General features: G+C 73.5%; 44 protein-coding genes (2 of these 44 cut by a window edge). 13 read left to right on the forward strand and 31 right to left on the reverse strand.

Features of this window, described 5'->3' with window-relative positions:
- From ACQPXD_RS39865 to ACQPXD_RS39895, 7 genes are all read right to left on the reverse strand, one after another.
- A protein-coding gene (locus ACQPXD_RS39865) for a hypothetical protein (protein WP_432827460.1) crosses the window boundary here: on the reverse strand, positions 1 to 173 show its beginning. 211 nt of this gene lie to the left of the window's left edge; only the first 173 of its 384 coding nucleotides appear in the window; its start codon is at positions 171 to 173; its stop codon lies off the left edge, out of view.
- Positions 174 to 184: 11 nt separating this feature from the next.
- A complete protein-coding gene (locus ACQPXD_RS39870) occupies positions 185 to 475 on the reverse strand; it encodes a hypothetical protein (RefSeq protein WP_432827462.1) in 291 nt (96 codons plus the stop codon).
- A 497-nt stretch (positions 476 to 972) separates the two neighbouring features.
- Positions 973 to 1764: an alpha/beta fold hydrolase gene (locus ACQPXD_RS39875; protein WP_432827464.1), complete on the reverse strand. Its 792-nt coding sequence runs from the start codon at positions 1762 to 1764 to the stop codon at positions 973 to 975.
- Between the two features lie 66 nt (positions 1765 to 1830).
- Positions 1831 to 2685 carry an enoyl-CoA hydratase/isomerase family protein gene (locus tag ACQPXD_RS39880; RefSeq protein ID WP_432827466.1) on the reverse strand — a complete coding sequence of 285 codons (855 nt, stop codon included), beginning with the start codon at positions 2683 to 2685 and terminating at the stop codon, positions 1831 to 1833.
- Between the two features lie 89 nt (positions 2686 to 2774).
- Positions 2775 to 3371 (reverse strand): TetR/AcrR family transcriptional regulator, encoded by a 597-nt coding sequence (locus tag ACQPXD_RS39885; RefSeq protein WP_432827468.1) that lies wholly within the window; start codon positions 3369 to 3371, stop codon positions 2775 to 2777.
- Between the two features lie 20 nt (positions 3372 to 3391).
- A complete protein-coding gene (locus ACQPXD_RS39890) occupies positions 3392 to 4618 on the reverse strand; it encodes a M20 family metallopeptidase (protein ID WP_432827470.1) in 1227 nt (408 codons plus the stop codon).
- Between the two features lies 1 nt (position 4619).
- Positions 4620 to 6071 carry an MFS transporter gene (locus ACQPXD_RS39895; protein WP_432827472.1) on the reverse strand — a complete coding sequence of 484 codons (1452 nt, stop codon included), beginning with the start codon at positions 6069 to 6071 and terminating at the stop codon, positions 4620 to 4622.
- A 107-nt stretch (positions 6072 to 6178) separates the two neighbouring features.
- On the opposite strand from ACQPXD_RS39895, the gene ACQPXD_RS39900 reads away from it, so the two are divergent.
- The gene (locus ACQPXD_RS39900) at positions 6179 to 7201 is read left to right on the forward strand and encodes an Lrp/AsnC family transcriptional regulator (protein WP_432827474.1); all 1023 of its coding nucleotides are present in this window, start codon (positions 6179 to 6181) and stop codon (positions 7199 to 7201) included.
- On the opposite strand, the gene ACQPXD_RS39905 is transcribed toward ACQPXD_RS39900, so the two are convergent.
- The gene (locus ACQPXD_RS39905) at positions 7159 to 7656 is read right to left on the reverse strand and encodes an Lrp/AsnC family transcriptional regulator (protein ID WP_432827476.1); all 498 of its coding nucleotides are present in this window, start codon (positions 7654 to 7656) and stop codon (positions 7159 to 7161) included. The two genes, ACQPXD_RS39900 and ACQPXD_RS39905, sit on opposite strands and share 43 nt — an antisense overlap.
- Positions 7657 to 7788: 132 nt before the next feature.
- On the opposite strand from ACQPXD_RS39905, the gene ACQPXD_RS39910 reads away from it, so the two are divergent.
- From ACQPXD_RS39910 to ACQPXD_RS39920, 3 genes are all read left to right on the forward strand, one after another.
- Positions 7789 to 10119 carry a transketolase-like TK C-terminal-containing protein gene (locus ACQPXD_RS39910; RefSeq protein ID WP_432827478.1) on the forward strand — a complete coding sequence of 777 codons (2331 nt, stop codon included), beginning with the start codon at positions 7789 to 7791 and terminating at the stop codon, positions 10117 to 10119.
- A gap of 146 nt (positions 10120 to 10265) precedes the next feature.
- Positions 10266 to 10448, forward strand: a complete 183-nt coding sequence (locus tag ACQPXD_RS39915; protein ID WP_432827480.1) for an antitoxin — start codon at positions 10266 to 10268, stop codon at positions 10446 to 10448.
- Positions 10449 to 10498: 50 nt separating this feature from the next.
- Entirely contained in the window at positions 10499 to 10792 is a 294-nt protein-coding gene (locus ACQPXD_RS39920) for a GlsB/YeaQ/YmgE family stress response membrane protein (RefSeq protein WP_432827482.1), read from the forward strand.
- A gap of 36 nt (positions 10793 to 10828) precedes the next feature.
- Here the strand turns inward: ACQPXD_RS39920 and ACQPXD_RS39925 are convergent, their stop codons facing one another.
- The 8 genes from ACQPXD_RS39925 to ACQPXD_RS39960 all read right to left on the reverse strand — a co-directional run bounded on the left by ACQPXD_RS39925 (position 10829) and on the right by ACQPXD_RS39960 (position 18220).
- On the reverse strand, positions 10829 to 11185 hold the full coding sequence (locus tag ACQPXD_RS39925) for a hypothetical protein (protein WP_432844126.1): 357 nt from the start codon (positions 11183 to 11185) through the stop codon (positions 10829 to 10831).
- A gap of 786 nt (positions 11186 to 11971) precedes the next feature.
- Positions 11972 to 12643 carry a FadR/GntR family transcriptional regulator gene (locus ACQPXD_RS39930; protein ID WP_432827484.1) on the reverse strand — a complete coding sequence of 224 codons (672 nt, stop codon included), beginning with the start codon at positions 12641 to 12643 and terminating at the stop codon, positions 11972 to 11974.
- On the reverse strand, positions 12634 to 13509 hold the full coding sequence (locus ACQPXD_RS39935) for an amidohydrolase family protein (protein ID WP_432827486.1): 876 nt from the start codon (positions 13507 to 13509) through the stop codon (positions 12634 to 12636). The genes ACQPXD_RS39930 and ACQPXD_RS39935 overlap by 10 nt, the downstream gene beginning before the upstream one ends.
- Entirely contained in the window at positions 13506 to 14429 is a 924-nt protein-coding gene (locus tag ACQPXD_RS39940; protein ID WP_432827488.1) for an aldo/keto reductase, read from the reverse strand. Before ACQPXD_RS39940 ends, ACQPXD_RS39935 begins: the two co-directional genes overlap by 4 nt.
- Positions 14426 to 15181 carry an SDR family NAD(P)-dependent oxidoreductase gene (locus ACQPXD_RS39945; RefSeq protein ID WP_432827490.1) on the reverse strand — a complete coding sequence of 252 codons (756 nt, stop codon included), beginning with the start codon at positions 15179 to 15181 and terminating at the stop codon, positions 14426 to 14428. The genes ACQPXD_RS39940 and ACQPXD_RS39945 overlap by 4 nt, the downstream gene beginning before the upstream one ends.
- Positions 15182 to 15247: 66 nt before the next feature.
- Positions 15248 to 16252 (reverse strand): glycosyltransferase 87 family protein, encoded by a 1005-nt coding sequence (locus tag ACQPXD_RS39950; protein WP_432827492.1) that lies wholly within the window; start codon positions 16250 to 16252, stop codon positions 15248 to 15250.
- A gap of 35 nt (positions 16253 to 16287) precedes the next feature.
- Positions 16288 to 16983 carry a siderophore-interacting protein gene (locus ACQPXD_RS39955; RefSeq protein ID WP_432827494.1) on the reverse strand — a complete coding sequence of 232 codons (696 nt, stop codon included), beginning with the start codon at positions 16981 to 16983 and terminating at the stop codon, positions 16288 to 16290.
- Positions 16984 to 18016: 1033 nt separating this feature from the next.
- A complete protein-coding gene (locus ACQPXD_RS39960) occupies positions 18017 to 18220 on the reverse strand; it encodes a hypothetical protein (protein ID WP_432827496.1) in 204 nt (67 codons plus the stop codon).
- Positions 18221 to 18398: 178 nt separating this feature from the next.
- Here ACQPXD_RS39960 and ACQPXD_RS39965 point away from each other — a divergent pair, with 178 nt between their 5' ends.
- Complete coding sequence (locus ACQPXD_RS39965; protein ID WP_432827498.1) at positions 18399 to 19253, forward strand: aldo/keto reductase; 855 nt, start codon at positions 18399 to 18401, stop codon at positions 19251 to 19253.
- Positions 19254 to 19272: 19 nt separating this feature from the next.
- Here ACQPXD_RS39965 and ACQPXD_RS39970 read toward each other — a convergent pair whose 3' ends face one another.
- Positions 19273 to 20082 (reverse strand): SDR family NAD(P)-dependent oxidoreductase, encoded by an 810-nt coding sequence (locus ACQPXD_RS39970; RefSeq protein WP_432827500.1) that lies wholly within the window; start codon positions 20080 to 20082, stop codon positions 19273 to 19275.
- A 72-nt stretch (positions 20083 to 20154) separates the two neighbouring features.
- On the opposite strand from ACQPXD_RS39970, the gene ACQPXD_RS39975 reads away from it, so the two are divergent.
- The gene (locus ACQPXD_RS39975; protein ID WP_432827502.1) at positions 20155 to 20784 is read left to right on the forward strand and encodes a TetR family transcriptional regulator; all 630 of its coding nucleotides are present in this window, start codon (positions 20155 to 20157) and stop codon (positions 20782 to 20784) included.
- Between the two features lie 692 nt (positions 20785 to 21476).
- Here the strand turns inward: ACQPXD_RS39975 and ACQPXD_RS39980 are convergent.
- From ACQPXD_RS39980 to ACQPXD_RS39995, 4 genes are all read right to left on the reverse strand, one after another.
- On the reverse strand, positions 21477 to 22724 hold the full coding sequence (locus tag ACQPXD_RS39980; protein WP_432827504.1) for an aldehyde dehydrogenase family protein: 1248 nt from the start codon (positions 22722 to 22724) through the stop codon (positions 21477 to 21479).
- Positions 22725 to 22738: 14 nt separating this feature from the next.
- Complete coding sequence (locus tag ACQPXD_RS39985) at positions 22739 to 23569, reverse strand: class I SAM-dependent methyltransferase (protein WP_432827506.1); 831 nt, start codon at positions 23567 to 23569, stop codon at positions 22739 to 22741.
- 72 nt (positions 23570 to 23641) lie between these two features.
- Complete coding sequence (locus tag ACQPXD_RS39990) at positions 23642 to 25474, reverse strand: diguanylate cyclase domain-containing protein (protein ID WP_432827508.1); 1833 nt, start codon at positions 25472 to 25474, stop codon at positions 23642 to 23644.
- Positions 25471 to 27798, reverse strand: a complete 2328-nt coding sequence (locus ACQPXD_RS39995) for a putative bifunctional diguanylate cyclase/phosphodiesterase (protein WP_432827510.1) — start codon at positions 27796 to 27798, stop codon at positions 25471 to 25473. The genes ACQPXD_RS39990 and ACQPXD_RS39995 overlap by 4 nt, the downstream gene beginning before the upstream one ends.
- 97 nt (positions 27799 to 27895) lie before the next feature.
- On the opposite strand from ACQPXD_RS39995, the gene ACQPXD_RS40000 reads away from it, so the two are divergent.
- Positions 27896 to 28858 (forward strand): serine/threonine-protein kinase, encoded by a 963-nt coding sequence (locus ACQPXD_RS40000; protein WP_432827512.1) that lies wholly within the window; start codon positions 27896 to 27898, stop codon positions 28856 to 28858.
- Here the strand turns inward: ACQPXD_RS40000 and ACQPXD_RS40005 are convergent.
- On the reverse strand, positions 28782 to 30065 hold the full coding sequence (locus ACQPXD_RS40005; protein WP_432827514.1) for a right-handed parallel beta-helix repeat-containing protein: 1284 nt from the start codon (positions 30063 to 30065) through the stop codon (positions 28782 to 28784). The genes ACQPXD_RS40000 and ACQPXD_RS40005 overlap by 77 nt on opposite strands.
- Before the next feature lie 1188 nt (positions 30066 to 31253).
- Entirely contained in the window at positions 31254 to 31673 is a 420-nt protein-coding gene (locus tag ACQPXD_RS40010) for a MarR family winged helix-turn-helix transcriptional regulator (protein WP_432827516.1), read from the reverse strand.
- Positions 31674 to 31753: 80 nt separating this feature from the next.
- Here ACQPXD_RS40010 and ACQPXD_RS40015 point away from each other — a divergent pair, with 80 nt between their 5' ends.
- From ACQPXD_RS40015 to ACQPXD_RS40025, 3 genes are all read left to right on the forward strand, one after another.
- On the forward strand, positions 31754 to 33541 hold the full coding sequence (locus tag ACQPXD_RS40015; RefSeq protein WP_432827518.1) for an ABC transporter ATP-binding protein: 1788 nt from the start codon (positions 31754 to 31756) through the stop codon (positions 33539 to 33541).
- A 369-nt stretch (positions 33542 to 33910) separates the two neighbouring features.
- On the forward strand, positions 33911 to 35608 hold the full coding sequence (locus tag ACQPXD_RS40020) for an SGNH/GDSL hydrolase family protein (RefSeq protein WP_432827520.1): 1698 nt from the start codon (positions 33911 to 33913) through the stop codon (positions 35606 to 35608).
- Positions 35609 to 35699: 91 nt separating this feature from the next.
- Positions 35700 to 35936 (forward strand): hypothetical protein, encoded by a 237-nt coding sequence (locus ACQPXD_RS40025; RefSeq protein ID WP_432827522.1) that lies wholly within the window; start codon positions 35700 to 35702, stop codon positions 35934 to 35936.
- 96 nt (positions 35937 to 36032) lie between these two features.
- Here the strand turns inward: ACQPXD_RS40025 and ACQPXD_RS40030 are convergent, their stop codons facing one another.
- From ACQPXD_RS40030 to ACQPXD_RS40045, 4 genes are all read right to left on the reverse strand, one after another.
- Entirely contained in the window at positions 36033 to 36326 is a 294-nt protein-coding gene (locus tag ACQPXD_RS40030) for a hypothetical protein (protein WP_432844128.1), read from the reverse strand.
- A gap of 64 nt (positions 36327 to 36390) precedes the next feature.
- Positions 36391 to 37260 carry a glycoside hydrolase family 88 protein gene (locus ACQPXD_RS40035; protein ID WP_432827524.1) on the reverse strand — a complete coding sequence of 290 codons (870 nt, stop codon included), beginning with the start codon at positions 37258 to 37260 and terminating at the stop codon, positions 36391 to 36393.
- A gap of 4 nt (positions 37261 to 37264) precedes the next feature.
- Complete coding sequence (locus ACQPXD_RS40040) at positions 37265 to 37702, reverse strand: nitroreductase family deazaflavin-dependent oxidoreductase (RefSeq protein WP_432827526.1); 438 nt, start codon at positions 37700 to 37702, stop codon at positions 37265 to 37267.
- 10 nt (positions 37703 to 37712) lie between these two features.
- Positions 37713 to 39017 (reverse strand): AI-2E family transporter, encoded by a 1305-nt coding sequence (locus ACQPXD_RS40045; RefSeq protein ID WP_432827528.1) that lies wholly within the window; start codon positions 39015 to 39017, stop codon positions 37713 to 37715.
- A 300-nt stretch (positions 39018 to 39317) separates the two neighbouring features.
- On the opposite strand from ACQPXD_RS40045, the gene ACQPXD_RS40050 reads away from it, so the two are divergent.
- Together ACQPXD_RS40050 and ACQPXD_RS40055 are read left to right on the forward strand one after the other, a co-directional pair.
- Positions 39318 to 39605, forward strand: a complete 288-nt coding sequence (locus ACQPXD_RS40050; protein WP_432827530.1) for a DUF3040 domain-containing protein — start codon at positions 39318 to 39320, stop codon at positions 39603 to 39605.
- Positions 39606 to 39708: 103 nt separating this feature from the next.
- Complete coding sequence (locus ACQPXD_RS40055; RefSeq protein ID WP_432827532.1) at positions 39709 to 40452, forward strand: 3-keto-5-aminohexanoate cleavage protein; 744 nt, start codon at positions 39709 to 39711, stop codon at positions 40450 to 40452.
- Positions 40453 to 40457: 5 nt separating this feature from the next.
- On the opposite strand, the gene ACQPXD_RS40060 is transcribed toward ACQPXD_RS40055, so the two are convergent.
- Positions 40458 to 41288: an NAD-dependent protein deacetylase gene (locus tag ACQPXD_RS40060; RefSeq protein WP_432844130.1), complete on the reverse strand. Its 831-nt coding sequence runs from the start codon at positions 41286 to 41288 to the stop codon at positions 40458 to 40460.
- Between the two features lie 488 nt (positions 41289 to 41776).
- Between ACQPXD_RS40060 and secA2 the strand changes: the two genes are divergently transcribed.
- Entirely contained in the window at positions 41777 to 44104 is a 2328-nt protein-coding gene (gene secA2, locus ACQPXD_RS40065) for an accessory Sec system translocase SecA2 (RefSeq protein ID WP_432827534.1), read from the forward strand.
- Between the two features lie 969 nt (positions 44105 to 45073).
- Here secA2 and ACQPXD_RS40070 read toward each other — a convergent pair.
- The 3 genes from ACQPXD_RS40070 to ACQPXD_RS40080 form a co-directional block, all read right to left on the reverse strand.
- Positions 45074 to 45595 carry a type 1 glutamine amidotransferase domain-containing protein gene (locus tag ACQPXD_RS40070; protein WP_432827536.1) on the reverse strand — a complete coding sequence of 174 codons (522 nt, stop codon included), beginning with the start codon at positions 45593 to 45595 and terminating at the stop codon, positions 45074 to 45076.
- Positions 45596 to 45674: 79 nt separating this feature from the next.
- Entirely contained in the window at positions 45675 to 46106 is a 432-nt protein-coding gene (locus ACQPXD_RS40075) for a hypothetical protein (RefSeq protein WP_432827538.1), read from the reverse strand.
- A 31-nt stretch (positions 46107 to 46137) separates the two neighbouring features.
- Positions 46138 to 57671: the 3' end of a hypothetical protein gene (locus ACQPXD_RS40080; protein WP_432827540.1), read on the reverse strand. 14959 nt of this gene lie beyond the right edge of the window; only the last 11534 of its 26493 coding nucleotides appear in the window; its start codon lies off the right edge, out of view; its stop codon occupies positions 46138 to 46140.

The raw sequence follows: 57671 nt of genomic DNA on the forward strand, positions 1-57671 counted from the left end.
CGCCGGAGGACGCGCAACAGGTCGAACTCCTCGAAGCGCAGGGCTTGGTACGCCTCCAGCAGGCAGGTGCTCGGGACCGCCACCGCGAAGCCGTCCTCGGCCGCCCGGAACAGCAGCTCGCCGACCGGGTCGGCGCCGTGCACATACGCCATCACGGCGCCACTGTCGAGCACCGCCCCGACGATCACCGGCCCGGCTGCCAGTCGGCCGGCAGGACGCCCTCCGCCTGCAGCCGGCGCACCGTCTCGTCGCGCACGTCGCCGGGCACCCGCAGCCGGTCCCGCAGCGCCGCGGCCTCGGCCGGGTCCGGCGCATATTCCCGGTGGCCGGCCCCGGCCAGCGCGTCCTGCATCCGCTCGACGAGCTGCCGGCGCCGCAGCGCCTCCGCCACATACGCCGAAACCTGGCCGGCCGGCAGATCCCGCAAGGGCCCCGCGACGTCGTCCGGCAGCGACACCGTGATCCTCAGCGTCATACCGTTGAGCCTACATCAGTATGAACATCCGGACGAGCGGCTAGCGGGCGCAATACCTGCCGTCGGCTACGTGGCGCCCACCCTGCGCTTCCCAACACTCTGGGGCGGCCACGATCGGCAATCACGTCCCACCCGTTGGGCGCCGCACGGCGCAGCGACCGGAAGTCTCCGTGATCATGCACAACTGGCACCGACACCAACGGTTTTTCATGATCACGGATTGCTGATGTACCCCCGTGTACCACAAGTCTCCGGGATCATGGCAAACCCGGTGCGCGGCCACCGCGCGCATCATGATCACGGAGACATACGGCCGGTCCGGCCGCGCGGATCGGCGGTTGCGCCCGACGGGTGCGACATCCGCACCGGTCCGCATCGCCGCGCCGGTCGGGGTCGGCGGCGATGATCGCTTGTGCGCCATCGGTAGCGACCGGCGCCCGGCCTGCGACGGCCGCCTGACAGCGACCGGCACGACATACACCACCAGCGGACGTGACTTAGCGGGCTGCGGACAGGTAGGCGCCGATGAGGGCGGCGGCGCGGGCCGGGGCCTCGTTCTCCCAGGTGTGCCCGACGCCGTCGAGCAGCAGCAGGGTGCCGCGTGGCAGTTCGAGGGCCATCGCCAGGGAGTCCCCGGCCTGGACGACGGGATCGGCGCGGCCGTGCAGGACCAGAGTCTCGGCCTCGACCGCGGCCAGGCGGCCGCGGGTGTCGAAGCCGGCCACCGCGGCGAAGCGGCGGGCCAGCGCGGCCGGGTCCGCGGCGTGAGCGCCGGAGGTCACCGCCGCGATGGAGGCGCTGCGGGCGGCGGCGGGGGCGGCGAACCGGTCCGCGAGGCGGCGAGCCGTCTCCGGGTCGCCGCCGGCGACGCCGGTCAGCAGTGCGCCGGCCTCGTCCGGCAGGCGGCCGGGGGCGAGCGGGTGCCGGCCCGTCGCGGCCAGGACCAGCCGGTCGAGCAGCGCCGGGTGGCGCAGCGCGAAGGTCTGGGCGACCATGCCGCCGTACGAGGTGCCGAGCACGTGGGCGCGGGACAGGCCGAGGGCGCCGAGCAGCGCCGCAAGGTCGTCGGCGAGGTCGTCGACGGTGTAGGGCTCAGCCGGGTTGGTCGTGCCGCCCCGGTCGCGCTGGTCGTAGGTGATGACCGTCCAGTCGCCGGCGAGGTGGCCGACGAGGTTGTCGAACAGTTCCTGGCCGACCTGGAGGCCGTGGACGAGCACGAGGGCGGGGCCGCGCCCGTGCCGGCGGTAGCTGGTGCGGGTGCCGTTGACGGCGACGGTGTCCGAAATCATCGGTGCTGCCTTTACGAGATCGCCGGTACCCCGGGGAAAGGGCTTTCCCCCGGGGTACCGAAAAATTCACCAGATCTTGCGGGCGTTGGCGTCGGCGATCAGCTCGCGGATCGGGATGAGCTGCTTGGCGCCGATCGTGCCCAGCATCTGCTGGGACATGTGGAAGCCGAAGTCCTCGGCGACCAGCTTCTTGAACGGGCGGGCGAGGATGTTGTGCGTGGCCCAGCGGGAGAACCGGGGGCGCTTCATGATGAACTCGGCCAGCTCCCAGGCGCGGGCGAGGAGCTGCTCGCGGGGCAGCACGTCGCTGACGATGCCGTACTGCAGCGCCTCGCGCGCCGGGATCGCCTTGCCGCCGTAGATGTGGTAGGCCGCCCGCTTGGGCCCCATCAATGCCTGCAGCACGAGGGCCTGCCCGTCGCCCGGCGCGCTGCCGGCCAGGAAGTGCGGGTCCATGAAGTCCGCGTCCTCGGCGGCGAGCGTGATGTCGCACAGCATCGCGAACTCGGTGTGGATGCCGGGGCCGTTGACCGCCGCGATGGTGGGGATGTCGAGGTTGTTCACGAAGCTCTCGATGAGCTTCCAGCCGTCGTACGTCTGCTGGAAGATGTAGTCGGACTCCTCCTCGACGATCGGCTTGCCCCAGGTCTGCTTGGGGTCGCCCTGAAACCAGGTCTCGCCGGTCGCGGTGATGATGAGGACCTGGTTCTCCGGGTCGTTGCCGACGTCCTGCCAGACCCGGCTCCACGCGTTGTGCGCGGCCCAGTTGTGGATGTACGGCCCGTCGTCGGTGTGCAGGCGCAGCTCGATGACGCCGTTCTCGCGGCGCATCTTGAAGAACGCCGCGTACTTGCGCGAATACTCCTCGAAGGAGACGGGCGGCACGTGGCCGGCCCAGGTGCCGCCGTACTCATCGGACATGGAGGGCTCCCGTTGGTCGGGTCCGAGCGACGGCAAGCCGCCGCTTAACGAGACATAATCGTCTCATTAAGCGCCCGGGCCGTCAACCCTCAGCGCGGGATCAGCCCGTCGAGGACCGTGGTCACCACCCGCTGCGCGAGCTCGCGGGTGAGCGGGCGGCGGTCCCGCATCACCGACAGGTAGATCGGCGCGGCCAGCATCGTGTTGAGGAACGGCACGTCCATGGCCGGCAGCTGGCCGGAGGCCACGGCCCCGTCGATGCGCCGCTGCAGCACGGCGAGCCGGGCCTGCAGGACCTCCTGCCCGAGCTGCCGCACCGGGTCGTCGTCCGCCGCCGTGATGGAGGCGTTGATGATCGCCCGGCCGACCGGGGTGGCGAGCGTGTCGCCGATGCCGCACAGCAGCTCGACCAGGTCGGCGCGGATGTCGTGCGTGTCCGGGGCGAACACCGACATCTCGGCGAAGCGCAGCAGGGCGGCCCGGATCAGGTCGTCGCGCTGCGGCCACTTGCGGTACAGCGTCGCCCGGCCGGCGCCGGACAGCTTGGCGACCGCCTCGTAGGTGACCGCGGCGACGCCGTGCCGGGCGATCAGCTCCACGGTCGCGTCCAGCACCTGCTCGCTCACCCGCGCCGTGCGGCCGCCCGGCCGAGTGCGCGGCGTCGCTTCGGATACACCCTCGGTCACGCGGGCCAGGATACGTCTCCCTAGGGGCGGCGCACGTCGACCAGCGGCCGGGTGGTGGCGCCCGGCTCCCGGGAGCGCTGCCGGGCCAGGAACGCCGCGCGCAGGGCCGGGTCGGTCACGATGTCGATCACGGTACCGGCGAGCGCGGCCGCGCCGTCGAGGGCGGCCCGGTCCGCGGCCGGCGTGGCGGCGTCGAGCCGGAACTGCTCGGTGTGCGGCATGCCGGTCACCCCGAGCACCCCGATCATCGGGTGGATCGCCGGTACGACCTGCGAGACGTTGCCCATGTCGGTCGAGCCGGCCCGGGCGCCCGGGCGGCGGGTGACGGTCCGGCCGGTCGCCGCCACGTTGCGATCCCAGGCCGCGGCGAGATCCGGGTCCTGCACCACGTTGGCGTACAGCGGCTCGGCGTCCCGCCACGACCACCCGCAGCCGGTGGCGACGGCGCCGCCCTCGAAGCAGGCCAGCACCCGCCGCTTGCCGTCGCGCAGCAGGTCCAGGTCGGGCGAGCGCACCTCGACCCGCACCAGCGCGGACGCGGCGATCACGTTCGTGGCCTCGCCCGCCTCGGCGACGAACGCGTTGAGCCGGATCCCTTCGGGCAGATGCTGGCGCAGCAGCCCGATCGCCACCAGCGCGATCGTCGCCGCGTTGCCCGCGTTCACCCCCAGCTCCGGCTCGCCCGCCGCGTGGGCCGCCCGGCCGGTGAACGTCACGTCGAACCGGTCGACGGCCTGCGAGCGGATGTCCGCGCACGAGATGTCGGCGCCGGGCGCCCCGTGCACCATGAGCGAGACGGTGCTGTCCTCCCAGGCACCCGATGCCAGCATGACGGCCTTCCCGCCGCCATGTTCTTCCGCGGGGGTACCGAGCAGCTTCAGCCGAATCCCGAGCGCGTCGACGAGCGGCGCCAGCGCGACGGCCGCGCCCACCCCGGCCGCCGCGATGATGTTGTGGCCGCAGGCGTGGCCGATGCCGGGCAGCGCGTCGTACTCGGCGCACAGCGTGACCGTGAACTCCCCGTCCCCGGCCACCGCCTCGACCGCGGTCGGCAGCCCGTATGCGCCGGCGGTGGTCCGCAGCCCGGCCGCCCGCAGCACCCCGGCGACCCGGGCCGCGGCCCGATGCTCGTCGAAAGCGAGCTCCGGATCGGCATGGATCTCCCGGCTGAGCGCGACCAGCCGCTCCTCCCACGCCTGCAGCGTCCGTTGCGCGGCCTCCCGCGCCGCGATCCGATCCTCGGTCATCTCAGACTGTCTCCTCACTGGTGATGGCCCGATCGGCCGGCCCGGGACGGGCGTCGCCCGCCGGGAGCCGGAACCGCCGGACGAGACCGACCATGGCCAGGGTCAGCACCGCACACACGGTCCAGACCACGAAGAACGCGGTGGGCGTCGACTCCCGCACGGCCCGCCCGTCGACCGTGACCTGCGCGACGAACGCGGACATGACCAGCGCGAACACCGCGCCGGCCACCGCGCCCGCGACGGTGCGGGCGGTGTTGTAGAGCGCCGAGGCGATGCCCACCGAGTCGGCCGGCGCGGCGCGGACGATGACCGCGGGCAGGGCGGCGAGCACGACGCCGTTGCCGACCGCGCCCAGGGCGAGGGCGGCGGCGAAGAGCGGCCCCGAGCCCGAACCGGCGATCTGCAGGCCGAAGCAGGCCGCGGCGGCCAGCCCGCCCGCAGTGAGCGTGGGCAGCGGGCCGCGCCGTTTGACGATCGGGTCGGCGACGACGGTGCCGGCGAACGCCGCGAGGGCGTACACCAGGATCACCCCGCCGGCGGCCCCGGCGCCCAGGCCGAGGCCGTAGCCGAGGGTCCGCGGATCGCCCTGGACCCACACGAAGCTCGGGGTCTGGCTGCCGTACAGCTCGGCACCGAAGAGGAACGCGGCGAACAGCGGCAGCCCGATGCCGCCGCGGGTGATCAGGTGCAGGTCGACCAGCGGATCGGCGGTCCGGCGCTCGACGGCGACCCAGGCCGCGAGCAGCAGCAGTCCGAGCAGTACCCCACCGGACGACGTGAGATCCGTCCAGCCCGACGCGGGCGCCCGGGACACGCCGCCGAGCAGTGCGAGCAGGCCCGCGCCCAGCAGGGCCCCGCCCAGCCAGTCGACGCCGCCCGTCCGGCGCACCGTCGTCTCGGGCACGAGCGCGAGCACGACCGGCACGCAGGCCGCGATGAAGACGGCGGGCACGGCGAGCACCAGGTGCAGGTCGTGTGTGGCGTCGTACAGCAGCCCGGAGCCGGCCGAGCCCAGCGCCGCGCCGAACGTCAGCGCGGCGACGAGGAAGCCGATGCTGCGCCCGGTCCGCCGCTCGTCGCGGTTGCGCACGATCGCGAACTCCAGCGGCAGAAACGCCGCGAGGGGCGCCTGCAGGGCGCGGCCGGCCAGGAACACCGCGAAGTTCGGGGCCAGCGCGACGGTGAGGGAGCCGGCGGCGACCAGGGCCGCGGCGACGGCCAGCAGCCGGCGGTGCCCGTGGACGTCGCCGAGCTTGGCGATGATCGGCACGCACACGGCGGTGCCGAGCAGGTACATCGCGCTCACCCAGTTCAGCGCGGCGCTCGACACGCCGTACTCGGCCCCGATCGCGGTGAGCAGCGGCGAGAGCCAGCCCTGCAGCATGCCGCTGCCGAGCTCCATCACGACCAGGAAGCCGACCGCGCCTCCCGACCGGCGTTGCGAGGTGTCCATCGGCACTCCTCCGCGCAGGTGACAGCATCCATTGCGGAGGTGGATGCTAAGGACCTCGTATTCGCTCAGCATCGGATCGCAGGATTTTGGCCGAGAACGCTCACTCCGTGCAGGATTCCGCCCTGGAGCCGGTGGATCTCCGGCTCATTCACGCGCTGCAGGTCGCGCCGCGGGCCCGCTGGGCGGCGCTGGCGCCGGTGGTCGGGGCCGACGCGGTCACGCTCGCGCGGCGGTGGGAGCGGCTGACCCGGGCCGGCATCGCCTGGGTGGCCGGCATTCCCGGGCCGCCGCTGCGCGGGGTCACGGCGATGCTGGAGGTCCAGTGCAGCCCCGCCGCCACGCTCGCGCTGGCCGAGGAGGTGGCCGGCGACGCCGAGGCGTTCACCGTCGACCTGACCTCGGGCGCGCGGGACCTGCTGGTCCTGGTGACCGCCGATGACATGACCGCGCTCAGCGCGTACGTGATGGAGCGGATGGCCGGCTTCCCCGCCATCCGATCGACCCACACGCACCTGATGTCGACCGTGTTCACCGAGGCGGCCCATTGGCGCCTGCGGGCGCTCAGCGGGGCGGAGGTGGCCGCGGTGCGGCGCACGGCCGCGGTGCCGCGGCCGGGCCGGGGGCGGATCGACGCGGGGCTGGAGGCGGAGCTGCTGCGCGAGCTGGCGTTCGACGGCCGGCTGGGGGCCTCCGTGCTCGCCCGCCGGCTCGGCACCGGCGAGCGGCGGGTGCGGGAGGGCATGGCCGCGATGCTGGCGAGCGGGCGGCTGGAGATCCGCACCGACATGGCGAAGACGTCGTCGGGCCGGCCGGTGCACGCGTGGTACTTCCTCAAGGTGCCGGCGGCGATCATCAACCAGGTGGGCGCGGCGCTGAGCCGGATCAACGAGATCCGCCTGGCGGTGACCGCGATCGGGCCCTACAACCTGGTGCTGTCGGTCTGGATGCGCAGCCTCGCCGACGTCCAGGGGCTCGAGGTGATGATCGAGGAGACCCTGCCCGGGGTGGCGATCAGCGACCGGTCGGCCGTGCTGCGCACCGTGAAGAACCTCGGGCACCGCCTCGACGCCACCGGGCGATGGACGGGTCAGGTGGTCCCGGTCGCCGCGGTGCGCGCCCCGCGCGGCTGACCCGCCCGGGCCCGCAGCAGCGGCGCCAGGCGGTGCGGCACGAGCTGGCGCATGGCCAGCGAGGTCTGGGTGCGCTGCACGTCCGGCGTGGCCAGGATCTGCCCGGCGATGCGGTACAGGTCGTCGGCGTCCCGGGCCACGACCGCGACGAGCAGGTCGGTCGGGCCGGACAGTCCGATCACCTCGACGACCTCGGGGATCGTCGCCAGCGCGGCGGCCACCTCGTCCAGCCGCCGCTGGGTCACCTCGACCGTGACGTAGGCGCTGAGCGGGAAGCCGATCGCGGCCGGGTCGATGCTGCGCTCGAACGAGCGCACCACGCCGCGCTCGAACAGGCCGGCCAGCCGGGCCTGCACGGTGTTGCGGGTGACGCCCAGGTCCTGCGCGAGCGCGGACACGGTGGCCCGGGGGTCCGCGCACAGGGCCAGCAGCAGCCGGGCCTCCAGTGTGTCCATTCTGCTCACCCCAGGCGGTCGTGGATCCGGTGGTACCGATCAAATTGCTCCATCTTAAGGCCAGCAATTGCGCGATTACCCCGCCCGGGCGCATTCTCGGCGGCACATTGCTCGCAGAAAGCAGGTGCCGCGATGACCGCGACTCCCCTGTCCCCGCCCCGCCCGGCCGGGCCCGGCGACGACGCGGCCGTGCTCGCCGCCATCGAGCGGCGGGTGCTCTGGCTGTCGACGGCGATGATCCACCACGCCAACGCGGTGCGGCCGAACCCGTCCGGGCTCAAGGTCGGCGGCCACCAGGCGTCGAGCGCGTCGATGGTCTCGATCATGACCGCGCTGTGGTTCCGGTACCTCACCGCCGAGGACCGGGTGTCGGTCAAGCCGCACGCCTCGCCCGTCCTGCACGCGATCAACTACCTGCTCGGTGAGCTGGACGAGGGGTATCTGACCAGCCTGCGCGAGTTCGGCGGGCTGCAGAGCTACCCCAGCCGGGCCAAGGACCCCGACCCGGTGGACTACTCCACCGGCTCGGTCGGCATCGGCGCCACCGCGCCGATCTGGGGCGCATTGGCCCGCCGCTACGTCGCCTCGCACTTCGGCCAGCGGCGGGGCCGGCAGTACTCGCTGGTCGGCGACGCCGAGCTGGACGAGGGCGCGGTCTGGGAGGCGGCGCTGGACCCGCTCGTGCGGGAGCTGGGCGAGGTGGTGTGGATCGTCGACGTCAACCGCCAGTCGCTGGACCGCATCGTGCCCGGCGCCGGCGTGCAGCGGCTGCGCGAGATGTTCGCCGGCGCCGGCTGGCAGGTGCTGACCGTGAAGTACGGCCGGATCCTCACCGAGCTGTTCGGCCGGCCCGGCGGGGAGCACCTGCGCCGGCGGATCGACGACATGGACAACAACGAGTACCAGCGGCTGCTGCGCTGCCAGCCCCAGGAGCTGCGCCACCGGCTGCCCGGCGAGGGCCCCGGCGCGCCGGCGATCGCCGAGCTGCTCGCCGGCCTCGACGACGAGGCCCTGCGCGCCGCCGTGCGCAACCTGGGCGGCCACGACCTCGACGCGCTCGGCGAGGCATTCGACGCGATCGACGACACGCGGCCGACCGTGATCCTGGCGTACACCATCAAGGGCTATCGGCTCGCCACCGAGGGGCATCCGCAGAACCACTCCACCCTGCTCACGCCGGTGCAGCTGGCCCGGCTGGCCGACGATATCGGCGCCGACCCCGACCGGCCGTGGGCCAGGTTCGCGCCCGGCAGCCCGCAGGCACGCCGCTGCGCGGACACCGCCCGGGCACTGCGGCGCGCGCCGGTCCCGGCGCCGGCCCCGCCCGGCCTGCCGGCCGACCTCGGCCGGACGCCGACCGGCGTCAGCTCCACCCAGACCGCCCTCGGCCGGACCCTGCTCAACACCGTGCGCGCCGCCCCGGGCGCGGCCGGGCGGATCGTCACGGTCAGCCCCGACGTCAGCTCCAGCACCAACCTCGGCGGCTGGATCAACAAGGTCGGGATCTGGTCCCACGACGAGCGCAGCAACTGGTTCGCCGACGACGCGGAGACGCTGCTGCACTGGCGGGAACGCCCGAGCGGGCAGCACATCGAGCTGGGGATCGCCGAGACCAACCTGGTCGGCCTGCTCGGCGAGCTCGGCGCGACCTGGAGCCGCTGGGGCCAGCCGCTGATCCCCATCGGCGTGCTCTACGACCCGTTCCTGGAGCGCTGCCTGGAGCCGTGGTCGTTCGGCATCTACGCGGGCGGCCAGTCGATCCTGGTCGGCACCCCGTCCGGGGTCTCGCTCGCGGCGGAGGGCGGCGCGCACCAGTCGATCAAGACCCCGTCGATCGGCCTCGAGCAGCCCGGCTGCGTCGCCTACGAGCCCGCGTTCGCCCTCGACACCGAGTGGATGCTGCTGGCCGCGATGGCCGCCGTCGGCCGCGCCGACGGGCACTCGACCTACCTGCGGCTGTCCACCCGCCCGGTCGACCAGGCGCTGGCCGCCGTGCCGGAGGACCCGGCCGCCCGCGCCCGGCGGCGCGAGCACGCGCTGGCCGGCGCCTACGCCCTGCGCCGCTCGCCGGCACCGGCCGCGACGATCTGCGCGATGGGCGCGGTGGTCCCGGAGGCCCTGTCCGCCGCCGACCGCCTGGCGGAGCAGGGCTTCGGCGTCGACGTGGTCTGCGTGACGAGCCCGGGGCTGCTGTTCCGGGCCATGCAGGCGCGGCGCGGCCCGACCGGCGACCCGGCCTGGATCCTCGACACGGTCTTCCCCGCCGCCCGGTCCGCGCCGCTGGTCACCGTGCTGGACGGGCACCCGCACACCCTCGCGTTCCTGGCCGGCATCCGCGGCGTGCCGGCGACCCACCTCGGCGTCTCCCGCTTCGGCCAGTCGGGCGCCCTGCCGGACGTGTACCAGTACCACGGCATCGACGCGGCGTCGATCGTCCGCGCCTGCCTCGACCTCGCCGACTGACCAGCCAGCCACCCGGCCAGCCACCCGGCCAGCCACCCTGCGGCCGGCCGCTTGCCGGCCGCGGCTTCTGTTCCGATTGCAGGCGTTTATCGGGGTGCTCCCGGGTAGCTCTGCGTCGATCACCCATAACCGGGAGGGAGCCAGCCGTGAGCAAGCTGATGGACAAGGCCAAGGAGCTGCTGGGCAAGCACGACGACAAGGTCGACAAGGGGCTGGACAAGGCCGGCGAGCAGGCCGACCAGCGCACCGGGCAGAAGTACACCGGGCCGATCGACAAGGGCACCCAGGCGGCGAAGGAGCACACCGGGGAGGGCGACACAACCAGCTGACGGTACGCACGGGCGCGCCCCCCGGGCGCGCCGCAACAAGGGGGGTCGACATGATCGGAACGATCCTGTGGGCAATCATCGGCGGCGCCATCATCGGCGTGCTGGCGCGGCTGATCCTGCCCGGACGGCAGAACATCTCGGTTATTGCCACCGTCGTGGTCGGCATCATCGCCGCTTTCATCGGCGGGTTCATCGCCACCTGGCTCGGGGTCGGGCAGACCAGTGGCATAGACTGGCTCCGGCACCTCATCCAGATCGTCCTGGCCGTCATCGGGGTCTGGATCACGGCCCGGCTGACCGCCGGCCGCCACCGAGGTCCGACCGGCACCGCCACGCGAATGTGACCGGGCCGCCGTCCCCCGAGCCACACCCACGCCGTCTCAGCCGATGCCTGCCGCCCGGCAGGCATCGGCGTAGGCGCCGGCGCACAGCGCGCCCGGGGTCACGAAGCCGTCCTTGACCACCGTGGCAGCGATCGTGTCCTTCGTGACCGCCACCGGGTCGAGCAGGATCGACGGGACCTGGCCCGTGCCGTTGGCGACCGTCGACGTCCCCGACGGGTGCTGGCCGCGCAGCAGCTGGTCGGTCAGCGTCGCGGCCGCCTCGGCCTCGGCGCGCAGCGCCTTGTAGACGGTCATGTACTGGTCACCGACCAGGATGCGCTGCAGGGCCTCGGTCTCCGCGTCCTGGCCGGTGACCGGGACCTGCGGCAGGCCGGCGGCCTTCAGCGCGGCGATCGCGCCGCCCGCGGTGCCGTCGTTCGCGGCTCATCGGCGGTGCGCTGGGGTTCCTGAGGGGTCGCGCCCCGGTTTCGCCCTCCTGCCGCGGCCACGCAACGACGACAAGTCTCCGCGATCATGCACGCGCTCCCCGGGACACCAGGGCTTTTTCATGATCACGGAGACTTTTGGTACGCATAGGTACATTTCCACTCCACGATCACGGAAAAGCGATGGTGCGCGCGCCCCACGCGCATGATCACGGAGACTTATGGCTGCGGCGCCCGTCGCCCGCTCGCCGCGGACAGCGCCTACCGATAAGTCGGGCGCTCCGCGCCACGACTTATCGGATTTATCTCCTGACGGGGTATAAGTCCGATAAGTCCGGACACGGAGTGTCTGGACTTATCGGGGCGCAATTTTCCCGCCGCGGTCGCCCGGCGCGGGCACGTGGAGCGGCGGGCGACTTTTGCGGAGGGCCCAGAGGAGCGCAAGAACGAGCGGCGTGGGCAGACCGATCGACGCGGCAGAGTGAACAGCACCGTCGGGCGGTGGCGGGCGCGCGACTGCTGGCGATTGGCGTGCGGCCGCTGGACAACAACGGCTGGTGGGACGGCGCGTGATCCGGCCGCGGTCTGGGCAGGGCCACGCGGCGGCAAGCGGGCGGCGGGCGGCACCCCCAGCGGACCGACGCGGCGACGGCGAGGGCCAGCGGCGGGCAGACGGGACAGCTTCACCCTCAGCGGACAAGCCCGCGAGGCGGCGGACGGCGGAGGCTTCCCCGGCGGGACGCGGCGGGGGGTGTTACAGGGCGCGGCGGAGCCACTCCTCGACGCCGGCGACGTGGATGGAGGCCCAGGAGCGGGCCAGGTCCGGGCGGCGGGAGGCGATCGCCTCGACGATGGCCTGGTGTTGCTCGCGGGTGCGGGCGGCCGCGCCCTCCTGGGTCAGGCCGCGCCAGATGCGGGCGCGGGTGGTCGGGCCGGACAGGCCGTCGATCAGCGAGCACAGGACCGCGTTGCCCGAGCCGGCCGCGATCAGGCGGTGGAACTCCAGGTCGTTGGCGACCAGGGCCTCGATCGTCGGGTCGTCGCCGAGCTGGTCGAGGACCGTCTGCAGCTTCGCCACGTCGGCGTCGGTCATTCGCTCCGTGGCGAGGGCGGTGGCGGCGGGCTCCAGAATGCGGCGTACCTCCAGGAATTGCAGCACGGTGTCGTCGCGGTGGAAGTCGACCACGAAGCTCAGGGCGTCCAGCAGGAGGTTGGGCTCGAGGCTGGTGACGTACGTGCCGTCGCCCTGGCGGACGTCCAGCACGCGGATCATCGACAGCGCCTTGACCGCCTCGCGCAGGGAGTTGCGGGACAGGCCCAGGCGCTCGGCCAGGTCGGCCTCCTTGGGCAGGCGGTCGCCCGGGCCGAGTTCGCCCGAGGTGATCATGCCCTTGATCTTGTCGATAGCCTCGTCGGTCAGTGCCATGGATCCCTCCGCGGCGACTGTACGCCCGCGCCGCCAACCGGCAGCCGGTACACCTCGGTGGCGGTGCCGGTCAGGATCCGCTCGCGCTCGGCGTCGGTGGTCAGCGGGCGGAGCAGCTCGTCGGCGAGGGAGCGGATCCGGCCGTAGGACGCGGCGAGGGTGCACACCGGCCAGTCGGAGCCCCACATCAGCCGGGCCGGGCCGAACAGTTCGAGGGCCTGTTCGGTGTACGGCCGCAGATCTTCGGGGGTCCAGCGGTCCCACTCGGCCTCCGTCACGAGGCCGGACAGCTTCGCCGAGACGTTGGGGCGGGCGGCGAGTTCGGCGACGGCGGCGCGCCACGGTGCGAGGCCACCGGCGCGGATGCGGGGCTTGCCCAGGTGGTCCAGGACGAACCGCACGTCGGGCAGCCGGGCGGCGGCGCGGGCGGCGGCGGCGAGCTGGTCGGGGCGCACGACGAGGTCGAAGGCGAGGCCGGCGGCGCCGATGCGGCGCAGGCCGTCGAGGACGTCGGCGCGGTCGAGGTACCCGTTGTCCTCGGCCTGGATCTGGGCGCGCAGGCCGACCAGGTGCTCGGCGCCAGGCAGGTCGCGGTACGCCGGGAAGGCGGGCGCCGCCGGATCGTCCCACGCCACCACGCCGGCGATCTGCGGCGTGGCCCGGGCGTGGGCGAGCAGGACCGCGGCCTCGGCGGCGTCGCAGCGGCCGCCCTCGACCAGCACGGTGTGCGTGACGCCGGCCGCGGCCAGCTCCGGGCGTAGGTCGTCGGGGCCGAAGGTGCGGCGGATCGGGGCGAGCTCGGGGGCGTCGAGCCAGTCGTACCCGGCGGCGATATCCCACAGGTGGTGGTGCGCGTCCACGGTCACAGCAGGCCCCGTTCGGTCAGGGCCGGCCACAGTCCGGCCGGCGGCGGCGCGGCGAACAGGGCGGCGTTGCGGCGCACCTGCTCGGCGGAGTCGGCGCCGACGACCACGGCGGTGACGGACGGGTCGCGGCCGGGGAACGCGATGGCGGCGGCGGGCAGGGTCGTGCCGTGGGCGGCGCAGACCTCGGCGAGGGCGGCGGCGCGGCGGACCAGCCCGGCCGGGGCGGCACCGTACTCGTACGGCAGCCCCTCCCGCGGCCGCTCCTGCGCCAGCAGCCCGCTGTTGAACACCCCGGCGGCGAGCACGCCGACGCCGGCCGCCGCGCAGGCCGGAAGCAGGGTCTCGGCGGCGGGCTGTTCGAGCAGGGTGTACCGGCCGGCGACCAGCACCACGTCGGGGGTGCACTCGGTGACGACCCGGGTCAGCACCGCGGCGTCCTTGGAGCCGGCACCGACCGAGCCGACGACGCCCTCGGCGCACAGCTCGGCCAGGGCCGGGAAGGCCTCCCGCAGCGCGATGTCGGGGTGGTGCTCGGGGTCGTGCAGCAGGGCGAGGTCGATGCGGTCCAGGCCGAGCCGGGCCAGGCTCTCCTCGATCGAGCGGCGTACCCCGTCGCGGGTGAAGTCCCAGACCCGCCGGTGGGTGCGCGGCACCGCGAACCCGTCGGCGAGGTCGTCGCCGCCGCCCTCGACCGGCTCCAGCAGCCGGCCGACCTTCGTGCTGACGGTGTACTGCGCGCGCGGGCGGTCGCGCAGCGCGGCGCCGAGGCGGCGCTCCGACAGGCCGAGGCCGTAGTGGGGGGCGGTGTCGAAGTACCGGATCCCCTCGTCCCAGGCGGCGTCGACGATGGCCCGCGCGTCGGCGTCGCTGCGCTCCGCGTAGAGGTTGCCCAGCTGCGCGCAGCCCAGCCCGAACCTCACGACCGGGCCCGCGGCCGCAGCCCGTGCATGCCGCCGTCGACGGCGAGCACGGTGCCGGTGGTGGCGCCGGCCAGGGGGCTGGCGAGGTACGCGATGGCGTGCGCGACCTCCTCCGCGCTGACCAGCCGGCCGGTGGGCTGCCGGGCGCGCAGCGCGGCGAGCTCGGCGTCGGGGTCGGCGGCCTGGTCGAGCAGCCGGCGGACCCACGGCGTGTCGGCGGTGCCCGGGTTGACGCAGCAGACCCGGATCCCCTCGCCGATGTGGTCGGCGGCCATGGCGGCGGTGAGCGACTGCACGGCGCCCTTGGTGGCGCTGTACAGCGCCCGGTCCGGCAGGCCGGCGTGTGCCGCGATGGAGCAGGTGTTGACGATCGCGGCGTGCGGCGAGCGGCGCAGGTGGGGCAGGGCGGCCCGGGTCACCCGGACCAGGCCGACGACGTTGACGTCGAACACGCGGTGCCACTCGGCGTCGGAGTTGGCCTCGACGCTTCCGACCGCGCCGATCCCGGCGTTGTTGACCAGGATGTCGATCCCGCCCAGCCGCTCGGCCGCGGCCGCGACGCCGGCGCGCACCGCGGCGTCGTCGGTCACGTCGGCGACGAACCCGTGCAGCGGCTCGGGCAGGCCGTCGATCTTCAGGTCGAGGCAGGCGACGCGGGCACCGCGGGCGGCCAGGTGCAGCGCCGTGGCCAGGCCGATCCCGGAGGCCCCGCCGGTCACGACGGCGGCGAGACCGGCGAATTCACCGTTCACGAACACTCCCTATACATCGGAGGATTGCTGTCTATCAGTCCGATACGCACCGACGCAAGGGCGGAGTTAGCTCGATACATCCGATGTCCTGTCCCGCGGTACCACGGCGAGCAGGACCAAACCGGTGAGCGTCAGCAGGCTCAGGGAGGGGACCAGCCACACCAGGCGGAGGGCCAGCACGGCGGCGAGGGCCACGGCCACCCAGCGCAGCCGGTCCCACAGCAGCAACAGGGCGGGCAACTCCCAGACCAGATGGTGGACCCAGGTGATCGGGCTGACCAGGCACATCGCGATCCCGGTGAGCGCCAGGCCGGCCCAGTCGCCGGCCGCCTGCACGCGGGTCCACCAGAACAGCAGCACGGCGAGCGCGAGCAGCGGCCAGACCTCGGCGGGGGCGTGCAGCCGGTGCAGGGCGCCGGCGAGGGACTGGTCGGCGGGCTCCCCGACCCGGCCGACGCGGGAGACCTGCCAGACCAGGCCGGACCAGTAGCGCCGCGACGCCCCCGGCGCCACGAGCCAGGCCACGCCGGTCGCGGCGAGCGCGGTGCCGGCGGCGACGAAGGCTTCGCGATAGCGTCTGGCGATCAGGAGGTACCCGATGAAAAGCGCGGGCGTCAGCTTGACCGCCACCGCCAGCCCGACGAGCGGCCCGCGCCGCAGGACCAGCAGATCGAGCCCGACGAGCGCGAGCAGCACCAGGTTGATCTGGCCGAAGCTCAGCGTGTCGCGCCAGGGCTCGAGCGCGACGAGCAGGATCAGCCCGGCCATCACCGGCAGCCACCGGCGAAACCACACCCACAGCAGCGCCGCGCTGCCGGCCACCGACGCGGCGGTGATGACGGCCAGCGCCGCCGCGAAGGGCAGCAGCGCCAGCGGTACGAAGCACACGGCGGCGAACGGCGGATACGTGAAGCCGTAGTTGCGCTGCGGCCCGGGCTCCCGGTATGCATAGAGGTCGCCGCCGTCCAGCCACAGCCGCACCGCGCCGTGGTAGACGCGCAGGTCGAACCAGCCGTGCCAGCGCGCGGTCAGCGCGACGAACGCCGCGACGCCGCCGCCGAGCCCGGCCACCCAAACCGATCGATTGACGCCCGTGCGCGCAGACGTTACTCCATGCCGCGCTTGCCCGGGGTCCAGAAGGGTTTGGTGAGCACGGCTTTGCGCGGCCAGCCCCGGTCGCGGATGAGGTGCTGCTTGACGGCCTGCACGGTCCGCGCCTCGCCGGCGACATAGGCCTGACCCGGCTCGTCCGGAAGGGCCAGCGTCCGCACCGCGTCGACGAGCCCCTCCGACGCGGCCGCACTCTCGCCGCCGCGCTCCACCCACGTGACGTCGCCGCCGAGCGCGAGCTTGTCCTCGGGCCCGGCGATCTCGACCACGGCCCGGCTGGCCGCGCGCTCGGCCTCGGGCAGCCCGCGCAGCATGGCCCCGAACGCCACGGACGCGGTCTCCTCGCCGACGAACAGGTGATACCCGGCCGGGCGGGTGACGAAGTCGCCCTTGGGCTTGCTGATGAGCACCGCTTGCCCGGCTTCGGCCTCGCCCATCCACCGCGCCCCGGGCCCGTCGCCATGGACCAGTCCTTGCAGCTCGATGGTGTCGCCGTCGCGGTCCCAGACGGAGTACGTCCGCAGCAGCGGCGCCAGCGCCCCCGGTGCCCCGACGTCGATGCGCACCTGCTGCCCGGGCCGCCACTCGGCATTGCGCAGCGCCTCGGCCTGCAGCCGAACCCGCCGGAACCGCCCGGCGCGCTGCACCTCGGCAACGGTCGCCTTGACGAAGAGCATCTCCCACAGCCTCATGTCGCCCACGTTACTGCATATCGCCGATATATCGTTAGCCCCTTGCCGACTTCCGGCGATACCCGATAAGTCCAGACACTCCGTGTCCGGACTTATCGGATTTATACGGTGTCAGGCGAAAAATCCGGTAAGTCGTGACGCCGCCAGGCGTCATGACTTACCGGATTCGAATTCCGCTACGTCGCAGGCCCACCGCCAGCCCAAAGACGACCACCACTCATGACCGAGCACGGCACACGACGGACGAACAGCGGACGGCGGACGGCGGACGGCTGGGCGGCGGGCGGCCCGGCAATAAGTCTCCGCGATCATGCACGATCGCAATGCGCACCACGACTTTTTCATGATCACGGAATGCGAACGTACCTATATGTACACAATGTCTCCGCGATCATGAAAAAGACGCAGTTTGCCAGCGCGACCAGCATGATCACGGAGAGTTCTGACCGCTGCGCGGGCCGCGGGCGGCGCGGCACGGCGCGGGCGGCGCGGCACGGCGCGGCACGGCACGGGCGGCGCGGCGCGGGGCGGGGCGGGCGGCGCGGCGCGGGCGGCGCGGCGCGGGCGGCGCGGCGCGGGGCGGGGCGGGGCGGGCGGCGCGGCGCGGCGCGGGGCGGGCGGCGCGGCGCGGCGCGGCGCGGCGCGGCGCGGCGCGGCGCGGGCGGCGCGGCGCGGGCGGCGCGGCGCGGCGCGGCGCGGGGCGGGCGGCGCGGCGCGGCGCGGGGCGGGCGGCGCGGCGCGGCGCGGGGCGAGCTGGGACGGGGCGTGGCTGCCGCCACCGGGCACGTTTACCCGGACCGTGGTCGTGGTCGCGCCCGCCGGCGGGCCGTGGCTGGGTCGGAGGCGGGAGGCCGGGTTGGAGCGGGCCGGGGCGGAGCGGAACGGCCCGAGCTGGAGGCGGCCCCTCGCTGCCGGGACCGGCACCCCGACCCGGACCGTGGCCTGAGTCGCGCTGCCGGGCCCTGGCTGGGGGCGGGGCGGGGCCTGGCTGGGGCGGGGGTGGAGCAAGGCGCGGGGGCTGGCGGGCCGGAAGCTAGATGTCCTCGTCCAGCTGGGTGCCTCGGCGGGGGTCGCGGATGCTGCGGCCGGTCGAGTCCACCGCGCCCTCGTCCACGAGGCCGCCGCGGCCCTGCTGGTGGTCGAGGCTCTGCTGACGCTCGGCCGCGTGGCGGGCCGCGTCGCGGGCTGCGGCCTCCGGGCTGTTGGGGTCGATTCCGGTCGGGTCCTGCGCGTTCATGGTGGTCGCTCCCCAATGCTCGACTGATCCGTCACCCTACCCAGGCGCTGATGTACTAATCCATAGCGCAAACCCGGCAGATTCTCACACGCTTCGGCGATCGATCTTCGTGCCGTGCGCGCGTCGCGGCGATAGGTTCCAAGCGAGGACGAACGACTCCACGAAGGAGACCTGACGCATGTCAGAGCAGAGCAGCGCGCAGAACGCCGGCACCATCGACGTCGGTGGGGACCTGACCGTCAACCGGCTCGGCTTCGGCGCGATGCGCATCACCGGCGAGGGGATCTGGGGCGAGCCCCGCGACCGGGAGGAGGCCAAGCGGGTCCTGCGCCGCGCAATCGAGCTGGGCGTGAACTTCATCGACACCGCCAATTCCTACGGGCCCGACATCAGCGAGGAGCTGATCGCCGAGGCCCTCCACCCGTACCCGGAGGATCTGGTCATCGCCACCAAGGGCGGCCTGGTCCGTCCGGGGCCCGGCGTGTGGAACCCGGACGGCCGGCCCGAGCACCTGCGCGAGGCGCTCGAGGGCAGCCTGCGCAAGCTGCGGCTGGAGCAGATCCCGCTGTACCAGTTCCACCGCCCGGATCCGGCCGTGCCGCTGGAGGAGTCGATCGGCGCGCTGGTCGAGCTGAAGGCCGAGGGCAAGATCCGCCACATCGGCGTCTCCAACTTCACCGAGGCGCAACTGCGCACCGCGCAGGCGCTCACCCCGGTGGTGTCGATCCAGAACCGGTACAACGTCGACGACCGCAACTCGGAGTCCCTGGTCGACCTCTGCGAGCAGGAGCAGATCGTCTTCCTGCCGTGGGCGCCGATCCAGAACCTCGACGGCAACGCGACGATCGAGTCGGTGGCCAAGAAGTACGAGGCGACCACCCGGCAGATCGTGCTGGCCTGGCTGCTGGCCCGCTCCCCCTCGATCCTGCCGATCCCGGGCACGGGCTCGGTCGGCCACCTGGAGGACAACATCGCCGCCGCCGGGATTCAGCTGACGCCGGCCGAGGTCGCCGACATCACCCGCAACTCGTAACGGGCCGGGGCGGGCCCCTTCAGGAGGCGGAGGGGTCCGCCGCGCCGCGCATCATGCCGCCGACCATCATCGTGGCCCGGCGCCGGCCGACGAAGCGGACGGCCGCGGCGGCGGCGCGGTTGCTCCGCCCGACGATCACGCTCGGCGGCGGGTTGCGCCGGTCCAGGGCCGCGAAGGCGGTGCGCACGACGTCCGCGGCGGTCATGCGGCGCGTGCCGCCGTCCGCTTGCGCGCCCGCGACGTCGAAGAACTCGGTCTCGGTGGCGCCCGGGGACAGGGCGAGCACACGCAGGCCGGTGCCGCGCGACTCGTACCACAAAGCTTCGGTGAAATTCAGCACGAACGCCTTGGTGGCGCCGTAGACGGCCATCGTGGGGTTGCCCTGGTAGGCGGCCATGCTCGCGACGTTGACGAGGAAGCCGTCCCCGCGGCGCAGCCGCTCGATGAACGTGCGGCTGATGTCCACGACGCTGGTCACGTCGACGGCGATCTCGGCGGCCAGCCGGGCCGGGTCCTCCCGGTGGAACGGGCCCAGGGTGGCGAACCCGGCGTTGTTGACGATGCTGGTGATCTCGAGGCCGCGGCGGGACAGCTCCGCCTCGAGGGCGGCGCCGACGCCGGGCGTGGTGAGGTCCAGGGCGAGCGAGGTCGCCTCGATGTGGTACCGCCCGGAGAGCTCCGCGGCGAGTGCCTCGAGCCGCTCCAGGCGCCGGGCGACGAGCACGACGTTCGCGCCGCGCTCGGCGAGCCGCCGGGCGAACTCGGCGCCGATGCCGGCGCTGGCGCCGGTGACCAGGACCGTCTGCCGATGGTAGTCAAGGGGTTGCATGACGACACCGTACGACCATCTGGCACCAAGTGTCAACCAGGCATCTGGGGCCGAGACGGCTACACTGGTCCGATGAGCAGTGAGGGCCTGTGGAGCCGCACCCGGCGGGCGGCGATCGCGGAGATCATCGAGGTCGCGATGGACCTGTTCCTGGAGAAGGGGTTCGACGCGACGACGATCGACGACATCGCGGCCGCCGCCGGCATCTCCAGGCGCTCCTTCTTCCGGTACTTCGGCACGAAGGAGGACATCGTCCTGGGCCACCTGGCCGGCGAGGGCGTCCGCGCCCGCGAGGCGCTGGCCGCCCGGCCCGACGACGAGCCCCTGTGGACGGCGCTGCTCAATGTGCTCACGACGATCGACGGGACCACCGTCAGCCCCGCCGAACAGGAGCGATTGCTCAAGATCTCCGAGATGATGCACGGCACCCCGTCGCTGCGCGCCCGCACCTTCGAGAAGCACCTGGGTTGGCAGGCCGACATCCTGCCCGAGGTCAGGCGCCGCCTCGGCGCCGGCCCGGGCGACGACCTGGCAGACCTGCGCGCCGGCGCGGTCATGGCCAGCGCGATCGCCTGCCTCGACGCCGCCGGCGAGACCTGGACCCGGCTGGGCGGCACCGTGCCGCTCAGCGATCTCCTCCGGGTGGCTTTCGACGCCGTCCAGCCCCTGCCCGACGCCCGGGACCGACAGCTCGGCACATAACCGAAATGTCGGATATGTCGCGGCACGAAGTGCCCGACATATCCGGAAACGGCCGACCGGGTGGAGCCCCAAGAACACACCACAGGTCGCGCTCCACTCCCGAACAGCGCGTCACACTTCCCACCCGAGCCGCCTCGAACAGCTCCCCCAGCAGCCGCCCCTCCCCTGCAGCCGCCTCGAACGGCGCCCCTTCCGCCGGCAGCTCTACGTCGCGCTTGCGCACCGCATTACGCCGGCGCCCTTCCGCTGCGCTTCGCGCGAACCCGGGTCAGCCACGGGGCAGGTCGGGCGAACATCCGATCGGGGCGGGGCGGACGTAAGTCTCCGTGATCATGATGTCCGTCGTGGCCGCACCACGGGTTTGCCATGATCCCGGAGACTTTCGGTACACGGGTGTACATGGACACTCCGTGATCATGAAAAACCGTTGGTGTCGGCAGCGGGTGCGGCATGATCGCGGAGACTTCTAGTCGCATTATGCTCGTTCGGTGCATAACCTAAATGTCGGATATGTCGTGGCACGGAGTGCCCGACATATCCGGAAACGGCCGAGACGACGGAAACAGCCGCGGACGAAGGGGCGCGGACGAGGGCCTGCAGGCGCAGGCAGTCCGGTCGGCTCAGTCCGGTCGGCTCAGTCCGGTCGGCTCAGTCCGGTCGGCTCAGTCCGGGTCGGCTCAGTCCAGGTCGGCTCAGTCCAGGTCGGCGAGGCGGTCGGCGGGGACGACCGTGTACTGACGCAGGGACAGGTCGCGGAACGTGACCGGGCCGCGCGGGCCCGGCACGCGGTCGATGTTGATGCCCGTCTCCGGGACGTTGAGCAGCTTGAAGCCGTCCAGCAAGCGCGTGGTCGCGTTCCAGAAGGCGCCGGTGCCCGCATACGCCGCCAGGAACTCGCGGGCCGCGGTGGCGTCCTCGGTCACGATGCCGGCGGCCAGGCCGGAGGTCTCGTCGTTGGCGATGCGGGCGGCGTCGCGCGGGCCGTCGGCGGGGGCGAGCGTGATGGTCGCCTCGCGGGCCGAGTCCAGGGCCCACTCGTAACCGAGCGGGTGATCGTGCGGCGGCAGCGACACCGCGATCCGCGGGCCGACCGCCTCGGTGACCCGCGGGACCAGCTCGGCGTAGCGATCCCGGTGGATGAGCAGCAGGTTGAGCCGGTTGCAGACGCCGAGACGGTCGAGGCCGGCGGCGATGAGGGTGAATGCCTTGTCCAGGTCGGCGGCGGCGTCGACGTAGAGCACGCCGCCGCCGTCGGCGTGGGCCAGGGTGCGCACGCCCTGCAGGGCCGCCTTCTCCGCGAGGGTGCGGGTGCTCTCGCCGCTGCCGCGCAGGATGACCAGCGGGATCAGGCCGGGCTGGGAGACCAGCGCCTCCGCCGAGCCGCGGCCGCGGGCGCGGATCAGCTGCACGGCGGCCGGGTCGAGGCCGGCGTCGGCCAGGGCCGGGGCGACGACCTCGTCCATCAGCGCGATCGCCGAGGCCAGGGCGGCCGAGCCGGTGCGCAGCACGCCGCCGTTCTGGCTCTTCACCAGCTGGGAGGCGACGTCGACGGTGACGTTGGGGCGGGCCTCGTAGTTGGCGCCGATCACGCCGACCGGGCGGCGCCACTCCTGCAGGACCAGGCCGCCGCCGAGCTCGCGGACGGTGCGCCGGGCCGGCTCGGGCTCGACGCCGGCGAGGATGTCCAGCTGCTCGGCCATGGCGGCCAGGCGCGCGGCGTCGAGGCGGAGGCGGTCGAGCAGGCCGCCGCTCATCCCGTCCGCCTCGGCGGCGGCGACGTCGGCGCGGTTGGCCTCGAGGATCGGATCGGGAGCCGCGGTGAGGCGGCGGGCCATGCCGCGCAGCGCCTCGTCGATCGTCTTCGCCGGCGCCGCGGCCAGTGACCCCGCCGCCGCCCGGGCGGCGCGGGCGGCTTCCGCCACGACCTCGTTGACGTCCATGGCTCGGCTCCCCTTCAGCTCGACCGCTTGCGTGCCTGAAGAGTGTATGTAAGCGGCAGCCGCTCCGGCCGGTCGGCCAGCCGGTACTCCCCCTCGCCCACCTCGGCGGTGAAGCCGGGCAGCGGGTTCCACGGGCAGGTGTCGTGCTCCTGCAGCATGGTCAGCTCCAGGCCCTCGCCGAGCAGCGCGGTGACGATTTCGCCGAGGCCGTGGTTCCACTGGTGGGTGACGTTGTTGGTGAACTTGGCCTCGGTCTCCACGTAGGTGCTGTTGTCGTCCCAGACGAGGGGCTCGGGCCGCTCGAAGTAGGCGAAGTGGACCGCGAGCACGCCGTCGCCGCGGGTCTCGTCGATGCTCCACAGCATCGGGTGGCCCTCGCGGATGAACAGCCGGCCGCCGGGGCGCAGCAGGGCGGCGACGACCGCGGCCCACCGGCGGATGTCGGGCAGCCAGCACAGGGCGCCGACGCCGGTGTACACCAGGTCGAACGAGCCCGGCTCGAGCACCTCCGCCGCGCGGTACACGTCGGCCTCGACGTAGTCGATGTCCGCCCCGGCGCGGGCGGCCAGGTCGCGGGCCTGGGCGAGCGAGGCGGGCGAGAAGTCCAGGCCGGTGATCCGGGCGCCGAGGCGGTGCAGCGACAGCGTGTCGGTGCCGATGTGGCACTGCAGGTGCACGGCCCGCAACCCGGCCACGTCGCCCAGGCGCGGCCGGTCGAAGCGCACCACCTCGCTGAGCAGGCCGGGATCGTCCAGCAAACCCTGGATGTTGTACCCCGGTGAGGCGGCGTGCGCCGGCGCGCGCTCGTCCCACTGGGCGCGGTTGAGTCGGAGGTATTCGCTCACCCGACGACCGTCGCACGCCGGTCAACCGGATTAACCCCGCCGGCCGGTACCGCGGCCGCGCCGAGGCCGTCGTCATCCGATCCCTTCACGGACGTACGACTGCGCGCGGCCGGGAAAGGCATCGCTCGCGGGCTTGTTGCGGTACATCTCCGTGTCGGCGCGGCGCAGCAGCGCGTCGGGGTCGCCGGGCGGGCCGTCGGCGATACCGACGGTGGCGCGGACCGGCAGGTGGTGGCCGTCGACGAGCATCGGGGCGGCGAGCAGGGCGAGGAAACGCTCGGCCACCCCGGCCGCGGCGGCGGCGTCCGCGCCGGGCAGCAGGACGGCGAACTCGTCGCCGCCCAGCCGGGCCGCGGTGCCGCCGGGCGTGGTGGCGGCGGCCAGCCGGTCGGCCACGCCGGCGAGGACGGCGTCGCCGACGTGGTGGCCGTAGGTGTCGTTGACGGCCTTGAAGCCGTTGAGGTCGACCAGCAGTACCGCCGCCGGAACCGACAACGCGGACAGCCGGGCGTCGAAGAGCGCCCGGTTGGCCAGCCCGGTCAGGCCGTCGTGGGTCGCCTGGTGGCGCAGCTCGTCCTGCAGCAGGCGGGCCTGGGTGGCGTCGCGCGCGTTGGAGACGTAGGCACGCACCGCCGGCACGTGCAGCAGGTTGCGGGTGACCACGTCCAGCCAGCGCCAGGAGCCGTCGGCGTGGGCGTAGCGCACCTGGTAGGACACGGTGGCGCCGGGGCGGCCCCGCACCTGCCGCATGGCCGGCCGCAACACCGCGAGGTCCTCGGGGTGGACGTGGTCGTGGACGGGGGTACCGAGTAGGGCGTCCGGCGCCTTGCCCAGCAGGCGCTCGGTCGCGGGGCTGACGTAGGTGAGCACCCCGTCGGCGTCGACCAGCGAGGTGATGTCGGTGGAGTGGGCCAGCAGCGAGCGGATGCGCTCCTCCTGGCCGCGCAGCTCCTGCATGAGGGCGGCGTTCTCGGCGAAGGCGAGCAGCTGGCGGCTCACGGCCAGCACCGTGGCCACGAACAGGCCGCCGAGCACCACCCACAGGTCCGGGCCGCCGCCGTCGCGCAGCACGACCGGCAGGGCGGCGAACATGCCGGCCAGGGCGGTGTACGGCAGGAGGCTGTAGGGCCGCGCCGCCCGCCGCGACGACGGTGCCGGCGGGCCGCCGAGCTCCTGCAGGCGCAGGCCGGTGGCGAGGAGTACCGGCGTGAGCAGCTGGGTGGCCAGCAGCACCGGCAGGTAGTGCCCGTCGGGGCCGACCAGGGCGCCGGCCAGGCCCTGGGTCACCCCGGCGGCCACCATCGGCACGGCGGCCCGCGCCGAGACCGGCGAGTTGCCGCTGAGCATCAGCTTCACCGCGGAGAACGCGGCCACGAGGATGACGGCCGTGCCGAGCAGCAGCGCGACCGCGGCGCCGCCGGGCCGGCCGGAGTCGGAGTCCCGCGGCAGGAGCAGCAGCCACACCAGGACGGCCGCGCCGACGAGCACGGACGCGGCGTCGAGCCAGAACCGGACGCGCGCGGGCCGGCTCAGCAGCCGGCTCGGGTGGGTCAGCATCGTCCAGACCATCAGCGATACGCCGGCCAGGATCGCGGTCGCCTGCACCGGGTGCGGCACCGCCGCCCCGGCGCCCGGGTGCAGCCAGGCGACGACCGTCTGGCTGGCGTCGCCGACGATGAAGACGATCGCGGTGTGGCCGGCGCGGCGCCAGAAGCGGCGCGCGTCGACGGGCATTCGCAGGCGGGCGATGCGGCGGCAGAGGTACCACAGCAGGACGTCGAACACCGGTAGTGCCGTCCAGAACAGGCGGACCTGCGCGGCGGGGCCGGCGTCGGCGAGCAGCATCCAGCCGATCAGGGCCGCGCCTGCGGCGGCCACGGCGGCGATGACGGGATCGCGTCTCATCCTACGGCCGGTTCGGGGTTGAGCCGGGTGAGGGCGTCCTCGATCTGGTGCGCCGGGCCGGGCTTGGCGAAGTGGTAGCCCTGCGCCAGCCGGCAGCCCAGCGCGTGCAGCACCTCGGCCTGCTCGGCCGTCTCGATGCCCTCGGCGATCGCCGGGAGGCTGCGGCTGCTGCCCAGCTGCAGGACCGCGCGGGTGAACGCGTGGTCGCCGGCCGCCTCCGGGCCCGTGGGCACGAACGACCGGTCGATCTTGAGGATGTCGACGGGGAGCTGGTGGAGGTACGACAGCGACGAATAGCCGGTGCCGAAGTCGTCGATGGCGATCCGGACGCCGTGCGCGCGCAGCCGCTCCAGGGACACCGGCAGCGCCTCGGCGTCGCCGGCGAACACCGACTCGGTGATCTCCAGCACCAGCGCGCGGGCCGGCAGGCCGGTGCGGCGCAGGACGCCGAGCACCTCGTCGGCGAAGCCGGGCTCGGCGAGCTGGCGCACGGAGACGTTCACGGTCAGCGAGGTGCCGTGCCGCTCGTGCCAGGCGCGGGCATCGGCGCAGGCGCGCTCCAGCACCCAGGCGCCGATCGGCACGATGAGCCCGGTCTCCTCGGCGACCGGGATGAACTCGTCGGGCGGGACCGGCCCGGACGGCGGGCTCCAGCGCAGCAGCGCCTCCACGGCCACGATCCGCGCGCCGGGCAGCTCCACCACCGGCTGGTAGTGCACGGCCAGCTCGCCGCGCTCCACGGCGTGGCGCAGCCCGGCGCTGATGCGGGTGAAGGCCTCCCGGGCGATCCTCAGTTCTGGTTGGTACCGCACGACGCGGTCCCGCCCGCCCCGCTTGGCGGCGCGCAGCGCGAGCTCGGCGTCGGCGATCGCCGCGCGCGGATCGTGGCCCTCGACGTCGACCAGCCCGATGCTCGCCGCCAGGTGCACGACCCGCCCGCCGGCGGCGAGCGGCGCCTTGACCTCGGCCCGCAGCAGCTCGGCCAGCCCCGCCGCCTGCTCCCGGGCGGTGGCCGCGTCCGCGGTGCCGTGCTCGACGAACAGCGCGAACTCGTCCCCGCCGAGGCGGGCCAGGGTGTCGCCGGGCGCGGTGAGGCCGCGCAGCCGGCCGGCGAGCGCGGTCAGCGCCTCGTCGCCGAAGCCGAGCCCGTGCGCGTCGTTGACGTGGGTGAACCGGTCCACGTCGAGCAGCAGCAGCGCGTAGCGCCGGGCCGGGTTGTCGCGGGAGAGCGCCCACTCCATGCGCTGGGCGAGCAGGGCCCGGTTGGCCAGGCCCGTGACCGGGTCGTGCAGGGCGCCGTGGCGCAGCTGGCGCTCCAGGGACTCGCGCTCGACCAGCGCGACCGCGAGCCGGCGGCCGTGCGCGTCGAGCTCGGCCAGGCGGTGCTGGGCGAGGCGGGCCAGGCCGCCGAGGCGGGTGACCAGCAGTACCGAGAGCAGGCCGGTCAGGACGGCGGGCACCGCGAGGTGCTTCCACTCGCCGGGGGCGAGCGCGCCGTGCGCGCCGGACAGCCGCACGATCGTGGCCGCCGGGCCGAGCAGGGTCGCGGCGCCGAACAGCAGGATGCGCCGCGGCGACACCGGCTCCGGCCCGCTCGGCGCCGCGACCGGCTCGCCGGCCAGGCGCGGGTGCAGCCCGGCCAGGCCGAGCGCGAGGTACGAGCCCAGCCACAGCGCGTTGTCCAGCGGCGCGACCGAGCGGATCGTGCCGGTCGCGGCCTGCGCGAAGAAGATCGTGTTGGCCGCCAGCAGCAGCCCGATGCCCGCCAGCACCAGGCGGTTCGCCGGGTTGCGCACCGCGCCGGTGAAGAGCAGCCGCACGGCGGCGGCGAAGACCACCAGGTCGCAGACGGGGTACACCAGCGCCAGGCCGAGGGCCAGCCGGCCGATCGAGGTGTGGTGGAGGTACGGATGCAGCAGGAACATCCAGTCGATCACGGCCACGCCGGCGGCGACGATCGACGCGTCGAGCAGCGCGGCGCGCGCCCGGCCGCCAGCCGAGCGGACCAGCCCCGCGATGAGGAGGGTGTACGACACGAGGTAGCCCAGGTCGTTCCAGGACGGGAACGGCACGGCGCCGTGCCCGGCCAGCCCCTCGACGCTCCACACCGTATCGGCCACCAGCCGCACCGCGATCCCGGCGCCGACCAGCCGCCAGGCGGGCGCCACCGCGCCCCGGGCCCGGGCCATCCGCACGAGCAGCGGCGCGCCGCAGACCAGTGCGCCAAGCAGCCAGATGACCTGGCTCAGCGCTCCGGAGGCCAGCGTCGACCCGGCGATCGCGGCGACACCGGCCGCGAGGAGGAACGGCGCGCGTGCGTGCATGTACCAACGGTCACCGGATGGCGTTGCTTCGCCGGTGCCCGACCGGTGCGGTCCGGTTCCCGGCTTGAATCACCCCCGGAGGGGGAAGTAGGACCTCGTGCGGTATCTGGGTGGTCGTTACCGGCTCGAGCGCAAGCTCGGCCAGGGCGGCATGGCGAGCGTGTGGGAGGCGCACGACGAGGTGCTCGACCGCGAGGTGGCGGTCAAGCTGCTGACGCCGGAGCACACGGCGGACGCCGAGGCCTTCGACCGCGCCCGCAACGAGGCCCGCTACGGGGCGCGCTTCGCCCATCCCAACGTCGTGTCGGTCTATGACTTCGGTACCTCCCGCCGCGCCGGTCGCGGCACCGCGTTCCTGGTGATGGAGCTGGTCGAGGGCCAGCCGCTGGGCGCGGTGATGCAGGCCGGCCCGCTGGACTGGCGGGTCGCCGGCCGGGTCTGCGCGGAGGTCGCCGCGGGCCTCGCCGCCGCGCACGGCCACGGCATCGTGCACCGCGACGTCAAGCCGGCCAACATCGTGCTGACCTCCTCCGGCGCGAAGATCCTCGACTTCGGCGTGGCGGCCCCCGCCGGCGACCCGGACCACCTGCCGGACGGCTCGCTGCTGGGCACGCCCGCCTATGTCGCGCCGGAGCGCCTCGATCCGGGGCCGGCGAGCCCCGCCTCCGACGTGTACGCGGTCGGGGTCCTGCTCTACCAGTGCCTCACCGGCCGGCTGCCGTACCCGGCCGACACCGACGAGCAGATGCTGCGCGCCCACCTGCACACCGCGCCCACGCCGCTGCCGGCGATCGCGGGCCTGCCGGACGAGCTCGCCGAGGTGTGCGCCGCCGCCCTGGACAAGCTGCCGGAGGCCCGCCCGACGAGCGTGGCCCTCGCCCTGATCCTGTCGGCCGCGGTCGACGTGCCGGTCCACGTGCCGCCGGTGCTGCGCCCGCACCACCCGTCCGCGGCCCCGCCCGCCGCGACGGTCGCCATGGCGATCAGCTCGGCGCGTCTTCCAGCTGGACCGGTTCGAGGTCCAGGAACGCCGGGTCGGCCAGCGTCCCGCGCGCGGTGACGGTCAGCGGAGCGAGCTGCGTCGGCGGCGTGTGCCGGTCCCAGATGCGCTGGTTGCGGATCGTCGCGGAGGTGACCCGGGCGTTGACGGCGATGCCGGAGGCCGGGCTCGTGGGCGTACCGTTGCCGCGAATGCGATTGTTGATCAGGAATGGGTCGATGAGAGACCCGTCGATGCGGATGCCGTCGCCCGCGTTGTCCCAGATGTCATTGCTGTCCAGGACCATGTCCGCGGCCGGGATGCTGATCGCGCCCGGGAGGTTGTGCTGGCGGTACCCGTGACCGCCGTTGCGGCTGATCCGGCTCGCCGCGACCGTGTAGCCGCCCGGCGTGTTGCCGATGCTCACCCCGTCGCCGATGTTGTCGTCGACGACGCAGCCCGTGACCACGCCGTACCGCCCGGCGACGTGGGTGGTGCCCTGCCCCGACACGTCGAAGCCGGCCGTGTGGTTGCCGATCATCGTGCAGCCCGACACCAGCAGCCCGTCGGCGCCCCAGTCCGAGATGCCGTACTTGTTGCTCTCCGCGTGGCAGCCCAGCACCCGGATGCCGCGCGGCGGCGTCCAGCCGGCATCCTGCAACTCGACGAAGATGCCGTTGGTGCCGTTGCGCAGCGTCACGCACTCGCTCACGGTCAGCCGCTCGACCGCGCCCCACCCGCCCACACCGATGCCGATGCCCGCTCCACCCTTCTCCCACCCGGAGTCGAGCCGCCCGCAGTGCACGGCGACGATCCGCTCGACGGTGGTGTCCTGCAGGAAGTCGCACCCGAACCCGGTGGCGGGCGTGTCGTGGATGTAGAGGTCGCGGAACGCGCCGCGCAGCACGTACTGCATGCCCAGCCCCTTGGCCAGCACGTCGTACGCCGGCAGCACGAGCTGCGAGCCGTCGATCTCGAACCCGGCGAACGTGATGTCGGCGATCGACCGCTCCGCCGACGCACCGTGCTGCAACGTGGTCCAAAACGCCAACGGCACCGGCGTCTCCCGCGCCCCCGGATTGGCCAGCACAAACCGGGTCGCCGACGGCCCGTCACCGACCAGCGACACACCGGTCCGCCACACGGTCCCGACGTCACGGATGCTGTACGTCCCGGCCGGGCAGTAGATCACCTCCCCGGGCGAACACGCGTCAACCAGCCGCTGCAGCGCCGGCTGATCGTTGGTGACCCCGTCGCCGGTCAGACCATGCTCCCGTGCGTTGATCACAGGCGCCCTGATACCCGCCCCCCGCCGAGTATGCCGCCCGCCCCACGCCTTGCTCCACCAAGATCACCGCCACCACACCAACCAGCCCCAGTCCACCGAGCGCGACCAGACGTCGATGACCACCGGCGGGCCCCAGCCATCGGCACCGACCCCCACTGCCGGCGCGGCGCGGCGCGGCGGACGTTGTCGGCCGCGCATGTCGCACCCGCCGGGTGCAACCTCCGATCCGCAGTTGGCCGGGCCCGGGTGTAAGTCTCCGTGATCATGATGCTCGCAGTGGCCGTTCTGCGGGTTTGCCATGATCCCGGAGACTTGTGGTACACGGGTGTACATCACCACTCCGTGATCATGAAAAACCGTTGGTGTCGGCGCCAGTTGCGCATGATCGCGGAGACTTCCGGTCACTGCGGCATGCTTCGCAGCGCGCAGCACCCGACGTATGGGACGTGATCGCCGATCGCGCCCGCCCGCTCGCGGAAGTTGGAACCGTGCCCCGCGCCTGGGCCGGGCTCGTCCGCGCCGGGCTGAGGTGGGCCGCACCGCACCGCATCGAGCCGCACCGAATCGAGCCGCACCGCGCCGGGCCGGACCGCGCACCGCACCGCGCCGGGCCGGGCGCACCTGACTGGGCCGCACAGCGCCGCGCCGCGCCGCACCGGGCAGGGCCGGGCCGCAGCGCGACAGGCCGCACCGCGCCGGGCCGGACCGGGCGCACCCGACTGGGCCGCGCCGCGCCGCACCGCACTGCACCGGGCAGGGCCGGGCCGGGCCGCAGCCGCAGCGCGACAGGCCGCGCCGCGCCGCGCCACACCGGGCCGGGCCACACCGGGCCGGGCCGCGCCGCGCCGCACTGCACCGGGCCGGGCCGCGCCGCGCCGCACTGCACCGGGCCGGGCCGCGCCGCGCCGCACTGCACCGGGCAGGGCCGGGCCGGGCCGCAGCGCGACAGGCCACACCGGGCCGGGCCGCGCCGGGCCCTCGGCGTGGCCCAAGCCCGCACCGCCCCCAACGTCGGCGCCGCGTCCAAGGCCGGCGCCGCGCCAAGCGCCGCGCCCGCGCCCGCGCCGGGGCTGCTCGCGGTCGAGGTCATGCGCCATCTGCGGAGCGCCGCCCTGAGCCCGGCCCCGGGACGGGTGAGCTCATGGTGGCTCCGGGCGGCCCGCAGCCTCGGTCAAACGGGATGCGGGATCACGACGGCTCGGAGGTGCGCAGGGTGGTGAGGATGCGGGCCAGGTCCTCGCGGTCCTGCGGCGGCAGGGCAGCGAAGAAGCGCTCGCCCTGAGCGCCGCGCTCGGCGCGGATCTTCGCCGCGACGGTCCCGCCGGCGGGCGTGAGCTCGACCAGTGTGGCCCGCCGGTCGGCGGGGTCGGGCAGTCGCTCGACGAGGCCGCGGTCCTCGAGGCCGTCGACGACCTCGGTGGTCGAGCGCGGCGCGATCTTAAGGTGCTCGGACAGCTCGCTCGGGCGCATGGTGCCGTGCCGGGCGAGCACGCTCAGGGCGCGCGCCTGGCCGGGCGTGATCCCCAGCGGCTGCAGCGTCTCGTGCGAGCCGTGCCGCAGCCGCCGCGCCACGCTCCAGAAGAGCTCCGCGAGGCTCTCGTCCTCCACGGGAACAAGATACCAGAAGTTTGTGTTGGTCCCTCATAGTGAGGTAACCTCATCATGTTCCCAACAGAAAGGCAACCCCCTTGGAGCCCAATCACCCCACCCGCGTCCGCGGGTCTCGCAAGCTCAGCGCCGCCGAGAAGGCGCAGGCCAAGCAGGTCTCGCTGGCCCGCATCGGCCGCCTGTTCGTCGACCATCGCGGCCGCCTGGCTATCGTCGTGCTGATCATCGTGGCGTCGTCGGTGCTGTCGATGGCGTCGCCGTTCCTGTTGCGCGAGGTCATCGACAGCGCGCTGCCCGAGCGCGACACGCGCCTGCTGGCCTGGCTGGTGCTCGGCATGGTCGCCGTGGCCGCCGTCACGTCCGCGCTGGGCGTGATCCAGACCTGGCAGTCGACCAAGGTCGGCCAGCTGGTCATGCACCGGCTGCGCACCGACGTCTTCACCCACCTGCAGCGGCAGTCGATCGGATTCTTCACCCGCACGCGCACCGGCGAGGTGCAGTCGCGCATCACCAACGACATCGGGGGCATGGAGGCGGTCGTCACCAACACCGCGACGTCCATCGCTTCCAACCTGACCACCGCGGTGGCCACCGCCGTCGCGATGGCGGCGCTGTCCTGGCGGCTGTCGCTGGTCTCGCTCGTCGTGCTGCCGCCCGCCATCTACCTGACCCGCAAGGTCGCGAGCATGCGCCGCGAGATCACCGCCCAGCGCCAGCGGGAGCTGGCCGACCTCAACGTGACGATCGAGGAGGGGCTGTCGATCAGCGGTGTGAGGCTGAGCAAGACCATGGGCGCGGGCGATGCCGTGGTGCGGCGGTTCACCGCCTCGTCGGAGCGGCTCATCGACCTGGAGCTGCGTTCCGAGCTGGCCGGCCGCTGGCGGATGGCCTCGATGAGCATCATCTTCGCCGCGATACCGGCGATCATCTATCTCAGCGCGGGCCTGCCGATGACCGCGGGCACGCTGAGCATTGGCACGCTCGTCGCGTTCACCGCGCTGCAGGCCGGGCTGTTCCGGCCGCTGATGGGGCTGCTGGGCGTCGGCGTGGCGCTGACGAGCTCGCTGGCGCTGTTCGCGCGCATCTTCGAATATCTCGACCTGCCCGTCGAGGTGGCCGAGCCGGAGCGCCCGGTGCCGCTGCTTGACGTGCGCGGCCACCTGCGGCTGGAGGACGTCACCTTCAGCTACCCGGGCAGCGAGTCGGCCGCGGTGGCCGGCGTCTCGCTCGATGTGCCCGCCGGCAGCTCGCTCGCGCTGGTCGGCGAGACCGGTTCGGGCAAGAGCACGATCGCCGCGCTGATCGCCCGGCTCTACGACCCGACCGCCGGCCGGATCACCATCGACGGCGTCGACCTGCGTGACGTGCGCCTGACCGACCTCGCCGCCGTGGTGGGGGTGGTCAGCCAGGAGACCTATCTGCTGCACACGACGGTGCGGGAGAACCTGCGCTACGCAAAGCCCGGCGCCACCGACGCCGAGCTCGAGGCCGCGGCCCGGGCCGCCCAGATCCACGACCTCATCGCGTCGCTGCCGGAGGGCTACGACACCGTGGTCGGCTCGCGCGGTTACCGCTTCTCCGGCGGCGAGCAGCAGCGCATCGCGATCGCCCGCACCCTCCTGCGCGACCCGCGCATCCTGGTCCTGGACGAGGCGACCAGCGCCCTGGACACCGAGACCGAGCGCGCCGTCCAGCGCGCCTTCGACAACCTCGCCCGCGGCCGCACCACCATCACCATCGCCCACCGCCTCTCCACCGTGCGCGACGCCGACCAGATCGCCGTCATCGATCACGGCCGCGTCATCGAGCGCGGCACCCACACCACCCTCCTGTCGGCCGCTGGCACCTACGCCGCCCTGGCCGCCTGACCCACCGGCCGCCTGCCGCAGGTGTCCACCCCACAGCAGACACGGGCCCACCACCCAACCCGGCGGACACAGCGCCCACCCTGGTCGACACAGGCCGCTGGGTGGCCGGTGGTGTCGACGGCGGTCATGGCCCGGTGAACACGGCGCGGACGTGCCGGGCCTGCTGCTCGGCGCGCTGTCCGCGCACACCGAGAGAGGTCGTGGACCGACCGCGGTGTGCCGGCCTCGCCGGAACCGGCTGGCGGTCGAAGGTCTGACGGCGGCGGTCGACGGGCCGGCCCTGGCCCGCCCGTCTCGTCACGGGATAGTGATGAGCGTCACATCGGCGAGCATTCCGCGATACGGCTACGTCTATTGCGGGCGGACCCATTGGCCGCGCATTCGAAATGCGTTCCCATTCGTCCGCCGGCCCATTCTATTGTCGAGATTCGGAGGACGCGCCGTATGCGCGTGCGGCTCTCAAGAACCGGAAAACGCCTCGTCGTTTCCGGATTCGTGCTCGTGACGCTGGCCGGTATGGCGGCTACATTGATCGCCGGCAGTACGCCGGCTAGCGCCTCCGTCTCCGTCAAGCTCAGCTATGTCGCGCTGGGGGACTCCTACGCCGCCGGGGTCGGGACCCTTGACTACGACTCGTCGTCCGGCGACTGTGCGCGCAGCCCGGAGGGGTATCCGGCGCTCGTGGCCGGTCACGCCTCGTCGTACGTGTCGCGCGCCTGCAGCGGTGCCACCACGGCCGACGTGCGGTCCAAGCAGCTGAGCGACCTGGGAATCGGCACCGATCTGGTCACCATCACGGCCGGCGGCAACGACGTCGGATTCACCAACGTCGCCGCCACCTGCCTGCTGGGCACCGACGATCAGTGCGTGAGCGCCGTCAGCGGCGCCACCACGACGATCAACAGCTCGCTGCCCGGCCAGCTCGACGCGACCTTCATCGCGGTCCAGAGCAAAGCCCCGAACGCCCGCGTGATCGTGAGCGGCTATCCGCGCCTCATGGACGAGGCCGCGGCCAGCTGCAGTTTGAGCCTCACCAAGCGGCAAGCGCTCAATCGGGGCGCCGACGCTTTGGACTCGGTGCTCTCGGCGCGGGCCGCCGCGGCCGGATTCGTGTTCAGCGACCCGCGGCCCACGTTCGCCGGGCACGGTGTCTGTTCCGGTAGCCCATGGATCAACGCGTTCTCGTCCGACCACGTCAACGAGACGTTCCACCCGACCGCTGACGGATACCGCCTCGGATATTTTCCCGCGGTACTGTCCGCGACCCTGCCGGTGTTCACGCCGAACGAACTGCCAGCCGGGTACACCCGGTGTGGTGACGAGGCGGCGACCTGCTCATTCCCCGGCACGCGGAAGGTCGCCTTCGGCGCGGGCTCGTACCGCTACCTCACCGCGACCGGCAGCGCCTCATGCGACAACACCACGTTCGGCGGCGACCCCACGTTCGGCGTGCTGAAGTCGTGCTACCTCGCGCCCCTGGGCGGCCCGCTGGGCTGGACGCAGTGCGCAAGCGAGAACAGCACCTGCCACGTCGGCGGTACGACCGTGGTGGCCTACGGCGCCAACGGAGGCTTCATCTACAAGCAGGTGAACGGCGCGGCCGCGTGCACCTCCGACACGTTCGGCGGTGACCCGATCTTCGGCGTCGTGAAGGCATGCTATTTCCCGCCGTCCGGTGCCCCGATCGGCAGCTGGACACAGTGTGCCAACGAGGGCTCGACCTGCAACCTGAGCGGGGAACAGTCCATCGTGTACGGCGCGTACGGCTCGTTCGTCACGGCCCGCGCCTCCACCACGACGTCCTGCGACAACACCTCGTTCCGCGGTGACCCGATCTTCGGCGTCGCGAAAGCCTGCTATCGGCGGACCGGCGGCCCGGTCGGATACACCACCAAGTGCGCCAGTGCCGGCGGCAACTGTGTGTTCATCGGGACCCGCACGGTCGCCTTCGGCGAGGGCGGCGGGTACGTCTACCGCACGTTCACCGGCGGCACCGCTTGCGCGGCGAGCGCCTTCGGCCGCGACCCGAGCGGCGGCGTCACAGAAAGCTGCTACCTGACACCGTGAAAATGGCTCGGCCGGCGGGCGCGATACCCCCGCCGGCCGAGTCCGGGAAATCCCTGATGCCGGGGTGGCGTGGGCGGCGCATGCTGGATGTATGGGTCGTTTCCTGGTAGGCGCCGTAGCGGTGGTCGTGGGCCTGTTCGTGGTCGGCGCGATCGCCAGCTGGTTGTTCCACGCGCTGTTCGGCATTCTCTGGTATCTGATCATCGGTGCGGTGGTGGTCGGCGGCGCCGTCTGGCTGTACGGGCGGGCGAAGCGCAGCCTCGGCACCTCCCGCAACCAGCGCCGCATCGAGGCCGCGGCGGCCACCTGGCGTCAGCGCAACCGCTGACGTCCGGCGCCGACGCCGAAGCCGGTTCCGCGCAGGGGCGCCGGCGCAGCGGCTGGCGCCCCGATGCCGGCTGATGAGCGCGAGGCGCCCGGCGTTTCAGGGGGTCGGAGGGATCTCGGTCACCTCGAGGACGCGGGTGAGCGGGGCCGTGTCCCCGTAGCGGGCGCGGATCGTCAGGCGGTCCGGGTCGGACATGAACGAGTCCAGGCCGGTGCGCGAGGCGAACCGGATGATCTGTACCTCGGTTTCGGCCGACCGCAGCCTGCGCTCCAGGGTGCCGCCGTGCCGGGCCAGCAGGGCGAGTACCTCGTCCTCGTACTGCCGGCCGGCCTCGATCGCTCCGGCCGCCAGGTCGACCAAGGCGACCAGCAGAAGTTCCTCATCCGCCACGGCTGTCAAACCAACCACATCCGGCGCGCCGGGAACAGGGCAGGGTGCCCCGAAGGGCGAGCGGTCACCCGGCGGCGGCCTCGGCCAGCAGGTAGAAGGCCTGGGCCTCGGCCGAGGTGCCGGGGCGGTCGAAGGTCGGGGCCCCGCAGACCGAGGTGACCAGGCCGTCGAAGACCATGGGGGCCACCGCCGCGCGCAGGGACGCGGCTTTTGCCGCGTAGGAGGCTGGGAGCCAGCCGTCGTTGACGCCGGTGTACGCCGCGTAAGCCAGCATCTGCGCCAGGTTCGCCTCGCGGAACGAGGCGGGGTCGTCGAGCACGTTGCCGAAGAGGCCGTCGGGGCGGCGGCGGGCCAGGCAGGCGTCGAGGACCTCCCGGGCGTGGGCGGCCAGCGGGGCGCCCAGGTCCGGGTCGTGGTGGATGGCGCGGGCCAGGCCGGCGGCGACCCAGCCGCTGCCGGTGCCCCACAGCTGCGGGCGGGTGTCGGCGGCGGCGTAGAGGCCGTCGCGGCAGAGGCGGTCGCGGTGGACCTCGGCCTGGTGGATCGCCTTGTCGGGGTGGCCGGCGAAGGCGAGCATCGGCACCACCATGTAGACGGTGTCGGCCCACACCTCGGGCGCGTCGAGCAGGTGGTAGAGCGTGCCGTCGGCGGCGCGCGGCGCGCGGGTGACGATCCAGTCGAGCTGGCGGTGCGCGGCGTCGGAGAGCCCCAGGCGTACCACACCCTCGAAACACGCCGCGGAATTGACCGAACCGCGCTCGTTGCCGATGGTGCCGAGGCGGCCGTCGGGACTCTGGTGCACAACGCTGTCGCAGGCCAGGCGGGCGGCCAGGCTCCGTTGGCCCAGGTCGAGCAGGGCGTGCATCGCCACGCCCTGCTCCCAGTTCTGCCGCTGCATGGCCAGCAGCGTCAGCACGACCGGGTGATCAGGCACTTGGTCAGTCGTGCGGGCTGAGGACGAAGAGCGGGATGACGCGGTCGGTCTTGGTCTGGTACACCGCATAGTCCGGCCAGGTCGCGGTGGCTCGCTTCCACCACAGTTCCTTCTCCTCGCCGGTGGCCTCGCGGGCGGTGTAGTCGCGCTTGACCGGGCCGTCCTGCAGCTCGACGTGCGGGTTGGACTTGACGTTGTAGTACCACACCGGGTGCTTCGGCGCGCCGCCGAGGGACGCGACGACGGCGTACTCCCCGTCGTGCTCCACCCGCATGAGCGGGGTCTTGCGGATCTTGCCGGACTTGGCGCCCTGGGACGTCAGCACGATGATCGGCCGGCCGCGCATGAGGTTGCCCTCCGCGCCGTCGGTGCGCTCGAACAGCTCGACCTGCTCGCGCGACCAGTCGGTGGGGCTCGGCTCGTACTCACCGGTCAGCGGCATGCTGCACTCCTTACGGTTGATCGTTCTCGGTTTCGACGCTACTCGCCGGATCGCGGGCGGCGGAGCGGTCCTCCGGCTTCCGGGCGCCCTGCTCGCGTCGCTCGTCCTCGTCGGGCTGGTCGGTGGGCTCGACGCCGGGCGGCTCCTCCTCCCGCGTGGGCTCACCCCCGGGGTGTTCGGCCAGGTAGCGCACGGCGGTGTTGGCGACGGCGAGCAGCGGCACGGCGACGAGGCCGCCGACGATGCCCGCGGCCACGACCCCGGTGGCGATGGCGAGGATCACCGCGAGCGGGTGCAGTGCGACCGCCCGGCCCATGATCAGCGGTTGCAGGACATGTCCCTCCATCTGCTGTACCGCGATGACGACGCCGAGCACGAGCAGCGCGCTGACCGGGCCGTGGGTGACCAGGGCGACGAGCACGGCGACGGTGCCCGAGAGGGTGGCGCCGACGACCGGGATGAACGCGCCGAGGAACACCAGGGCCGCCAGCGGCAGCGCGAGCGGGATCCGCAGGACCAGCAGCCCGATGCCGATGCCGAGCGCGTCGGCGAAGGCCACGAGCACCGTGGCCCGCACATAGGAGACGAGGGTGTACCACGAGTAGTACCCGGCCCGGGCGACCGGCACCTCGGCCTGGTGGGGCAGCAGCCGGCACAGGAACGTCCAGATCTGCCCGCCGTCGCGCAGCAGGAAGAACAGGGTGAACAGCACCAGGAAGAAGCCGGTCAGCACCTCGCCGAGGGTCGCCGCGGCGCCCAGCGCGCCGGAGGTGAGCACGCCCCGGTTGGCGGTGATCTGGTGCTGGAGCGAGTCGATCATGTTGTTGAACTGCCGCTCGGACAGGTGCAGCGGGCCGCGGGCGAGCCAGCGGCGGATCTCGTTGAGCCCGTCGCGGACCTGGCCGGTGAGGTTGCCGAACTGGGCGATGAACGTGTAGACGATGACGCCGAGGCCGCCGAAGACCACGAACAGGCCGCCGACCAGCACGATCGCGGCGGCGAGCGAGCGGTGCAGGCCGTGCTTGCGCAGCCAGCCGGCGACCGGTTCGAGCAGGGCGGCGAGCAGCACCGCGACGACGACCGGGATCACCATCAGCCGCAGCGCGCCGATCAGGCGCAGCAGCAGGTAACCCGCGAGGATGAACAGCACTATCCGCCACGCCCAGGCGCCGGCGACCTTGATCCCGCGCGGGATGCCGTCCTCCACAGTGGACGCGGGCCGCACCTCGATCGGACCGGGAAAGGGCGGTACGCGGCGCGCGGCGCTCAGCCGCGTCCGCGCCCGCTCGCCGACCTGCGTGATCCACGTCGCCATGCCACGGCCAGTACCCCCGTCGGGGGGCCGTCAACCGATCGTCGCGGCCCGGCTACCGGCGACCATTCGCCTCGCAGTGTTCATCGCCGCATTCCCTGCCATTCGCCGGAGGGATCAACATCGGCCGGGATCTCTCACGTACCGCAGCAACCGACAAATGCCACAAATCATACCGCCACTGAGCTGCGAAATCCTACTTGGCGCCAACCGGCCGACCCACTGCGCAGCATTCTGTGTGACGATCGATCGCAACGGGTACCCATCGGCAACGGGCACGCCCGTCGGAGGAGGTTGAGCGTCATGCTCAGCGAGAGTGAGCAGAAGCGGCTCGCGGACATCGAGGCCGCCCTGCGCAACGACACGCGCTTCGTCAACGGTTTCAACCGGGCCATGAGCCGCCGGGTCACGCCGCGCCGCGTGGCCGCCGTACTCATCGCCGTCGCGGCAGTCACCGGAGCGATCATCGGGCTGGCCGCCGGCAGCGTCTTCGGGACGGTGCTGGCGATCTGCGCGCTGGGCGTCGCCGGCGGCGTCTGGACCTACCCGTCGGCGCAACCCCAGCAGCCGGCCACCCACATAAACCCCTGACCTGGACCTTTCCCGTTCCCCGGCGACGTGCTCACGGCGCCGGGGAACGCACGTTCGTGGGCCGATCTTGTCGCCGCCGGTGTGGCCGGGCGACAGTTGAGTTGTGCTGAGCCCGATCGCCCGGATCAAGGTCGCCCTCAACGGCGGCCGGCCGGCCGGCGCGCATCCCGGTCTGCCCGTCACGCCGGTCGAGCTCGCCGCCGCCGCGCGGGCCGCCGTGTCCGCCGGGGCCGAGGCCGTCCACCTGCACCCGCGGGCGCCGTCCGGCGCCGAGTCGCTCGCGGCCGCCGACGTCGGGGCGGCGATCGCCGCGGTCCGCGAGTCCTGCCCCGCCACGACGATCGGCGTGACCACCGGCCTGTGGATCACCGGCCGGGACGAGGCGGCGCGGCAGCGGGCGGTCGCCGGCTGGGAGGAGCTCCCGGAGTACCGCCGGCCGGACTTCGCCTCGGTGAACGTCGCCGAGCCGGGGTTCACCGCCCTGGTCGCCACCCTGACCGGGCTCGGCGTCGCGGTCGAGGCGGGCGTGTGGACCCTCGCCGACGCCGGAGCGCTCTCGATCGCCGGGCGCCTGCCGCGGGTACTCGTGGAAATCATGCAACGGCACGACGATCCGGTGCAGATCCTGGCCCGGCTGGACGAGGCCGGGGTGGCCGGCGAGCGGCTGCTGCACGGCGAGGGCGAGCTGTGCTGGCCGATGGTCGCGCTGGCCGGGCGGCTGGGGCTGCCGACGCGGATCGGGCTGGAGGACACCCTCACCGGCCCCGGCGGCGAACCGGTCGCGGACAACGCCGAACTCGTGCGCCTGGCGCTGTCGGTGTGGTCGCGAGCGGCCACCTCACCGTAACGCCGCTATCGCAACGCCCAGGCCACGGCGGACAGCGCGGCGCCGAGCGGGGCGTCCAGCAGCAGCGTGGCCAGGGCGTCGCCGCGGGTGGGGCCTTGGTTCACGATGGCGATCGGCATCCCGAGCTTGGCGGCGCGCACCACGAACCGGCGGCCGGACATGACGGTGAGCGACGAGCCGAGCACGACGAGCGCGGCGGAGCGCTCCACGAGATCGAAGCACTGTTGTACCCGCGGTGCCGGCACGCTCTCGCCGAAGAACACGACGTCGGGCTTGAGCAGGCCGCCGCAGGCCGTGCAGTCGACGACCACGAAGCCGGCCGCCTGCTCGTCGGTGAGGTCGACGTCGCCGTCGGGGTTGACGCCGCCCGCCTCGGCGGCGTAGCCGGCATTGGCCGTGGCCAGCCGGTCGTCGAGCTCGGCCCGGGGGCTGAGCGCGCCGCAGTCGAGGCAGATGACCCGGTCGAGCGCGCCGTGCAGCTCGACGACGCCGTCGGCCCCGCCGGCCTGGTGCAGGCCGTCGACGTTCTGCGTGATGACGCCGGTGAGCAGGCCGAGGCGCTGGAGCCGGCCGACGGCGTGGTGGCCGGCGTTGGGGGCGGCCTTGGCGATGGTGCGCCAGCCGAGGTAGCTGCGCGCCCAGTACCGCCGCCGGGCGATCGGGTCGCGGGTGAACGTCTGGAACGTCATCGGCTGCGCGTTGCGCTGCGTGCCGCTCGGCCCGCGGTAGTCCGGGATGCCGGACTCGGTGGAGATGCCGGCGCCGCTGAGGATGAGCGCGCCCCCTTTGCCAAGCAGCGCGCTGAGCGCCGCCATACCCTGTTCCACGCCACCAATGTTCCCTCACCCGGCGCCGTTGGCCGCGCGCACGAAAAGTCGGGCGACTCCGTCACCCGACTTTTCGGACATATCACGATTTTTCGTGATCCGAAGCGGCTGGGGCTGCTGGAATGCGGCTGAGGTGCCGCTGGGGCTGCTGGGATGCGGGCGAGGCTGAGCTGCTGAGTGCGGGCGAGGCTGAGCTGATGGGCGATGTGGGCGGTTATGTCCGTGACTGCGGCGCCGCAAAGGTGGCCGGTGGGATACGGGCGGGGCAGCGGGCCGGTCTACGAGCGATGCGGGGCCCGACCGGCCACGGCAGCGCGCGGCGGACGCGGCGCGACCAGGCGGAGGGCGCCGGCGGTGACGGCCGGGGCCTATGGGGCGGCCGACCGGCGATGGTGGGCGCGATCAAGCGGTGGCGTGAGCCGGTCGAGGGTGCCAACGAGGAAGCGGGCGGTGACGGGGCACACAGCTTCCGTCGCGAGGGACGTATCGTGTTCGGCATGGGTTTGGTGAGCAAATTCAACGCGTGGCGCCGCAAGCTGCAGGAGCAGCCGGGCACCACGATCGACCTCGAGCCGATGCAGGCCCTGCTGCCGCTGATCGAGGAGCGCGAGGCCGAGCTGTCCGAGCTCACCGACGATGAGCTGCGCGCCGCCGCCACGGCACTGCACCAGCGGACCGACCCGCAGGACTTCGTCGAGGCGTGCGCGCTCGGGCGCGAGGCCGCCAAGCGGGCCCTCGACGAGCGGCCCTACGACGTCCAGCTGCTCGGCGCCCAGGTCCTGCTCGCCGGGCACGTGGTCGAGATGGCCACCGGCGAGGGCAAGACGCTGACCGCCGCGATCGCCGCCGCCGGGTATGCCGCGCAGGGGCCGGTCCACGTGATCACCGTCAATGACTACCTGGCCCGGCGCGACGCGGAGTGGATGCGCCCGGTGTACGAGCTGCTCGACCTGAGCGTCGGCTGGGTGAACGAGTCCTCGACGCCCGAGGAGCGGCGCGAGGCGTATGCCAAAGACATCACCTACGTCTCGGTCAGCGAGGCCGGCTTCGACCTGCTGCGCGACGCCATCGTGACGGACACGGCCGACCGCGTCCACCGCGAGCTGGGCACGGTCATCATCGACGAGGCCGACTCGATTCTGATCGACGAGGCGAGGGTACCGCTCGTGCTGGCCGGCTCGACGATCGACGAAAAGGACCAGCCGCTCGCCATCGCGGAGATCGCCGGGGGCCTGCACCGCGACCACGACTACGAGGTCGTCGACGAGGGCCGCACCGCGCACCTGACCACGTCGGGCCTGGCGAAGGTCGAGACGGCGCTGGGCGTCGACCTCTACGCCGAGGAGAACTTCGACAAGCTGACGGCCGTCAACCTCGCGCTGCACGCCGAGGCGCTACTGGTGCGCGACGTCGACTACATCGTGCGCGACGAGAAGGTCGAGCTCATCGACGAGTTCCGCGGCCGGGTCGCGCAGCGGCGCCGCTGGCCCGACGGGCTGCAGGCCGCGGTCGAGGCCAAAGAGAAGATCCGCAGCAGTGGCGGCGGCACGGTGCTGCAGACCATCACGGTGCAGGCGTTTCTCACGCAGTACCAGAAAATTTGCGGCATGACCGGCACCGCCATGCCGGTCGGTGATCAGCTGCGCGAGTTCTACAAGCTCGAGGTCGCGGTCATCCCGCCGCACCTGCCCAACATCCGCAAGGACTGGCCCGACCGGGTCTACGCCTCGGCCGAGGAGCGCGACATCGCCGTGGTCGCCGAGATCGCCACGATGCACGCGACCGGCCGCCCGGTCCTCGTCGGCACGCTGAGCGTCGCCGAGTCCGAGCGGCTGGCGGCGACGCTGGCGGAAGAGGGCGTCGACTGCGTCGTGCTCAACGCCAAGAACGACGAGGCCGAGGCGGCGATCGTGGCCGAGGCCGGCGCGGTCGGCGCGGTGACCGTCTCCACCCAGATGACCGGCCGCGGCGTCGACATCCGCCTCGGCGGCAGCAACGAGAAGGACCGCGACCGGGTCGCCGAGCTGGGCGGCCTGTTCGTGATCGGTACCGCCCGCAACGACTCCCGCCGCATCGACGACCAGCTCCGCGGCCGCGCCGGCCGGCAGGGCGACCCGGGTGAATCGATGTTCTTCGTGAGCCTCGAGGACGAGCTCATCCAGCGGTACGGCCCGGAGCCCATGCCGATGGGGCGGGCCGACGGCGACGGCGCGATCGACGACGAGGACGTGCGGTGGGCGATCGGCTCCGCGCAGCGGGTCGCCGAGACCGTCAACCTCGAGATCCACCGCAACACCTGGCGGTACAACTACCTGCTCGACCAGCACCGCCAGCTGCACGGCAAGCGCCGCGAGGAGCTGCTCACCACAGACGCCGCCGGTGAGCTGCTCGCCGAGCGGTGCCCGGACAAGTACAACGACCTGTCCGAGGAGCTCGGCGAGGACACGGTGCTGCGCATCGCCCGCCAGATCGCGCTGTTCCACGCCGACAGCGCCTGGTCGGAGCACCTGGCCGACATGAGCGAGCTGCGCGAGGGCATCCACCTGCGGGTGCTGGGCTCGCAGGACCCGCTCGACGAGTTCCACCGCGAGGCGATCCCGGCGTTCCGCGGCCTGCTGGCCGAGATCGACAACCGCACGGCCGCCGAGTTCGAGGAGCAGGAGATCGACGGCCCCGAGTGGGAGCCGGCCGACGCGGGCCTGGTCCGGCCGAGCGCCACGTGGACCTACGTGGTCAGCGACAACCCGTTCGGCTCGGAGATGGAGCGGTTCTTCGCCGGCATGGTGAAGCTGTTCCGCAGCGGCAAGGGCGTCAAGAAGAGCTGACCGGCGCGCGGGGGCGCCGCCGACGCGGCGGCCCCCGGCCCCGGTCCGCCGAGCCGGTGGGGTGGGGTGACGGCCGGTGACCGGGCCGGGCCGCTGCGGGCCGGCCTGGCTGCTGACGGTGCCGAGGCAGGGGGTCGAGCGGCCGCGGGTCGTGGCGGTTGACGCCGCCGGCAGCCACTCGGAGCGGGGACAACCGGCGGCGGTGGCGATCGAGCGTTTCGGGCCGCCCTTGCCGCCCTTGCCGCCAACGCCGCGCCGCATAGCGCCGATGTCGGGTGAGGGCTCGATGGGCTCGAGTCGCGCGGGCATCGCGACCGGAACTCTCCGCGATCATGCTGAGTCGCCGCCCGTACCACGCGTTTTTCATGATCGTGGAAGGTCGATGTACCCATAGGTACCATAAGTCTCCGTGATCATGAGAAACCCGGCCCTCGCCAGCGAAAGTCGCATGATCGCGGAGAGATTCGTTCGCTCCGGCCGTGGGCGGTGAGTGCAGCCGTTAAGTCACGACGCCTGGCGGCGTCATGACTTAACGGATTTTTCGCCTGACGGGGTATAAGTCCGAAAAGTCGTGGCGCGGAGCGCCCGACTTTTCGAAACGCAGTGCGCAACGGGCGACCCGCTTCGAGGGCGGCGCCCGAGCTTTCCGACGGGCGACCGACCGCGACCACAACGCGGCGCCCACCACACGCCGACCGCGACGCGGCGACCGCAGCGCGGGAACCGCAGCGCGGCGCCCACCACCCGCCGACCCGCCGACCGCGACGCTGCCACCGCAGCGCGGGGACCGCAGCGCTGCCACCGCAGCGCGGGGACCGCGACGCTGCCACCGCAGCGCGGGGACCGCAGCGCGGCGCCCACCACCCGCCGACCCGCCGACCGCGACGCGGCGACCGCAACACGGGGACCGCGGCGCTGCCACCGCGGCGCGGCGCCGGGCCTGGGGGGCCGGGCGCCGCGCTGGTGCCGTCAGGTCGCGAGGGCCTCGACCAGTTCCTTGCAGAAGGCCGGCAGGTCGTGCGGCTTGCGGCTGCTGATCAGGTTGCCGTCGACCACGACCTCCTCGTCGGTCCAGTTCGCGCCGGCGTTGCGGTAGTCCGTCTGCAGCGACGGCCACGACGTGAGCCGCCGCCCGGTGACCGTGCCGGTCTCGATGAGGATCCAGCCGCCGTGGCAGATCACCGCGATCGGCCGGCCCGTCGCGGCGAAGCCGCGCACGAACTCGACCGCCGTCTGCTGCCAGCGCAGCAGGTCGCCGTTGGCGACGCCGCCGGGCAGGACCAGGGCTGCGTAGTCCGCGGGGCGGGCGTCGGCGGCGGTGATGTCGACCTCGAACGTGTCCGCGCGCTCCAGGTGCTGGAACGCCTGGACCCGGCCCGGCCTCGGCGAGATCAGCCGGGGCGTGTGCCCGGCGTGCTCGACGGCCTTCCACGGCTCGGTCAGCTCGGCCTGCTCGATCCCCTCCTTGGATACCAGAAATGCGACATCCATTGATGGGTCCTCCTTTCGGCTGCCGTTCTGCGTTCCCGTACCCAGCGCATCGGCGCCCAACCGAGCGAGGGCCCGGCGTTCAGGCGGCGGGCAGCAGGCGAGGGTGCAGCAGCACGCTCTCCACCTCGCTGGTCTGCGGGTCGGAGGGGCGCAGCCGGGCGGTGACGCGGCACGCGTGGCTCGCGCCGGGCGGGGCCAGCAGCTCGAACATCACCGTCGGCGCCGCGTCGTGCGGGCCGCCCACGATGGCGCGGCCGTCGCCGAAGAGCGGGACGAGGTCCTCGACCCGCGTCGGCGCATCCGGGATGAACTCGGCGAACAGCAGGGTGTCGTCGTCGTCCACGACGTACTCGCAGTACGAGGTGCCGGGCGGCGGCGGATCGAAGATCCACTGGCTGCCGAGCACCTCGGCGGTGTTCAGGTCGAGGCCCATCGCGGTGGCCAGGTCGTCGGCGTGCCGGGACGTGGAGGCGCACACCTCGCGCGCCCAGCGCAGCAGCTGGTCGGTCATGCCCAGGAAACGGCGCGCCGGCCGCCCCGGTTCAGCAGGTCACGATGGCGGTGCCGAGCTGCTTGAGCGGGCCGCTGATCAGCGGATGGGCGCGGCCGTGCTCGTACAGCGAAATGACCAGCTCCTGGCGCATGCCGGGGCTGAGGAACCGCCGTAGTGGCAGGACGCGCTCGCCCGGATGGCCGGGCCGGCCCTCCATGATGTCGGCGACCGACTGGATCGCCGCGACCACGGCCCGCTCGGAGTCGAGCGTGAGCCCGCCCAGGGCCAGGTCGGCCAGCGCGGCAATCACCTTGGCGCTCGCGCCGGGCAGGAGCTTCAGCAGCGCCCGCTTGCGGGCCGGCGGGCCGGCGGCGGTGAGGTAGTCCAGGGCCGGGCCGCCCAGCCCCTCGTCGTGCAGGTCGAGCAGCGCCTGGAAGGTGCGGAGCCGGACGTCGTCCGGGTGCGCGGCGAGGCGCTCGGCGAGGCTGTCCCGGGTGGCCGGGCTGGTCAGCAGGCCGGGGTAGGCGCGAAGGAGCGCCGCGACCTCGTCCCAGGTGTCCAGCGCGAGCCAGGCGTCCAGCGGCGCCGGCATCGGCCACAGGTCGGCCGGGTCGGCCGGCAGCGGGGCCAGCGGGTCGGTCGCGCGCAGCACGTGCAGCGCGCCGACCAGCGCGTTGGCCGACGCCTCCACCGGCAGGGTCGCGTACCGCCACAGCCGTTCGGCGTATCCCGGTGCGTCCGGCCCGCCCGGCTGCAGCAGGTCCTGGGTGACCGACTCGGCGTGGGCGGCCCCGGCCCCGAACAGGTCGTCGAACAGCTCGCCGCGCGGGCCGTCCGGCCGGGTCGCGGCGCCGAGGCGGGCCTCGTCCAGCGCGGCGAGGAAGGCGTCCCGCGGCGACGCCGCGGGCAGCCGCCCGTACTGCGGCTCGACGGCCCGGAAGTACTGCTCCAGGTGGACCATCTCGTGCGCGGCGGTGACGAGCGCCTCCAGCGGGTCCGGGCCGGTGTCTTCCAGCCCGTGCAGCCGCACCGCCGGTCCGTCGGGCTCGAGCTGCCCGTGCAGTTCGCCGGCGCGGCCGGCCACCGCCCGCGGCACGACGGGCAGCCCCGCCAGGTCGGCGAGCTCCGGCAACAGCCGGCCGTTGAGCGCCGCCAGGACCGCCTCCCGGCGGGCGTTGCCGTCGGGCAGGTCGAGCAGGTCGGCGGCGAGCTCCCGGCGGACCCGCTCGACCACCGCGCCGACCCGGCCGACCACGTCGGGCGCGGCCAGGCCGATCAGCTCCTGCCACGCCGGCGGCGGCGCGGCGAAGTCGAGCACGTCGTGGCCGGGCCGCTCCGCCACCCGCGCCGGGCCGGCACCGGTCGCCCGAACCTTGCCTTTCGACTGGGCCTGCGATGGAGCCTGAGCCTGGGCCTGCGACGAAGGCTGCGACTGTGGCGGCCCGGCGGCGGGGTTCGCGGCCGGCAGGGTCCGGTCGGGCAGGGCCGGCAGCGCGGTACCCGCGGCGGGCGGGGCCTGGAACGCCGGGCCGGCCAGCCGGCTCAGCCGCTCGGCCACGTCGCGCGGCAGGATGCCGTACATCCGCCCGTCGACCTCGACCTGCCGGGTCGTGCCGCGGGTCACGAACGTGCCGTCGAACCGGTAGACGAAGTAGCCGGTGTCGTAGGAGCGGTTGAACTCGGTGTAGTTTCCGGCGGCGCTCGAGCCCTCCTGGCCGCTGCCGCCGCGGAACTTCAGGCTCAGCCCCGGCCCGACCCGGCGGCGCGGGTCGTTGGACGGCTGCAGGTGTACCTCGGGTGCGAACTGCCCCGCGCTGGAGGTCTTGAGCTCGTGCTCGCCCTCGATCTCCACCTCGCCGAAGATCAGCTCGTCGCCGGCCACCTCGCCGTAGGGTGCCACGAGCCGGGCGCCGGTGGGCGTGAACCCCTGCCGCAGCTCGCCGCCGCCCAGCCGCGGTATCTCCATCCGGTGGTGCAGCAGGTCGGCGGCGCTCGCGGCCAGGTTGTCCTTGTCCAGCGCCTTGTCCAGCACGTCGCTGTCCGTGTGGCCCTGGTTGAGCCGCCAGATCGCGGCCGTCGCGCGGTGGGCGTACTTGGCCACCTTGACCGCATCCGGGGTCGTGAACATCAGCACGCTCTCGGCGAGCGGCGCGATCCAGGCCGGCACCGCGGCCGCGGCGGCGGGGCCGACCCGCACGCCCGGGGCGGGCTGCCGGGCCTCGGCCTTGCGCCGGAACATGCGCAACGCGGCGGTCCGCGGCCGGCTCGGGCCACCGGCACGCGACGGCCCGGCGACGTCGTCCGCGTTGTCCGCGGCCCTGTTCCGCGCGGCGGTACCGCCCGGCTCGTCCTTGACCATGAACGGCGGCACCAGCAGGGTGATCCGGCCGGGCACCGGCCGGGCGCTGGTGGCGATCGGCCGGTCCAGCCGCTGCCGCTCGGGCTCGCCGGGGAGCGCCGCGGGCTCGTCGATCCGCTCGTAGCCCAGGGCGGACGGCAGTGCCGGGCGCTGGGCGTCGGTGAGCTCGCGGAACCACTCGATCGCGTCCGCGCCCCGCCGGATCACATCCGTCCACTGGGTGGCCTCGAACAGCTCCACCCAGAAGTCGACCGGGTGCTCGAACTCCTCCGACCCCCAGGCCTTGAACGTGATCCGCCGGATGTCGCGCTTGGTGATCGTCTCGCCGGTCTTGCGCTCGGACTCCCGCTCGTAGGAACCCTCGGCGCCGATGTTGAGGTTGTTGCGGCCGCGCTTGCGGTCCAGCGGCGTGCGTCCGGACAGCTTGGCGAGCTTGAACTGCTTGCCCAGCGCCTGGATCTCGCTCTCGTTGCGGATGTCGAACGCCTGCCCGCCGCGGGTGTTGCGGGCATCGGAGCGCCACCGCTGGTACTCCTCCGGATCCCACTCCGCGGTGACGACGACCTTGACCCGGCGGACGTTGCGCAGGATCCGGCCCCGCCAGTTCGTGACCGGGACGACCACCGTGTGCTCGATCCGCCCGCCCCGCAGCTTGGTCGCCGCGCGCCGGAGGCCCTCGTCGTCAAAGGTGCGGACGACGCCGATGTTGATGTCGGTGGGTACGCCGAGGTGAGCCCTCGGCATGACCTTGGCATCGACGAGCATGTCCTGGATGAGCCGCACCAGGTTCGGCGCCGACGCCCCGATGGGCGTCGACAGGCCGACCGCCGCATCGGGGTCCACATAGGACGTCCGCACCGCCGGGTCGGGCAGGCGTACCGGAGTGGGCACCCGCTCGCCGGCCGGCACGTCGAAGCCGAGGTCGAGGGCCGCCTGGTGCGGTGCGCCGGCCAGCAGCCCGCCGTCGACCCACAGGTTGGTCCGCATGGTCGTCGCCGCCCGGTCGCCCCGCCAGCGGTAGCTGGTGATCTCGTACAGCACGTCGGCGCGGTTGCGGTAGCCGGGGTCGGTGTATCCGGCGATGTTCATCGCCAGGTTGCCGCCGATCCGGCTGTCCTGGTGGCTGCTGGTGTACTCGATGAGCGCCCGCAGCGGGTTGTACACCAGCCGGGAACCGAAGGCGCCGCCGTCGGTCGGGCCGTGCCCGGCGGTCGTCCCGCCGGTCTCGCCGTGCCCGCCGGTGCCGCCGTGCTCCCCGCTGCCGCCGGCCGGCTCCTCCCGCCGGGCGTGCCCGCCGCCCGCGGCCGGCTGCGCCGCGGGCGACCCCGCGCCGAAGGTCTTGGTGACCGAGCTGACGACCGGGGTGACCCCCGCGCTGAAGCCAGACCTGTTCTTGGTGACGAAGCGGCCGTCGGTCTCCTTGTAGTCCTCGGTGCCGGCGTCCCGGCGCCCGTCGTAGCGCTGGTCGAACGCGCGCAGCCTGACCCGCAGGGCCTCGTTCCAGCCGTCCGCGTCCTGGCCCAGGGGGATCAGCGCGCCGCCCTCGGAGGCGAGGCTGGGGAACTTCTCCGGCAGCACCGTCGTGGCGAGCTCGTTGCGCACCCCGGCCGGGACGTCCGCGGTGTCCCGCACGATCGGGGTGCGGTCGGCCGGGTCCAGCCGGTGCTGCCGTACCAGATCGCCGGCCGCGCGGATCAGGTGCTCGGCGGAGTTGAGGTATGCGGTGACGGCGGTCAGCTTGCCGGCGGGCAGCCGCCACTCCTGCCGGGGGCGGGCGGTGCCGAGCGTCGCTTGCAGGTGCGTCGGCCAGTCCGTGCCGCGCGGCGGGTCGGGCAGCTCCCGCACGGCGCCGATGCGGGCCACCGGCCGCGGCTTGCCGTCCGCCAGGACCGGCAGGTACTGGGGCGGCACGAGCACCGTCGTGTGGTACCGGTCGCCGGAAAGCCTCGGTCCGGGCCGCTTGGTCAGGATGTTGCCGCGCCGGTCCAGGACCACGATGTTCATGGCGTAGCCGGTCTCGTAGCGGAACTTGCGGGCGTCGCCCTTGAGCCGCTCGCGCGAGTACGACTTGCTGCCGGCGGTCAGCCCCGCGGCGCTCTTGCTGTGGTAGCCGCCGCCGGCGCCGGCGCCGAGGTCGAAGAACTTGTCGGCCACCGGGTGCCCGTGGTAGCCGCCCTCGATCTCGAAGCCGAGGTCCGACTGCCGGGACTCGCCGTGGTCCTGCGACACCGCGTGCTTGCCCTGGTTGTCCACGGTCACGTTGCGATCCACAGTGGACGGTCCGAGCAGGTCGCCCAGCCCGGCGTGCAGGGAGATCTCGAAGGTGTACCGGCCCAGGGTGACCCGGTGGAACACGCCGTGCGCCTCGATGTCCGGGAACCGGGCCTTGATGCCCGGCACGCCGAACTTGACCGCGAGCTCCTTGTAGGCCTTGGCCACGCCCTGCCGTTTCACGAGCAGGTGCCCCACCTGGTACTCGTGGGCGAGGCCGGTCAGCAACGCGGCCACGGCCGGGAAGACGTCCTCGGCGCCGGCCACCTCGCGAGCGCGTCCGCCGCCGAGCCCGACGCGGCTGGCCAGCTCCTCCGGCTCGTACGGATCCGGCGCGGCCCCCGGGGAGCGGGCGGGCAGGCCCATCTGCGCCAGCGGCAACGGGGCGGCCGGCGGCGGCCCGGCGACCGGCGGCGGCCCGGTGACCGCCGGGGTGACCCGCACGACCGCGGGGTTGGGCGTCCACTCGATCGTGCCGCGCGAGCGGTCGGCGCCGAAGTCGTAGGCGCCGCTGATCGTGCCGTCCGTGGCGACGAGGAACCGGACCCGGGTCTGCACCACCGAACCCGACGGACCCGCCGCAGTGGACGGACCCGCCGCAGCCGACGAGGTCGCCGCGGGGGCGTCCGTCGGCTGCGGCAGGCGGTGCTCGGGGCGCCGGAGCACGACCAGCCGGGCACCGTTCAGGCCCTGCCACTGCGGGTGGTTGCGCGGCACGTCCGGCGGCAGGTAGACCTGCACGGGCCCGAGGTCGCGCGCGTACGCGATGAGCTCGGCCGGCGTGGTGACCCGCCGGCCGGGCCGGAAGACGCCGTCGGGGGCGGCCAGCAGCTCGGCCGTCCGCAGCACGGCGATCTTGGTCGCGGCGGTCAACTGCTTATACCGCCTCGACACCGGGCCGTGCCACGGCCCGCGCAGCACCTCCGGCGGCACGCCGAGCGCTTGCAGCTCGTCGCTCAGGCCGGGCGCGGCGGGGTCGGCCGCGCCCGCGGGGCCGGTGACCCCGGCGGCGGAGAGCCCCGGGGTGAGGACCCCGCCGAGCGCGCGGTGCTCGAACTGCGCGGCGTCGGCGCCCGACACCGCGAACTCGCCACTCGCCTGCACCACGATCGGCGCCGTGGTCCGGTCGGTGGTCAGCAGCCGCAGGCCGACGCGCCACACGGCCTCGTAGCGGACCTGCGGCACGTTGGGGTCCGACATGAAGGCCGTCTTCGCCTGCGTCTGCTCCGCCAGCGTGTACTCCGCCTCGCCGGACATGTTCGCGCCGAACGCGAGGTTGAGCGAGCCGACGCCGTCGATGAGGAAGCCCAGCGGCCAGCCGATGCCGGTCTTCGAGCTCTCGGTGACGCCCCGCTTCTCGGTGTGCGTCGAGGCGATGTCGTTGCGGATCATCGCCCGGGCCGGGTCGAGCGGGCGGATCCGCACCAGCTCGGCCTTGACCAGCAGCACGCCGTCGACCCCGGGCTTGGGCAGCTCGAACGCGCCGGTCACCAGCGAGCCCGACATCAGATAGCGGTTACGGTCCTTGAAGTTCTTCTCGTTGAGGTACTCCCCCTGCACCGTCCACCTGGTCCGCGCGACACGGGCCGACGCCCGCCCGCCGCCGCCCAGGCCGAGCCGCGACCAGTTCTCGCGGGTGAGCTGCCGGTTGAACTCGTGCACCACCGGCGCGAGGTCCATGCTGTTGAGCGTGCTGTCGACCTCCAGCACCGCGGCGGGGTTCAGCACCTGGTACCACCCGCTGCCGCCCTGCGCCCCGGGCGGGATCCCGAACGGCCCGCCCACCGCGGGCGCGAACACCGCCGGGTAGTTCTTGAGCAGGTGCCCGGGCAGGGTCACGGACGCCGGGTTCGTGACCCCGTCGGTCGTGACCCGCACCACCACATCCACCCGGAACGGGTTGGCGTCGTTGGCCAGCGAGCGGTTGCCGGACTGCACCTCGTCGGCGGTGCCCCGGTGGCCGCCGGAGTGCCGGTCCAGGTCGACGTTCACGGCCGTGGTGAACAGGCCGAGGTGTTTGGTGGCCTGGCGGCGCAGGAACTCCGGGCCGGTGCTGATGCCCCGGTGCCTGCCCTCCTCCTCGGTGGTGGTGACCGTGACGTCGCCGTACTGGCTGGTGAAGACCTTGGTGCCGGCCCGGTCCCCGGCCGGCTCGTCCGGGCTGTACGCCTGGTTGCGCTCCTCGAAGCGCACCTCGACGAAGTGCTTGCCGTGCTGCACGAAGAGGCCCTGGCGCAGCAGCAGCTCCCACGCCGCGTCGCTCGTCGTGTCCAGCTCGGCGGTCAGCCGCTGCCGGAGCCGCTCGACCATGGTGTCGTGCGGGCGGCCGGCGAGCGTCACCAGCCCGGTGATCCCCCCGATCGCGTTGCCGAGCTCGCCGTCGGCCCAGTCGCGGACCGACACGATGTACGAGTCGCCCCGCATGCCGCCGCTGACGTACCACGGCAGCCCGGGCTCCCGCAGCGTCCGCTCGACCGCGCCGGCCGACGCCTCCAGGGGCAGCTTCGCCACCGCCTGCAGCGCGTCCCGGTAGGCCTTGCGCTGCGCGCCGCTCACCCCGTCCGCCCGGAGCCCGCGCAGCCCGCCGTCGAGCCGGTCGAGCGCGTCGAACGCGGCCCGGGCGGCGGCCGCCCCGGTGCCGAACCGGTCGTCGAACAGCGCGCCGGCCGCCGGGGCGGCGGGGCGCCCCCGGCCCTGGGCCGCCGCGTCCAGCGCGGCCAGCAGGGCGTCGCGGGCCTGGGCCGGGCTCGGCCCGGCCGGCGGCAGGAGCGCCTGGTACGCCTCCTCCACCGCCCGGAAATCCTGCTCCGCGTGCACCATCTCGTGGGCGGCGGTGATCAGCGTGCGCACCGCCGCCGGCGGGTCGATGGTCCCGGGCTCCGCCAGCCGGATCGTCCAGGGGTGGACGAACTCGCCGCGCCGGCCGCCGAGCGTCCCGCGCAGCTGCACGGCCGGGGGATGCGGCAGGCCGGCATGCCGGGCGAGTCCGTGGATGAGGTCCCGCACCGCCGTGGCGAGGTACTGCCGCCGGCCGTTGTCGTCGGTGGCGCTCGGCAGCTCGCCGGCGAGGCGCTGCGCGAGCCGGTGGATCAGCCGGGCGGCCTCGCCGACGCCGCCGGCCGTGCCTAGCCGCAGCAGGCTGTGCCACGCCGGCAGCGGGCCGCCGTCGAGCCGCAGCACGTCGAGCCCGAGCAGCTCGTCCACCCGCGGCTGCCCCGCCGCCGACCGCCCGCCCGTCTGTCCCGGCGGCAGCGCGCCGGACATCTCGATCGGGCCCTTGTACTGCTCGACCTTCGGCGGCGCGCTCGCGGTGACCGGCGGCCGGGGGACGGCGGTCGACGACCCGTCCGGGGCCTGCGGGACGGCCGTGGCCGTGGCGTTCGGCAGGGTCCGGGTGGGCGGTTTGGTGATCGCGGGGTCGTCCGGGGAACCGAACACCCCCGGGGCCTGACGGTGCAGGTCCTCGGCGACGTCGCGGGCCAGGATGCCGTACATCGCGCCGCGGACCTCGACCTGCCGGGCCGGGCCGTAGGTGACGAACGTGCCGCCGAACTTGTAGACGAGGAACTCGGTGTCGTACGAGACGTTGGACTCGATGTAGTCGCCGGCCGTGCTGGCCAGCTCCCGCTCCGCGTTGCGCTTGGACCTGGCGGCGAACCCGAACCCGGTGGACTTGGTCGGCGGGTTGCCCCTGGCCGGCTGGATGTGCAGCTCGAACTCGCCGTCGGCGGCGCGCACGACCTTGCGCTCCGTCTCGGGCTCGGCGGCCTCCTCGGGGAAGATCAGCTCGCCGGCGCGGAAGGTCGTCAACGGCGTGGCCCGCTCGATCGTGAACCCCTGACTGAGGTCCTCGCCGCCGAGCTGGGGCAGGCGCAGCTCGTGCCGCAGCAGCGGGCGGACGTTGGTGACGAGGTTGTCGGCGCTCAGCGCGACGTCGAGCAGGTCGCCGTCGACCCGGGCCGGGTGCAGGCGCGGTACCACGGTGGAGCCTTCGACCGCGGCCGCCGCCCGCGGCGCCGCGGTGATGATCCGCGGGGCGTCGGGCGTGGTGAACATCAGCGCGTACTCGACCACGTCGTCGAGCCAGCCGGGCAGCGCCGGCGGGGTCAGCGCGGCGACCGCCGGCGCGGGCGGCTCGGGCCGCTTCGCCGGGGCGGCCCGCCCCCCGGCCGGCGCGTCGCGCACCATGAACTGCGGCACCAGCACGTCGACGGTGCCGGTGACCGTGGTGTTCCGCGCGATCGGCCGCACCGGGGTCTCGTCGCGCCGGTGCAGCGCCTCCTTGGCCCGCTGCACGCCCGCCTGGCCCAACCGCACCAGCTCGTTGTGCTCGGTGACCGCGAACAGCTCGATCCGGAACCTCAGCGTGTGCCGGAACTGCTCCGCGCGGCCGGTCGCCGCGCCGCCGCTGTCCTTGACGGTGGTACGGCGGATGTCCCGCTTGGTGACCGTCGTACCGCGCTTGACCTCGCTCTCCCACTTGACGCTGCCGCCGCCACCGATGTTGACCTGCAGCCGGCCCGGGTTCGGCCCGTTGGGGTCGCCCTGCTGGCGGCCGACCCGGCCGGCCAGCTTCGAGATCAGCAGGTCCCACACCGTCGCGCCGACGTCGCTGTCGTGGGTGATGTCGAACGACTGGCCGCCGACGGTGTTGGTGGCGTCCGGGCGCCACTGCACGTACTGCTCGTCGCTCCAGTCGGCGGACAGGACGACCTTGACCTTGCGGACGCCGCCGAAGATTCCGCCGCCCTTCCACAGGACCTCCGGCACCGGCATGGTGTGCGATATCTGGCCGTTGCGCAGGGTGGGCGCGGCCCGTTTGAGTGCCCAGTCGGAGAACTTGGTGGTGATGCCGCGCACGATGTCGTTCGGCGTGTCCTTCTGGGCCTCGGCGAGCAGGCCGGCCCGCACCAGCATGGTCTTGACGGCGGGCAGCACGCCGGGGGCGTTGACGCCGATGGCCGAGGCGAACCCGAGCGCGGCGTCGGGGTCGACGTAGAACGTGTGGCGTGCCGGGTCGGCGGCGACCGCGGGATCGGCCGCCCGCTCGCCGGGCGGCGCCTTCGGGAAGCCCAGGTCGTCGGCGACCGTATGCGGGGCGCCCAGCAGGGCGCCGCCGCCGATCCACAGGTTGCGCCGTTCGACCTCCGGCGCCTCGTCGTCCTTCCAGCGGAAGCTGGTGATCTCGTAGATGGCGTCGGCGCGGGCCCGGTAGCCGTCCTTGGCGTAGCTGACGATGCTCATCGTCAGGTTGCCGCCGATCTGGCTGGCGTGCCGGCCCTGTTTGTTCTCGTAGGTCGCGCGCACGGGGTTCCACTGCAGGCGGTTGCCGAACGCGCCGCCGTCGGAGGGCCCCGCGGCGTGCCCGTCCGGCGACGAGTGCTCCGCCGTCTCCCGCCGGTGGTGCCCGCCGCCGTCCGCCTCGCCCGCCCCGCCGGTGGCGGCCGCCGGGGAGCCACCGCCGAAGGTCTTGACCATGCTGAACACGCCGGCCGTCAGCGACGGCAGCGTCCACGTCGATCCTTCCGAGGTGCTGTACCGGCCGTCGACCTCCTGGTAGTCCTCGGTTCCCGCGTCGCGGCGGCCCTCGTAGCCGGGGTTGAACAGCCGCAGGCGGACCGCCACGCCCCGGCTCCAGCCCTCGTGGTCGGGCAGCGCGAACAGCATGCCGCCGGGGGCGACCAGGCTCGGGAACTTGCCGGGCAGTACCGTCGTGGTCAGTTCGTCGCGTACCTCGATCGGCAGGTCGCTCCAGTCCGCCGGGGCCGGCCGCCCGCTGTGGCGCAGCACCAGTTCGCCGGTGGCCCAGATGAGTTCCTCCGCGCCGGACAGGTACGCCGAGACGCCGGTCAGGCCGCCCGACGGCAGCCGCCACCGCTCGTGCGCCTTGCCGCCGGGCCGCGGCAGCGCGGCGCCGAGGACCTTCTCCCAGTTGGCGGCCGGGAGCACCGGCAGGTCCCGCACCGTCCCGACCGGCGGCACGGCCTTCAGCGGCGTGCCGTCCGGGTGCACCGGCAGGTACTGCGGCGGGACGAAGACCGGCGTCCAGTAGCGGTCGCCGTACAGCACCCGCGGGTCGGGCGCCGAACGGATGGCGTCGGTGTGCCGGTCCCGGACCACGCCGGTGACGAAGTACGCCACCGCGTAGTCGAAGCGGCGCGCGTCGCCGTCGAGCCGCTCCCGGGAGTACATCTTGTTCCCGGTCACCGTCTCCGCCGAGCTGCCGGACTTGTAGGCGACGCCGCCGCCGACGCCGGCGTCGTAGAAGATGTCGTGCCGCGGATGGCCGTGATAGCCGAGCTCGAGCTCGACGTCGCCCGACCAGTCGCGGGTCTCCCCGACCTCGGCCGACACGGCCACCTTGTTCTGCACGTCGATCGAGCCGGGCGCGAGCTTCGACGGCCCGAGCCGGGGGCCGAGCCGGCCGCCGACCGAGATCTCGAAGACGTAGTCGCCCAGGGTGATCCGGTAGTCGACGCTCGTGCTCATCACGTCGGCATAGCGGGATCGGATGCCGGGCACCCCGAAGCGGGCCGCGAGGTCGCGGTACACCTTCGCGATGCCGCCCTCGAGCAGCACGTCGCCGAGACGGTACTGGTGCACGAGCTGGGTGAGCGTGACCACCGCCTCGCCGAAGAGGTCCTCGGCGCCGGGCAGCTCGCGGACCCGTCCGGGCCACAGGCTCAGCCGGGCGGCGAGCTCCGGCGGCTCATAGGGATCCCGGGCCCACGTGGCCGGCCGGCCCTGTGTACCCGCCCGCCGCTCGTAGTCCGCCCATTCGTTCCCGATGAGCTCGCCGCGCCGCGGCGCCCGCCGCGGCGCCGTGGCGGCCGCGGGCCCCCCGGTGGCCGCCCGGCCCGCGGTGGAGCCCCCGGCCGCGGACTCCGCGACGGCGGCGGGTGGTTTGGGGCGCCGGACCTGCAGCGGATTCCACTTCGTCGCCAGCGCGGCGC

The organism is Dactylosporangium sp. CA-092794, from assembly GCF_050948465.1.
Taxonomy (GTDB): Bacteria; Actinomycetota; Actinomycetes; order Mycobacteriales; family Micromonosporaceae; genus Dactylosporangium.

Coding starts and splice junctions, on each gene's coding strand:
- ACQPXD_RS39870 (WP_432827462.1), bottom strand. CDS start 475: ATGACGCTGAGGATCACGGTGTCGCTGCCGGACGACGTCGCGGGGCCC.
- ACQPXD_RS39875 (WP_432827464.1), bottom strand. CDS start 1,764: ATGATTTCGGACACCGTCGCCGTCAACGGCACCCGCACCAGCTACCGC.
- ACQPXD_RS39880 (WP_432827466.1), bottom strand. CDS start 2,685: ATGTCCGATGAGTACGGCGGCACCTGGGCCGGCCACGTGCCGCCCGTC.
- ACQPXD_RS39890 (WP_432827470.1), bottom strand. CDS start 4,618: ATGACCGAGGATCGGATCGCGGCGCGGGAGGCCGCGCAACGGACGCTG.
- ACQPXD_RS39895 (WP_432827472.1), bottom strand. CDS start 6,071: ATGGACACCTCGCAACGCCGGTCGGGAGGCGCGGTCGGCTTCCTGGTC.
- ACQPXD_RS39905 (WP_432827476.1), bottom strand. CDS start 7,656: ATGGACACACTGGAGGCCCGGCTGCTGCTGGCCCTGTGCGCGGACCCC.
- ACQPXD_RS39910 (WP_432827478.1), top strand. CDS start 7,789: ATGACCGCGACTCCCCTGTCCCCGCCCCGCCCGGCCGGGCCCGGCGAC.
- ACQPXD_RS39920 (WP_432827482.1), top strand. CDS start 10,499: ATGATCGGAACGATCCTGTGGGCAATCATCGGCGGCGCCATCATCGGC.
- ACQPXD_RS39930 (WP_432827484.1), bottom strand. CDS start 12,643: ATGGCACTGACCGACGAGGCTATCGACAAGATCAAGGGCATGATCACC.
- ACQPXD_RS39955 (WP_432827494.1), bottom strand. CDS start 16,983: ATGAGGCTGTGGGAGATGCTCTTCGTCAAGGCGACCGTTGCCGAGGTG.
- ACQPXD_RS39960 (WP_432827496.1), bottom strand. CDS start 18,220: ATGAACGCGCAGGACCCGACCGGAATCGACCCCAACAGCCCGGAGGCC.
- ACQPXD_RS39965 (WP_432827498.1), top strand. CDS start 18,399: ATGTCAGAGCAGAGCAGCGCGCAGAACGCCGGCACCATCGACGTCGGT.
- ACQPXD_RS39970 (WP_432827500.1), bottom strand. CDS start 20,082: ATGCAACCCCTTGACTACCATCGGCAGACGGTCCTGGTCACCGGCGCC.
- ACQPXD_RS39975 (WP_432827502.1), top strand. CDS start 20,155: ATGAGCAGTGAGGGCCTGTGGAGCCGCACCCGGCGGGCGGCGATCGCG.
- ACQPXD_RS39980 (WP_432827504.1), bottom strand. CDS start 22,724: ATGGACGTCAACGAGGTCGTGGCGGAAGCCGCCCGCGCCGCCCGGGCG.
- ACQPXD_RS39990 (WP_432827508.1), bottom strand. CDS start 25,474: ATGAGACGCGATCCCGTCATCGCCGCCGTGGCCGCCGCAGGCGCGGCC.
- ACQPXD_RS39995 (WP_432827510.1), bottom strand. CDS start 27,798: ATGCACGCACGCGCGCCGTTCCTCCTCGCGGCCGGTGTCGCCGCGATC.
- ACQPXD_RS40025 (WP_432827522.1), top strand. CDS start 35,700: ATGGGTCGTTTCCTGGTAGGCGCCGTAGCGGTGGTCGTGGGCCTGTTC.
- ACQPXD_RS40040 (WP_432827526.1), bottom strand. CDS start 37,702: ATGCCGCTGACCGGTGAGTACGAGCCGAGCCCCACCGACTGGTCGCGC.
- ACQPXD_RS40045 (WP_432827528.1), bottom strand. CDS start 39,017: ATGGCGACGTGGATCACGCAGGTCGGCGAGCGGGCGCGGACGCGGCTG.
- ACQPXD_RS40050 (WP_432827530.1), top strand. CDS start 39,318: ATGCTCAGCGAGAGTGAGCAGAAGCGGCTCGCGGACATCGAGGCCGCC.
- secA2 (WP_432827534.1), top strand. CDS start 41,777: ATGGGTTTGGTGAGCAAATTCAACGCGTGGCGCCGCAAGCTGCAGGAG.
- ACQPXD_RS40070 (WP_432827536.1), bottom strand. CDS start 45,595: ATGGATGTCGCATTTCTGGTATCCAAGGAGGGGATCGAGCAGGCCGAG.
- ACQPXD_RS40075 (WP_432827538.1), bottom strand. CDS start 46,106: ATGACCGACCAGCTGCTGCGCTGGGCGCGCGAGGTGTGCGCCTCCACG.